The following is a 56,605-nucleotide window of genomic DNA, read 5'->3' as shown; positions in this document are numbered from 1 at the left end:
AAGCACACCGGGGCCGACGCTTTGATGATCGGCCGCGCCGCACAAGGCCGGCCGTGGATCTTCCGCGAGATCAGCCATTTCCTGGCGACCGGCCAGCACCTGCCGCCACCGCCCACGCGCGACGTGCAGCGCTGGCTCACCGAGCACCTGCTGGATCACTACCAGCTCTACGGCGAGGAAGCCGGCGTGCGCAGTGCGCGCAAGCACATTGGCTGGGCGGTGCGTTCATTGCCAGGTGGCGAGGCCTTCCGCGCGGTGATGAACACGCTGGACGATGGCCAGGCCCAATTGGGCGCCGTGCGCACCTTCTTCGACGACCTGGCCGACACCCACCCGCTGCTGCCTTCGCTGCCCGCCTGGGCAGCCAACCAGGACCTGATCGAACAACAAGCCTGAACCCGGCCCTCGGACATCCCGCCGGGATGCCCGGCGGGCCTGCTTTTTCTTTTCCCCTGAGGACCGGCAGCTGTTTGCCGGCCAAGCTGCCAGAGCCATGAGCAAAAAGAACATCGAGGAGTGCGTCCGCGAGACGCTGGACCAGTATTTCCAGGACCTGCACGGCGCCGAGCCACATTCGCTGCACGACATGGTGATCCGCGCGGTCGAGAAGCCGATGCTGGACGTCGTGATGCGCCAGGCCGAGGGCAACCAGAGCAAGGCCGCCGAATGGCTGGGCATCAACCGCAACACGCTGCGCCGCAAGCTCGTTGAACACAAATTGCTGAAGCCCTGAGCTCGGCCCGATTCATTTTTCCTTCCGCCATCGCCACCATGTCCACCCTCACCGCCCTGCTCTCGGTCTCCGACAAGACCGGCATCGTCGAATTCGCTCAAGCACTGCACGCACAGGGCATCAAGCTGCTGTCCACCGGCGGTACCGCCAAGCTGCTGGCCAGTGCCGGCCTGCCGGTCACCGAAGTCTCGGAGATCACCGGCTTCCCCGAGATGCTGGACGGCCGCGTGAAGACGCTGCACCCGCGCGTGCACGGCGGCCTGCTGGCCCGCCGCGACGTGCCCGAGCACATGGCCGCGCTGAAGGAACACGGCATCGGCACGATCGACCTGTTGATCATCAACCTCTACCCGTTTGCACAGGCCACCGCCAAGGCCGACTGCACGCTGGACGACGCGATCGAGAACATCGACATCGGCGGCCCGGCGATGCTGCGTGCGGCCGCGAAGAACTGGCAGGACGTCGCGGTCGTGATCGACCCGAGCGACTACCCGCAGGTGCTGGCCGAACTGAAGGGCCAAGGCCTGCAGCGCGCCACCAAGTTCAAGCTGGCCAAGAAGGTGTTCGCCCACACCGCCGCCTACGACGGCATGATCACCAACTACCTCACCGCGCTGGAAGCCGGCGCCGAGGAGAAGACCGCCGAAGTGCCGGTTCGCGCCGAGTACCCGGACGTCTTCAATCTGCAGCTGAGCAAGGTGCAGGGCATGCGCTACGGCGAGAACCCGCACCAGAGCGCGGCGTTCTACAAGGAAGCCAAGCCGGTGGAAGGCACGCTGTCGCAATGGACGCAGATCCAGGGCAAGGAGCTGAGCTTCAACAACATTGCCGATGCCGACGCGGCCTGGGAATGCGTGAAAGCCTTCGACCTGCCGGCCTGCGTGATCGTCAAGCATGCCAACCCCTGCGGCGTGGCCGTGGGCGCCACGCTGCTGGAAGCCTACGAGAAGGCGCTGAAGACCGACCCGACCTCGGCCTTCGGCGGCATCATGGCCTTCAACCGCCCGGTGGATGCCGACGTGATCGAGGCCATCAACGCGCACAAGCAGTTCGTCGAAGTGGCGATGGCGCCGGCCTTCACGCCGGCCGCCCGCGCGGCCTATGCCGCCAAGCAGAACGTGCGCCTGCTGGAAGTGCCGCTCAGCAAGCTGAGCAACCCGCTGGACTTCAAGCGCGAGTCCTCGGCAAACACGCTTGATTTCAAGCGCGTTGGGGGCGGCATGCTGCTGCAGTCGGCCGACACCATCGACATCGTCGGCGAGCTGAAGGTCGTCACCAAGCTGCAGCCCACCGCGCAGCAGCTGGAAGACCTGCGCTTTGCCTGGACCGTGGCCCGCTTCGTCAAGAGCAACGCCATCGTCTTCTGCAAGGACGGCATGACCTTCGGCGTTGGTGCCGGCCAGATGAGCCGCCTCGACTCGGCCCGCATCGCCAGCATCAAGGCCCAGGCCGCCGGCCTGAGCCTGGCCGGCACGGCCGTGGCCAGCGACGCGTTTTTCCCGTTCCGTGACGGCCTGGACGTGGTGGTGGACGCAGGCGCGACCTGCGTCATCCACCCGGGCGGCTCGATGCGCGACGAAGAGGTCATTGCCGCGGCCGACGAACGCGGCATCGCGATGGTGCTGACCGGCACCCGCCACTTCCGCCACTGAGCGGCCGCCCTGCAAAACCGGCTTCGGCCGGTTTTTCTTGCGCCAGATACTTCGCATACGAAATAATGATGCCATGTCGCCTGCCCGCGCACCCCGCCCGCCTCGATTGATCTTCCTGCTCAACAGCGCCCAGCGCCGCTTGCAGCAATGGATGGCCGTGCTGCAGTCTGAAGCCGCCGCCAGCGGCGAACCTGCGCCCACGCCGGCGCAGGCCGGGCTGCTGTTCGTGCTGGCCAAGGAAGACGGCGCCACGATGGGCCGTGTCGCCCAGGCGCTGGACCTGGCGCCTTCGGCCGTCTCGGGCCTGGTGCAGCGCAGCGAGGCGCTGGACTGGGTGCAGCGCCGGGTGTCGCCGGAAGACGCCCGCACCCAACAGGTCTGGCTGCGCCCAGCGGGCCGCGACCAGCTCGCACCGTTGCACGCGGCCACCGCCCGCATCAACACCCAGCTCACCGCCGGCTTCAGCGAAGCCGAGCTGCAGACCGTCGCCCGCTGGCTGCGCCATGTGCAGCAGCTGGGCGGCCCCACCGTGCCAGGAGAGACCGATGAGCCGCGCTGACACCCCCGCCGACCTGGCCGAACCCGTCGCCCTCACCTGCGCCGACGGCGTGACGCTGCGCGGCCATTTCCTCGCCCGCAGCGGCGGCAACACCGGAGAAGGCGGCGGGCTGCCTGTGCTGATCGCCCCGGCCACCGGCGTGCGCCAGCACTTCTACCTGCGCTTTGCCGCCTGGTTGGCAACGCGGGGCCACGACGTGCTGGTGTTCGACTACCGCGGCGTGGGCCAGTCGCTGCATGGCCCGCTGAAGGACTGCCAGGCGACGCTGGCCGAATGGGGCCAGCAGGACCAGGTGGCGGCGCTGGACTGGCTGCTGGCGCGCACCGGCCAGCCGCAGGTGCTGATGCTGGGCCACAGCGCCGGCGCGCAGATGCTGGGTCTGCTGCCCAACCACCACCGTGTGGCCCGGCTGGTCGGCATTTCGGCCTCCACAGGCTGGTTCGGTGGCATGCGGCCGGCCTTCCGCGTTGCCGCGCGCATGGTGCTGTGCGGCCTGGTGCCGCTGGGCATCCGCCTGAAGGGCTACGGCACCTGCAGCGCCGTGGGACTGGGCGAGAACCTGCCGGCCCAGGTCGCGCTGCAATGGGGCCAGTGGTGCAGCGCGGGGGGCTACGCGACCAATGCGGTGCAACAAGGCGCGGCCAACGACTTCCACGCCGCGGTGCGCACGCCCATCACGGTGCTGCACGCCAGCGACGACAACATTGCCACCGACAAGACCGTGGCCGACCTGCTGCGCACCTTGCCCGCCGCACCGCACAGCGTGCGCCGCGTGCACCCAGCCGAACTCGGCTACAAGGCCATCGGTCACATCGACTGGTTCCGCGGCTCGCACAAGGCCTTGTGGCCGCTGATGGCGCAGGCCTTGCGCGCGCCGGGTTGAAGTGGGCGGCATGGCCGGCGGCTAACATGCGGCCCCATGACCAGAGCCGACCTCGTGGGCCAGTTGCTGGCTTTCATCGCCAGATTGATCACCGGCGCCCAAGGGCACTGGAAAGGCTGCCCGCCGCAGGCGCTGCAGCGCATCTACTTTGCCAACCACCAGAGCCACCTGGACTGGGTGCTGATCTGGGCCTCGCTGCCCGGTGAGTTGCGCGCGCAGACCCGGCCGATCGCGGCGAAGGACTACTGGACCGCCTCGCCGTTCAAGCACTGGTTGACACGCGAGGTCTTCAACGCCGTCTACGTGAGCCGCACCCGCGCCAAGGAAGGCCCGGATGCACAGGACCCGCTGGAGCCACTGGTGCAGGCGCTGCAGGGCGGTGATTCGCTGGTCATCTTTCCCGAAGGCACGCGCAGCAACAAGGGTGAACCGCAAAGCTTCAAGAGTGGCCTCTATCACCTGGCCGCGCAGTTCCCGAATGTGCAGCTCATTCCCGCCTGGATCGCCAACGTGCAGCGTGTGATGCCCAAGGGCGAAGTGGTGCCTGTGCCCATCCTGTGCACCGTGACCTTCGGCGCGCCGATGGCCCTGAACCCCGGCGAAGACAAGCGCGCCTTCCTCGACCGCGCCCGCGCGGCCGTCGTCGCGCTGCGGCCGGCGGGAGGCTGAGCCCATGCAGGACCTGCTTCAACTCAGCACCGAGCAGCAGATCGGCCTGCTGTTCGTGATCGTGTTCGGCGTGCTGGCCGGCCTGACAACGTGGGCCACGCTGCGCAGCCTGGGCGACGCGCCGCCCGAGATCCAGCTGCGCCATGACCGCTTCGTGCGCGAGCTGCGCGCGATGTGGATCGGCCTGACCACCTTCTGGCTGGCCTGGCTGTCCGGGCCGATTGGCGCGACCTTGCTGTTCGGCGTGTTCTCCTTCCTCGCGCTGCGCGAGTTCATCACGCTGATGCACACCCGCCGCAGCGACCACCGCAGCCTGATCTTCGCGTTTTTCATCGTGCTGCCGATCCAGTACGTGCTGGTGGGCGGCCAGCATTTCGACCTGTTCTCGGTCTTCATTCCCGTCTACGTGTTTTTCGTGATCCCGGTCATCAGCGCGCTGGCCGGCGACCCTGGCCGCTTCCTGGAGCGCAACGCCAAGATCCAGTGGGGCATCATGGTCTGCGTGTTCGGCCTGTCGCACGCGCCCGCGCTGCTGCTGCTGGACTTCCCCGGCCACGCCGGCCGCGGCGCCTTCCTGCTGTTCTTCTACGTGCTGGTCGCCATCGTCGCCTACTTCGCGCAGGAGACGCTGAGCCAGCGCTTGCGCCGCCGCCCGGTGGCGCGTGCCATCAGCCGCACGTTCTCGCTGCAGGCCTGGGCGCTGGGCGCCGCGGTGGGCGGGCTGACGGGAGGGCTGCTGTTCTGGATCACGCCGTTCAAGCTGCCGCAGGCCATCCTGATCGCCACCATCGCCGCGGCCGCCGGCAACATCGGCGAGTTCGTGATGCGGGCGCTGAAGAAGGACGCAGGCGTCGCCTGGTGGGGCAACCGGGCCTCGGTCACCGGCGCGGTCGGCCTGCTGGACCGCATCGCACCGCTGGCCTTCGGCGCGCCGGTGTTCTTCCATTCGGTGCGCTGGTACTTCAAGCTCACGCCATGAGTGTTCCTGTTCGGGTGCTGGGCATCGACCCCGGCTTGCAGTGCACCGGTTTCGGCGTGGTCGAGATCGAGGGCAGCACGCTGCACTACGTGGCCAGCGGCACGATCCGCACGACCTCCGGCGTCGCGCTGGGTGACCTGCCGAACCGGCTGAAGATCATCTTCGACGGCGTGCGCGAGGTGGCCGAGCGCTACCAGCCCACGCAGGCCTCGTGCGAGATCGTGTTCGTCAACGTCAACCCGCAGAGCACCCTGCTGCTGGGCCAGGCCCGCGGCGCGGCGCTGACGGCGCTGGTCACCGCCGGGCTGCCGGTGGCCGAGTACACGGCACTGCAGATGAAGAAGTCGGTTGTCGGACACGGCCATGCGCGCAAGGAGCAGATCCAGGAAATGGTGATGCGGCTGCTGCGCCTGCCCGGCCTGCCCGGCAAGGACGCGGCCGACGCGCTGGGCCTGGCCATCACCCACGCCCACGCCGGCGGCTCGTTCGCCGCGATGGCCCAGGCCACCGACCTGAAGCGCCGCACCCACGCGCAATTCAAGGGCGGCCGCACCTACTGATCCGGTCACGCCGCGCAATGCGGCATGACGCCGGCCGCATGAACCGCTGCACGGCTTTCAGGTCCCAACCCCACAGCATGACGCCGCATGCTTCAGCACAGCATGCGGCATCACCGTCTGTGCGCCGTAGCTCATAAACTTGCCCGCGAAACCCGAATTCGCTGCCGCTTTGTTGCCAGCATATGCCGCCCCATGCTGAATTGGCGATATTCAATGCCTCTCGCGTGAATCTATATTGCCAGTCACGCCATATTCTTACTTCGTGAATATCAGTGAACGGCAATCGAATTGGCGGGTGAATCTCGAATTGCTCGCCAAAACCCGGCCGGCGCGGCTGCCTAGCATTCACTTCACCAGCACAGGCATCCCTTGGTGCGACAACCGCCTCCCGGCGGACCTGCGCTGCATTCGCCCGCAATTCCCTCGACATCTCCTCCGGAGCCTCGCCATGAGCAGCATCAGCGCCTTGTCCTCGAATATGGCCAATCCTGGCATCGCCAGCACCCAGAAGAAACCCCTGGGTGCTTTCGAAGTCAATTCAAAACAATATGGCCCGGTGGTGGCCACCGCGATGGGCGTGGCCCAGGCCACAGGTGAAGCCGCCCATGCGGGCGTGTCGTTCAGCGCCGAAGCGCTGAAGCGCCTGCACGACGCTGGCGACGCACTCGCCGACGCGGCCGGTGCCGCCTGGGACGGCACCGTGGCCAGCGTGCACGACCTGGCACAGGGCATCGAGCAGGGCCTGTCAGACGGCTATCACAGCGTGATGGACGAGGCCAGCGAGATCGGCAGCGACATCCAGGACGCCGTGCAACAGGCCTATGCCTGGGGCCAGTCGGTCGAACACAGCGTGGCCGACGCCGCCAGTTCGGTCACGCACTCGGTGGAGGATGCCGCCTCGGCCGTGACCGACACGCTGGGCGACATGGTCGACGGCGCGGCCAGCTACGTGGCCATGGGCCTGTCGGTGCTCAGGGCGTGAGCGCCCGCAGCCCGCATTGACCGGACCGATGCCATGCGACTGATTGCCTCTTCGTTGTCTGCGGCCACCCTGGTGTTGTCGCAGACCGGCTGTTCGCTGTTCAGCCCGGTGCCGCTGTGGGAACTGGCCAAGGCCGGTGGCACCGTGGCCAGCATGGCCCTGCCCTATGGCGAGCCCAAGGCCAGCGACACGGTCTACCACCTGCACCCGCGATTCCACACGCTGTGCATCGCCTTCAACCCCGACACGCCAGCCCAGGGCCTGGTGCCGGCGCTGCAGGCCGAGCTGCGGCTGCACCAGATCGAGACCCGCGTTTACGAAGGCGTGCTGCCCGAGCGCTGCAGCGTCTCGCTGGCCTATGAGGCCGCCATCGGCTGGGAAGTGCCGCCGCTGGGTGGCGGCTACCAGGCCTACCTCAGCACGCTGGCGCTCACCTTGCGCGACGCCGACGGTGCCGTGCTCTCCAGCAGCCGCTATGAGGTGGACAACGGCCTCGGCTGGGGCAAGTGGCGCAGCACGCGCAGCAAGGTGGCCCCGGTCGTCAGCGCCCTGGTCACCGGCTTCGAAAACTGAACGCCATCTTGCTGATGGATCCCCCGCCCCAGGAGCCTCTTCGATGAACACCCCCATCGTCCTCAGTGAATCCACCACGTTGAGACTGCTGTGCCTGCTGTGCTGGTCCTGCGGCGCGCTGCTGGTGCTGCTGTTCAGCGGCTGCGCCAGCGCGCCCGACAGCACCGTGCCGGGCCCGCTGGCCGCCGCGCCGCTGCCCCGCCCGGCCAACGTGGAGCGCGCCCGCACCGGCGCCATCTACCAGGCCGGCATGTCGGCCGACACGCTCTACACCCGCGACAAGAAGCCGCACCAGATCGGCGACACGCTGAAGGTCGAGATTGCCGAGAGCCTGAGCGCCAGCCACAAGGCCAGCACGACCACCAGCGGCGACCGGGCCATGGCCTCCAAGGGCCCGGGCAGCAACTCGGGCAACAAGCTGCTGTCGTCCATCATGAACCAGGACGCCAGCGCCGCCGGCAGCAACAGCTTCAAGGGCGACGGCAGCACCGACAACAGCAGCAAGTTCAGCGCGCAGGTGGCCGCCACCGTGATCAACGTGCTGCCCAACGGCAACCTGGTGGTGGCCGGCGACCGCAGCATCGCGCTGAACGGCGGGGTCAGCGTGCTGCGCTTCTCCGGCATCGTGAACCCGCGCGACATCAAGGCCGGCAACGTCGTGGCCTCGTCGGATGCGGTGAATGCCAAGGTCGAGGTGGTGGGCCGCGGCGAGGTGTCGGACGCGGCGCAGCGCAGCTGGATCCAGCGCGTGCTGAGCGACAGCCTGTCGTTCTGGTAGTCCATCACGGTGGAGGCCTCGATGTCGTTTTGTGTCACCAAGGTTCATGGGCCAGCAACACTGCATCAAGCCAGCGAAGCAATCATGGCGCCGTGTGCCCTTCCCCTTGCATCGCCCTCCATGTACAGCAGCTCCCGCCCCGCCCATTTGTTCGTGGTTGAAGACGACCCGGAGCTGCGTGACATGCTGCAGCTCTATTTCCAGCGCCAGGGCCAGCAGGTCACCGCGCTGGGCAGCGCCGAGGAGCTGCTGGCGCGGCTTCGCCACGAGCCTTCGCCGCGGCCCGACCTGGTGGTGCTGGATGTGGGACTGCCGGGCATGAGCGGCCTGCAGGCCTGCCAGCGCCTGCGTGCCGAGGGCGATCGCCTGCCCATCATCCTGCTGACCGCCAGCACCGAGGAGGTGGACCGCATCCTCGGCCTGGAGATGGGCGCAGACGACTACCTCGGCAAGCCGTTTTCGGCGCGCGAGCTGCTGGCCCGCATCCGCGCGGTGCTGCGCCGCACCGATGCCGGGCCACCGCCGGCCTCAGCACCCGACCGGCAGATGTCCATCGGCGCCTACCGCTTCTCGCCGGCCCAGCGCAGCCTGCAGCGCGGCGACGAGGTGCGGGTGCTCAACACCGTCGAATACGCGCTGCTGCACACGCTCACGCGCCACGCCGGCAGCACCGTCTCGCGCGAGCAGCTGCTGGCCGCCTCGCACAGCAGCCAGGACGCGGTGCTGCTGCGCGCCATCGACGCGGCCATCATGCGGCTGCGCAAGCTGATCGAGCCGGACCCGGCCGCGCCGCGCTTCATCCAGACGGTGCGTGGGCATGGCTACATGTTCGTGCCGCACACGGGGGAGACCCTCACCGCCCCTGAAGCCCCCATCCCGTTGCAGCCGGCGTGAGTGCCACGCCGGCCGCCCCACCGTCCCCGCGCGCGGGACCGGCTTCAGGGCCTGCTGGCGCCAGGTCACTGGGCGCCAGCTTCTCCATCGTGCACCGGCTGATCGGCTTGGCCGTGGCCGTGGGGCTGCTGTCGCTGGCCCTCAATGGCGCGTTGATCTTTCGCGCCATCGACCCGTTGGGCGAGGACCTGACCGAGGCCCTGCATCGCCAGATCGCGACGGCTCGGCTGACGCTCCAGCGCGCCCCGGCCGATCAGCGCCAGGCGCTGGCCGAAGAACTCCAAGCGCTGGGCCTGCATTTGCGCCGGGCGCCTCCTCCCGTCCCGCAAAGCCCCGGCGAGCCGCTGATGGCCCGCCTGCAGGCCCTCCTGGGGCCAGAGGTGCGGCTGACGCGGCAAGCGGCGCCTGATGCAAGTGCTGATGCCACAACCCATCTGCAGGCCTCTTTCCAGGTGAACGGAGAAGACTGGCAATTGCTGCTGCCCACCCACACGCCACCGCCAGGCGGCCCGCTGCTGCCCTTGCTGGCCGCCTTGGCGGCGGTAGGCCTCGCGGCAGCCCTGACCCTGGTGCTGGGCATCCGCCTGATCACCCGGCCCATTGCCCGCATTGCCGACGCGATGGCCGAGCGGGCTGGGGCGCTGCGTCCGCTGGAAGCGCCGCCTGCAGCCGGCCGCGAGCTGCAACCGCTGATCAGCGGCTTCAACCGGCTGGTGGCGGCGCTGATGCAGGCCCAGGCCAGCCGACGCCAGTTGCTGGCCGGTCTCTCCCACGACCTGCGCACACCGCTGGCGCGGCTGCGCCTGCGGGTGGATGTCGAATGCCCCGCCGCCGTGGCCGAGCGCATGGCACCGGACTTTGACGCGGTCGAGCGCTTTGTCGGCCAGTTCCTGGGTTTCGCCCGCGGCGGCGCCGAGATCAGCCTGGGCCAGCCCCGGCCCCTGGCCGCGCAGCTGCATGCGCTGGCCACGCAGTACGCAGCACAAGGTGTTCAGCTGCAGATCGAGGACAGCGCAGCTGCCGAGCGCACCGGCTACCCCGACCTCGCCATCCAGCGCCTGCTGGGCAATCTGGTGGACAACGCGCTGGCCCATGGCCGGCCGCCGGTGCGCATCGTCGCGGAGGGCGATGCGGACGAATGCAGGCTGTGGGTGCGGGATGCCGGCCCCGGCCTGCCGCCTGCAGGCTTGAGCGAAGCGCTGCAGCCCTTTGTGCGCCTGGGCCCTGGCAACGGGCTTGGTGGCCATGCAGGACTGGGCCTGGCCATCGTCGCGCAGCTCAGCGCGCAGCTGGGCGGGCGAGTGACGCAACAGCCCTTCGACGGCCAAGGCCACGCCCTGGGCGTGGCCCTGCCTCGCCAGCGCAGCTGAGCCGCACCCGGCGAACGGGGGAAGGGTCTACTGCCCTTCGTCCACCAGCGAGAGGTAGACCAGGGTCTGGTTGAGCAGTTGGTAGGCAATCTCGCCGAAGGTGGCCGGGCCCTGTACGCTGACGGTCTTCCCCTCCAGGCCGCCGTAGGCATAGTTCAGCACGCAATTGCAGCTGAACACCTGTTCGCCCGGGATCTGGTGGCTGGCCAGTGCCGAGGCAAACGCGCTCACATAGTTGCCCACCGGCCGCGCCGGCCGGTAGACCGTGCCGGGAAAGACCGGCGCATAAAACTCCACGCGCCGGGACTGGGCATCGAGCTTCTTGATGCACACGTTCACCAGCGCGCCGCAGTAGTCGGCCACCAAGGGCAGCTGGGTGTTGAAGCCACGCTCCACCATCCAATCGTGCAGGTTGTGGCTGCGACCATCGATGCGGCAATCGCCTGCTGAAAACCCGCCCTGCGTGAACTCGATGGCCGGCCCGGTTTCGGGCGAGACGGGGTTGACGATGTCCACATGCACCATCTTGTCAGCGGGCACTGGCACATGCATGGCCACCGCGCCATCCTCCAGCGCCAGGCCGGTGCTGCCGTCGAAGACCAGGGGCTTGACCCGGCCCAGGTCATCCAGATGCACGCCCGAGACCCAGCCCACCAGCGGGCGCAGGTACATCTCGGCGTAGCCCGGCGCCTCCTGTGCAAAGGCCTCGTGGGCGCTGCTGAAAGCCGGCATCACGATGAGCGTGAAGCCATGCTCGGGCCCGTCCGTGCAGACCCGCTCCAGGCTTTTGCGGTCGTAGCGCATGATGCGCGGGCCGCTGCCGGCGATGGGCAGCTCGGTGACGAAAAGTGCGTCTCGCGTGGTGGTGCCGCGCTCGGCCATGAAGTAGGGAATCGTGCCGCCTATCCAGGGGCCGCGCGGCAGGCGCCGCAGCAGCGCTTCGTCTGCTGCCATGCAGCAGGGGCGCCCCGCCCGGATCAGCTCTGTGGCCTGCGCCAGGCTCATCAGGCGGTGTTGCAAACTCGTCTTGGTGCTCATGCCGGGCCGATTCTTCAGTGAGCGCGCCAGTTGCGCAGTTGGGAAATCTCGTAGCCCAGCGCGCCTTGGTGGCGTGAGAAGTAACGATGGATCTCGACGAGCTTGAGCATGCGCACATCGCTGTCCTCGATGACGCGGATCTGCGAGCGCAGTTGGGTCAGCAGCAGGCGCAGGCCCAGGGCCCGTACATCGAGCGAGCACTCCCCCTCCAGCAGCGCCAGCCACAAAGGATCGGTGGCGTCCGGCAGCTCGAAGCCCTGCGCGGCGGAAGAACGCATGCCGGCGGCCGACACGGCCGCCGCCCGGGCCACTGGCGCGGCCACCGCGCGCTCCATCGCCGCCGGGACCTGCGCCGTCAGACCGGGCAGCTGCGCGATCTCATGGCGCAACACGGCCTGGCTGCGCAGGAAATAGCGATGCAGTTCCTGCGCAGCCTGGCGGTGCAGGTCCGCGTCGCCATGCAGCGCCGCCTCGCGCTGCAGCTTGGCCAGCAGCAGCCTCAGGCCCAGGGCCTTCACATCCAGGGACACGCGGCCCATCAGCAGCGCAGGCCACAGCGGCGAACCTTCCGCCGGCAGGCCGGAAGGCGCGGGCAGCGCAGTCGTGTTGCGGCCCTGGTCCAGCCGAAACTTGTGGCGCCACAGGTCCGCAAAGGGCAGCTTCAACAACACCGAAAGCTGCTCGGTGGTGGCGCCGGCCAGCAGCAAGTCCATGATGAGGCGCTGCAGGCCGCGCGTGTAGCCGGGCGCTTCTTCACCCGTCCAGGCGGTGGCAGGCAGGGCGTCGCCATCACGCAAGCCCACCTGCACGCGGCAGCGCCATCCGGCCAGGGTCACATGCTCCCAGCGCAACTGCCGCCGCACGGGGACCACGGCGCGCCGGCTAAACAGCCCCGGGTGAGGCGGTGGCCGCTCGATGTGAACGGTGACGGTTTGCGTGCCGCTGCTGCGCTGCACGTCCATCACTTTCCAGGGCGCGTCCACGCCCAGGAGTTCGGCCATCAGCGGTCGATCATCGTCCTTCATCGGTGAGTCCCCCCTCGCACCTGGCTTCAGGCTTGGTCAAAACATTGTGGGATGGGCGCGGGTCAGCAACAACGGGGCCGACCCTGAATAGGCGACACGGCCGGGCGGTTTTGCACACAATCGGCGGGGCGCGACATGCCACCCCGGCCTTGGCGCCGTGGCTGGCCCAACCCCTGCGCAAGGCATCAAATGGCATTGAGTTACGCTTAACGTCAGGTCAATTGCTCCTCCGAACGGGACACTCCATATGGGACACCTCATCGAATTCAAGCGCGCCGATGGCCGCAGCGCCAAGGCCTATTGCGCCGAAGCGCCAGAGCCCGTGGCCTCGGTGGTGGTGATCCAGGAGTGGTGGGGCATCAACGACCAGATCCGCGGCGTGGCCGACAGGCTGGCCGCTGCCGGCTTCACTGCGCTGGTGCCCGATCTCTACAAGGGAAAAAGCACCGTGGAGCAGGAAGAGGCCCACCACTTGATGACCGGGCTGGACTTCGGCGACGCGGCAGCGAACGACGTGCGCGGTGCGGTGCAACACCTCAAGGCCCAGGGCCTGGGCAGCGGCAAGGTCGGGGTCACCGGCTACTGCATGGGCGGTGCGCTGAGCCTGCTGTCCATGGTGATGGCACCCGAGGCGGATGCGGCCGTGGTCTGGTACGGCTATCCGCCGCTGGAATTCATCGACGCCAGCAAGATCGGCGCTCGCCCCTTGATGGCCCACTGGGCCACCCAGGACCAGGCCTTCGCGCTGAGCGGCGTCGACGCCCTGGAGGCCAAGCTGAAAGAGGCCCAGGTGCCATACGAAGGCTACCGCTACCTGGCGCAGCACGCCTTCGCCAACGAGACCGCCGTAGGCCCCGGCCGAATCGCCATGACCCAATACGACGCCGCCTGGGCCCAACTGGCATGGGACCGCACCCTGCGCTTCTTTGGACAGCAGCTTGGCTGATGTGCAGGCGGGATCACATACCCAATACCCTATAGGATTTTCGATGCCTCATCCCATCACCACCGAATGGCTGGACGTCGACAGCCCGGACGGCCGCTTCGGCGCCTACCTGGCACTGCCACCCGGCGGCAGTGGCCCGGGCCTCTTGTTGCTGCAGGAGATCTTCGGCGTGAACCCGCACATCCGCAGCGTGGCCGAGCAGTACGCGCAGGACGGCTTCGTGGTGCTGGCGCCGGACCTGTTCTGGCGCCACGCGCCACGGGTCGAGCTGGGCTATGACGGCGACGACGCCAAGCGGGCCTACGAGCTGATGGGCACTGTCAAGTCCGACCAGGTGCTGGGCGACATGAAGGCCACGTTGGGCGTGCTGAAGGGTCGCGCCGAGTGCAGCGGCAAGGTCGGCGCGATCGGCTATTGCATGGGCGGCCGGCTGGCCTTCAGCGCCGCGGCGATGATGCCGGTCGACGCGGCGGTCGCCTACTACGGCGGCGGCATCCAGAACCAGCTCGCGCTGGCGCCGCAGGTGCGCTGCCCCATGCAGTTCCACTACGGTGAGCAGGACGACCACATTCCGCTCAGTGCGGTGGAGCAGGTGCGCGGCGCCATGGCCGACCACAAGGGCACCGAGTTCCACGTCTACCCCGGCGCCGGCCACGGCTTCAACTGCTGGGCCCGCGGCAGCTACCACCCGCGCAGCGCCACGCTGGCCCACGGGCGCAGCCTGGCCTTCCTGGCCCAGCACCTGTACTGAGGTTTCCGAACCGCAAAAAGAAAACCCGGCCAGGTGCGCTGCACCTGCCGGGTTTTTTCATGCGGCGCCCACCGGGCGCCTGGCTTTACTTCGCCGCCGAAGCCGTCTGCTCGCTGGCCCGCTCTTCGCCGCCCAGCGCCTTGTACAGCGCCACGCGGTTCAACAGTTCGGACAGCCGGTACTGCACCAGCGCCTGCTCGGCCGCGGCGCGTGTGCGCTCGGCGTCCTGCAGTTCCAGCAGGCTGGCAGCGCCGGCGTCCAGCTTCATCCTGGTCAGCCGGGTGCGTTCGCGCTCGGCGTCCAGGAAGAGTTGCTGGGCTTCAACCTGTCGGTGCCATTCGCTCTGGCCGTTCAGCGCGTCGGCAGCTTCCTTGAACGCGGTCTGAACCGCCTTCTCGTACTGCGCCACCGCAATGTCGCGGTTCACCTCGGCAACCTTGACATTGGCCTGGTTGCGGCCGGCATCGAACAGCGTCAGCGCCGCCTGCGCGGTGAAAGTCCAGGCCTTGGTGGCGCTGTCGAACAGGTTGGACAGCGAGTCGCTCACGCCCCCGAAACTGCCGCTGAGCAGGATCTTCGGGAAGTAGGCGGCACGCGCCGCGCCGATGTTGGCGTTGGCCGAGCGCAGCGCCTGCTCGGCCTGGATCAGGTCCGGCCGGGCCAGCAGCAGCTCGGACGACGCGGCGCCCGGCACGTCCGCCAGCCACTCGCCGGTGGCCAGGGTCGCGGTGTTGGCCACGGTCGCGGCGGTGGACAGCGGTGCCGGGCCGGGCAGCAGGTTGGCCGGCAGCGCGGCGCCCACGGCCAGGTTCAGCGCGGTCTCGTCCTGGTTGCGCAGGCGCTGGTACTGGGCCAGCGTGGCCTTGGCCTGGGCGGCCAGCGACTGGGCGGCGCGCAGGTCCAGGTCCGAAGCGGCGCCAACCTGGGCCCGCAGGCTGGTCAGCTTCAGCGTGTCCTCGCGCGATGCCAGGGTCTGGCGTGCCAGCGTGAGCTGCTCTTCGTCGGCAGCCAGCGTGAGCCAGGCACTGATGACCTGCGTGACCAGCGACAGCCGGGCCGCGCGGCCACCGGCTTCGGTAGCCAGCAGCGTCGCGTTGGCGGCGTCGGAGTTGCTGCGGATGCGGCCGAACAGGTCAAGCTCGTAGCTGCTGACGGCCAGGCCGCCGGTCACCGTGGTGGCCTGCACGCCGCTGCTGTTGGGCGCACGCTCGTACTGCAGCGCGCCGCTGACGGTGGGCAGGAAGTCGGCGTCGGTGATGCGCAGCTGGGCGCGGCTGCGCTCGACCTGCAGCATCGCCACGCGCAGGTCTCGGTTGGCGGCCAGCGCGCGCTCGACGACCTGGCGCAGCCGGTCGTCGCGCACCAGGTCATGCCAGGCCGGCAGCGCCAGCGGGGCAGACGGATCCGCCCCGCCGGGCAGCGTGGCCGGCACCGGCAGCGCCGGACGCTGCAGCTCGGGGGTCAGGTTGATGCAGCCGGCCAGCAAGAGGCTCGCGACCAGCGGCAGCGCGGAAAAGGCGAAACGATGGCGGCGCATCAACGGCCCTCCTGCTTGTCGGTGATCGCGGCAACGGCCGCGGGGTCGGCGTGCGAACTCGAGATGACGGCGCCATGGTGGCGCAGTTCATGGCCGCCCTTGAAGATGCGGCGCACGACGACGAAGAACACCGGCACCAGCAGCACAGCGAGCACCGTGGCGGTGATCATGCCGCCGATCACGCCGGTGCCGATGGCACGCTGGCTGGCCGAGCCGGCACCGCTGGCAATCGCCAGTGGCAGCACGCCGAGGATGAAGGCGAACGAGGTCATGATGATCGGACGGAAGCGCAAATGGCAGGCCTCCAGCGTGGCCGCCAGCAGGCTCTTGCCCTCGGCCTGCAGGTCCTTGGCGAACTCGATGATCAGGATCGCGTTTTTCGCCGACAGCCCGATGATGGTGATCAGGCCGACCTTGAAGTACACGTCATTGGGCATGTCGCGCAACCACACACCCGACAGCGAGCCCAGCACGCCCAGCGGCACGACCAGCAGCACGGCCACTGGAATGCTCCAGCTTTCGTACAGCGCCGACAGGCACAGGAAAACCGCCAGCATCGAGAACGCCAGCAGGATGGTGGCCTGCGAACCCGAGAGCTTTTCTTCGCGCGACTGGCCGGTCCACTCGAAGCCGAAGCCGGCCGGCAACTGGCCCGCGAGCTTTTCCATCTCGTCCATCGCCGCACCGGTGGAATAACCCGGTGCCGCGTCACCACTGATCTTCATCGCCGGGTAGCCGTTGTAGCGCACGGTCTGGATCGGGCCGTTGACCCAGCGGGTCGACGTGAACGCGGACAGCGGGACTTGCTGGCCCTTGCTGTTGGGCACGTAGAGCTTGAGCACGTCTTCCGGCGTCATGCGCGCGCTGGCCTCGGCCTGCACCACCACGCGTTGCAGCCGGCCGGCGTTCGGGAAGTCGTTCACATAGCTGGAGCCCAGCGCGGTCGACAGCACGGTGCTGATGCTGTCGAAGGTCACGCCCAGCGCCGCGGCGCGTTCGCGGTCCACGTCAAGCTGCAGCTGCGGCGCGTCTTCCAGGCCGTCTGGCCGCACGCCCGCCAGGATCTTGTTCTGCGAGGCCATGCCCAGCAACTGGTTGCGAGCGTTCAGCAGCGCCGTGTGGCCCTGGCCGGTGCGGTCCTGCAGCCGGAAGCTGAAGCCGGTCGCGGTGCCAAGTTCAGGGATGGCCGGCGGCGACAGCGGGAAGATGAACGCATCACGGATGCCCATCAGCGCACCGAAGGCACGGCCAGCCAGCGCCTGCGCGCTGTGCTCCTTGCCCTTGCGTTCGTCCCAGGGCTTGAGCGGCACGAAAGCCAGCGCAGCGTTCTGGCCGGAACCCGAGAAGCTGAAGCCCAGCACGCCCACGACCTTGTCCACTTCGGGCTGCGACAGGAAGAATCCTTCGACCTGCTTCATCACCGCCTCGGTGCGCGACAGCGCCGCGCCGGGCGGCAGCTGCACGTTGACGATCAGGTAGCCCTGGTCTTCATTGGGCAGGAAGGACGTGGGCAGGCGGGTGTACATCAGGCCCACGGCACCAAGGATCACCGCATAGATGACCAGGAAGCGGCCTGCGCGCGGCAGGATGCGCGCAACCAGCGACTCGTAGTTTTTGGTGGTGCGCTTGAAGCCACGGTTGAACCAGCCGAAGAAGCCCTTCTTCTCGTGGTGGTCGTGCGGCACCGGCTTGAGCAGCGTGGCACACAGCGCTGGCGTCAGGGTCAGCGCCATCGTCGCCGAGAACAGGATGGACGCCACCATCGCCAGCGAGAACTGGCGGTAGATGTTGCCCACCGAGCCACTGAAGAAGGCCATCGGCACGAAGACCGAGACCAGCACCACGGTGATGCCGATGATGGCGCCGGTGATCTGGCCCATGGCTTTGACCGTCGCGTCACGCGGCGACAGGCCTTCCTCGGCCATCAGCCGCTCGACGTTCTCGACGACCACGATCGCATCGTCGACCAGGATGCCGATGGCCAGCACCATGCCGAACAGCGTCAGCACGTTGATCGAGAAGCCCAGCGCCAGCATCACCGCGAAGGTGCCGGTCAGGGCCACCGGCACGACGATGGTCGGAATGATGGTGTAGCGGATGTTCTGCAGGAACACCAGCATCACGATGAACACCAGCACGATGGCTTCGGCCAGCGTCTTGACCACTTCCTCGATCGAGATCTTGACGAACTTCGAGCTGTCGTACGGCACGTCGTAGCTCACGCCTTCGGGCATGAACTTCTGCAGCTCGACCATGCGGGCCTTGATCGCGGTGGCCGTGGCCAGCGCGTTGCCGCCCGGCGACTGCTGGATGCCGACGCCGGTCGCCGTCACGCCATTCAGGCGCGAGGAGCTGGCATAGCTCTGGCCGCCCAGTTCCATGCGCGCCACGTCCTTCAGGCGCACGGTCGAACCGTCGGCGTTGGCGCGCAGCATGATCTGGCCGAACTGCTCGATGGAAGCCAGCTGGCCGTTGACGTTGATGGACGCGAACAGTGTCTGGTCCGCCACGGTCGGCAAGGCGCCGATGCTGCCGGCCGAAACCTGCAGGTTCTGCGCGCGGATCGCGTTGTTGACATCCGCCGCCGACAGGCCGAAGCCGACCAGCTTGGCCGGGTCGATCCACACGCGCATTGCACGCTCGGTGCCGAACAGCTGGGCCTGGCCGACGCCCTGCACCCGCAGCAGCTCGGGCACGATGTTGCGGGCCGCGTAATCGCCCAGCGCCACCGGGTCATAGGCCGGGTTCTTGGACGTCAGCATCACGAACAGCAGGAAGTTCGAGCGCGCCTTGTCGACGCGCACGCCCTGCTGCGTGACCGCGCTGGGCAGACGCGGCGTGGCGCGGCTCAGGCGGTTCTGCACTTCGATCTGGGCAATGGACACGTCCGTGCCCGGCTCGAAGGTGACGGTGATGGTGCCGGCGCCGGTGGCTTCAGCGCTGGACTCCATGTAGATCATGCCCGGCGCGCCATTGAGCTCCTGCTCGATGACGGTCAGCACGCTGTCTTCCAGCACCTGGGCCGAAGCGCCGGGATAGGCGGCCGAAATGACGATGGACGGAGGGGCCACCGTGGGGTACTGGGCGACCGGCAGCCGGGTGATGGCTGCCGCGCCGATGACCACGATGAACAAGGCGAGGACCCACGCGAAGATGGGTCGGTCGATGAAGAAGCGGGAATTCATGCGCTGGGCACTCCGCTCAATGGCTTGCAGCCGAGGCGGCCGGCGCGGCACCGGATGCCGCTGGTGCCGCCGGGGCGCCGGAGGCTGCGCCCGCTGGCGTCCACGGCACGGGGCTCACGGGTGTCTTGGGGCGGATCTTCTGGAAGCCGTCAACGACGACTTGCTCACCAGCCTTCAGGCCGCTCAGCACCACCCATTGGTTGCCATGCGTGCCGCTCAGCTGCACCGGGCGCGGCTCGGTCTGCTTCTCGGCATTGACCACCAGCACGGTGTCGCCGGCAGTGCCGCGGGTCACCGCCTGCTGCGGCACCAGGATGGCGGCATCGCTGCGCGCCTGCTCGATGCGGACTTTCACATACAAGCCTGGCAGCAGCTCACCCTTGGGATTGGGCAGCTCGGCGCGCAGCGTAACCTGGCCGGAGGTCGGGTCCACCGTCAGGTCGCTGAACAGCAGCTTGCCGGGCAGCGGGTACTCGCTGCCGTCGTCCAGCAGCACCTTGATCTTGGTGCTGCTGCTGGACTGCAGCTTGCCGGCCTCCATCGCGCGCTTCAGGCGCAGCGCCTCGGTGGCCGACTGGGTGAAGTTGACGTAGAGCGAGTCGATCTGCTGCACCGTGGCCAGCAGCGTGGCTTCGGTGGCGCTGACCAGCGCGCCTTCGGTGACCTCGGCGCGGCCGATGCGGCCGGTGATGGGCGAGATCACCGCAGCGTAGTCCACATTCAGCCTGGCCTGCGTCACGCCGGCCTTGGCGGCGGCCAGATCGGCAACGGCCTGCTTCTGCGCTGCCTGCGCAGCAACCCAGTCCTGCTGGCTGATGGCGCGGGCGTCGGCCAGCGGCTTGTAGCGGTCGTAGGTGGCCTGGGCGTTGGCCAGCGCGGCATCGGCACGGGCCTGCGTTGCGGCAGCGCTGTCCAGCTGGGCGCGATAAGGCGCGGCATCGATCGCAAACAGACTCTGGCCGGCCTTGACCACGCTGCCTTCGGTGAACAGCCGCTTCTGCACCACCCCTGTGACTCGCGCACGGACCTGGGCGGTGCGCACCGCCTCCAGCCGACCTGGCAACTCGGTCGCGAGTTCGATCGAGGCCGGCTGCACGGTGATCACACCCACTTGCGGCGGCGGCATCTGGCCGCCGGCATGGGCCGCATCACCGCTTTGACCGCAGGCTGCCAGCGACAGCAGCACCAGCGCAGTGGAGCCCAACGACACCAACGGCCACGCGGCCTGGGGTGCCAAGCGCCAGGCCTTGCTCAGCGTGCACGGAGACGAAACCTCATCGAGAGAAGCGGAGGGCGTGTGGGCCATGAAAGTCCTTCTGGATGAACGCAAGCAAATCCCCTCCACCAGCTGGCAACGCCAATGGAAGGGATTTGTCTGAAATAGAGTGAAACGAGTTTACATACAAACTAGAATGTATGTCCAATCACCGGGTTTATACGGGGTCTTTCAAACATGGTACGGCGCACCAAGGCAGACGCGCAGATCACCCGCAATCAGATCCTGGATGCTGCCGAGCAAGTGTTTCAGGACCGCGGCGTGGCCCGCACCTCCTTGCAGGACGTGGCGGCGGCCGCTGGCGTGACCCGCGGCGCGATCTACTGGCACTTCAAGGACAAGGCCGAGCTCTTCAGCGCAATGATGGAGCGTGTGACCCTGCCCTGGGAAACGCCGCTGGAGATGCCCTGGGCGGTGGCCATGGGCTTGCGCGCGGGCGACACCATCAGCGAGCTGCGCGGCATGATCTTGATGCCGCTGCACGCCGTCGTGCATGACGAGCACGGCCGCCGGGTCTTCACGATCGCGATGCACGCCACCGAGTACAACGCCGAGGACATGGCACCGGTGCGCGAGCGCAAGGAAGCCAGCCTCAATGCCTTCCTGGACCGGCTCGAAGCCACCTTGCAACGCGGCATGGCCAAGGGCCAGATCAAGACGCCGCTGGACACCCGCACCATCGCGCTGGGCTTGCTGGCCCTGATGGACGGCCTGCTGCGCCAGTGGACGCGCAACCCGGCGGCGTTTGCGCTGATCGAGGTCGGCGACGCGTCGGTGCAGCAGTTCCTGTCCGGCCTTGCGCTGCCGGCTACAGCAGCACCGTCATCCGCTCCAGCACCAGCACTGCCGCAAAACCCAGCAGCGCCACCAGCGTCCACTTGATGATGAGGATGGACCGCCGACGCCAGATCGGGCGGCCGGTGGCAACGAAGACGGCGAAGCACAACAGGCCAGCGACCAGCAGCAGGCCGACGATCAGACGGAAAAGCAGCATCTTTTCTTGACTACCAGGCTGGAGCAAGCTGGGCAAAGCCTGCCGGCGCCCGGGTTTCGTCCTCGAAGCTGACGTACTCAAACGCCGTCTCGTCGGCCAGCAGTTTGCGCAGCAGCTTGTTGTTCAGCGCATGGCCGCCGCGGAACGAGGTGTAGGCCGCCAGCAGCGGTGCGCCGGCCACGTACAGGTCGCCAATCGCATCGAGGATCTTGTGCTTGGCGAATTCGTCGTCGTAACGCAGACCGTCGCTGTTGAGCACACGGTAGTCGTCGATGACGATGGCGTTGTCCATGCTGCCGCCCAGCGTCAGGCCGCGCGCGCGCATCGCCTCCACGTCCTTGGTGAAGCCGAAGGTGCGGGCGCGGGCGATCTCCTGCTTGTAGCGGCCCGAGCCCATGTCGAAGCTGACCTGCTGGCCGGTGGCATCCACCGCAGGGTGGCCAAAATCGATCTCGAAGGTCAGCTTGAAGCCGTGGTACGGCTCCAGCCGGGCCCACATCAGCCGCGCGCCCTCGCCTTCGCGGATCTCCACCGCCTTCCTGACCTTCAGGAAGCGCTTGGGCGCGTTCTGCAGTTCGATGCCGGCGCTCTGCAACAGGAACACAAACGCGGCCGAAGAGCCGTCGAGGATGGGCACCTCGTCGGCCGTGATGTCGACATAAAGATTGTCCAGCCCCAGGCCGGCGCAGGCCGACATCAGGTGCTCGATGGTCTGGACCTTGGGCGCGCCCGGATCACCGCCGGGCGAGATGGTCGAGGCCATGCGGGTGTCGCTGACCGAGCCGGGCCGCACGGGGATGTCGACCGGCTGCGGCAGGTCGACCCGGCGAAAGACGATGCCGGTGTTGGGCGCCGCCGGCCTAAGCGTCAGCTCGACCTTCTGGCCGCTGTGCAGCCCGACGCCAACGGCGCGGGTGAGGGACTTCAGGGTGCGTTGCTTGAGCATGGCGACGGGCTTGGCAAGGTGCATCGCGGACTGCGGCGCAGCCCTGGATTGTCCGTCAAGCGGCCAAATCCCGCTGTAAAGGAAGGTGCAGCCTGACACGGGTGCCGCGGCCCGGTGCGCTGTCGATGTGCACCTCGCCGCCCAGCCTGGCGGCGCGCTGGGCCAGGTGGCGCAGGCCACGGCCGCGCGGCGCTTCTTCGGTGTCGAAACCGCAGCCGTCGTCCTCGATCAGCACCTCCACCCTGTCGCCCAGCTGCAGCGTGGCAATGCGGATGTGCTGGGCCCCGGCGTGCTTGAGCACATTGGTCAGCACTTCCTGCACCGCGCGCAGGATCTGCAGCGCATCCGGCGGGTACAGCCAGTTCAGCGGCGGCAGGTCGTCGACCTCCCAGGCCAGCTGCAGCCCGGCCGCTTCCAGCCGGCGGCCCAGGCGGTGGCGCAGCAACGCCAGCAAGGTGATCAGGTCGTGGCCAATCGGCTCCAGCGAGTCGATCACCAGCCGCAGATCGTCCACGCACTCGCGCAGCAGCAGGGCCACCGCCGGCGCCTCCAGCCGGCCCTGCTCGACCAGCACCAACGAGGACATCAATGTCGAGCCCAGGCCGTCGTGCATGTCGCGCATCAGGCGCTGGCGCTCCAGCAGCAGCGCCTGCTCGCGCTCGACCGCCCGCAGCTTCTCGTGGTTGGTGCGCAGCTCGGCCTCGCGCGTGGCCAGCTGCTGCTCCAGCATGGTGTTGGCCTGGGCCACCTGGTCCATCGCCATCGAGTAGCGGTGCTGCGCCGCATGCAGGAAGGCCAGGAACATCAGCAGCATCGCAAACGGCAGCAGGTAGACCGATTCCGGCGTGATCGCGCCCGAGACCAGCAGCAGGTCGTGCAGGCCGAACACATTCGTCACCCACAGCGCCAGCGTGATCAGCCGGAAGTCCCGCCCGCCGTCGTGCCAGGCCAGCCAGCCCATGGTCAGGCCCACGCCCAGCGCCACCATCGCATTGACCAGGTGGACCTGCGACACCGCCCGCAGCGGCGAGCCGGGCATGGCCAGCAAGGTGGCAATGACCACGAAGGCCACCAGCGCGCGCTCCAGGCCACGGTGGCGCCGCCGGTCGAAGCGGATCGCGAACATGTACATCAGCACCATGACCCACGACAGCGATGCGTTGCTCATCCACCAGAACCACTCCAGGCTGGTGTCACTCGTGGGGAACTGCACGTAGTAGTGCAGGTTGCGCAGTGTCCAGGCCACCGAGGTCAGCGCGAACAACAGGTAAGGCCGGTTGCCGCGCCGGCCCAGCCAGTAGATCAACGCCACCAAGCCGAGCGCGAGGAAGGTCAGGCTGGCCACCTGCGGCGCGGCCTGCTGCAACAGCAGCCGCAACTCCAGGCGCCGGGTCAGCAGCTCGCGCGGGCCGACATAGAGCCGGCTGAGCCGGTGCGAGCGCTCCGGCGCCCGCACGATACCCAGCGCCAGCGTCAATCGCGTACCCGGCGCCTGGGCGCCCAGGTCGACCCAGATCGGCCGGTTCCACTGCTCGCGCCAGCCGGCACTGCCGTCCCAACGCAACTGCCAGCGCGGCGCGGCGCTGACGGTCTCGCCGCCCAGCTCGCCGCCATGTTGCGCCAGCAGCACCGCGCCACCCGAGACGCGCGGCACATAGAGCACCATCGGCGTGCGCGCGCCGGTGCCGTCCGCAGGCAGGGCCGGCACGACCACCTGCACCCTGTACCACCAGACCGACAGGCTGCTGCCCGCAACCGAATCGCCCAGCGGCGCCTGCTTGAGCGCGGGCAGGCTGGCGGGCTGCCAGCCGGCGGCGTCTGGCGGCGGCAGGCTTTGCAGCAGCAGCCGCTCGCGCCCTTCGAACTGGGCCTCGGGCAAATCGGCAGGCAGGTCGGCCGGCAAGGCTTCACGGTGAAGCAGCGCCTTGTCCTGCATCGCATCGCGCAGCGGGCCTGGCGACGGCGCGGCGCCCACCGCCATCACCAGCAGCGCCACCGCACCGCCGAGCAAGAGCAGCACCGCGATCATCCCGACCACGGCCCACCAGGCCCGGCGTCGCCCCAAGGCGGGCGGCGCCGGCAGTGCGCTGTCAGTCACGCACCAGGCCCAGCTTGCGGGCCTCGTAGATCGCCTCGGTCTTGGAATGCACCTGCAGCTTGCGATAGCTGCGCTTGACGTAAGTCATCACCGTGTGCCGCGAAACATTCAGCATGCGGGCGATCTCTTCGAAATTGAAGCCCTTGGCGCTGAGTGTCAGCACCTGCCGCTCCTGCGGCGACAGCAAGGCGTCGTCGGCCGCGGTGGGCTGCGGCTCGGGTGCCAGGCGCAGCAGCAGCTGGCGCGCGATCACCGGGCTGATGGGGCTGCCGCCAGCACGCAGCGCACGGATCTGCTCGACCAGGTCCTCGGCCCGGCTGTCCTTCAGCAGATAGCCGGTCGCCCCGGCTTCCAGCGAGGCCATCACATGCGGTTCGTCGCCGAACACCGTGACGACCATCACATCGGTCTGCGGCAGGTGGTCGTGCGCGAAGCGGATCAACTCGATGCCGCTGCCGCTGGGCAGGCCCAGGTCGACCAGCAACACGTCCGGGCGCACGCCTTGCAGCAGCTGCAGGCCCTGCGGCAGGTCGGCAGCGGTGCCGGCCAGCAGCATGTCAGGCGCCTGGGCCACCATTGCGCTGAACGCGGCGCGGAAGCGTTCATCGTCCTCAACGATCACGACAGTCAATGCAGTCATGGTGCGCAGTGTAGGGACTCGCCGACGGCGTGCCGGTGCCCTGCGCCTTCGTCACTGCTTCAAGGGACAGTTTCCGACCCAGGCCTGTGCAGACCGCACGAAAAACGGGGCGTCCAAGCGCCCCGAAACATCACCGCAACTTCTACAACGACAACACCACCGCGCAGCCGCGGTGTCCCCCTCCCGGAGGGTGGCTCGGCGTACCCGCCGAGCCGGGTGCTCCATTCAATCGGCTTGCTTGCGCAGGAAGGCGGGGATTTCGATTTCGTCCATGCCGTTCGAGCTCAGCGCCTCGACCTTGGCTGCTGCCTGCGTGCGGCCAGTGCGCCAGACGCTGGGCGTGGCCAGGTGGCCGTAGTCGTGCGCCGCGGGCGCGGGCGCTGCACCGTGGCTCATGCCATGCGCCGCACCGGCCATGCCGGCCTGCATCGGCGTGTTCAGCAGCGGCAGGTTGTCGGTCCCGGTGCGCAGCACCGGCTGGGTCTGCACCACCGTCAGCGGCGCCTGCGCGCGGCGGGCCGAGGACAGGCCGGTGGCGATCACCGTGACGCGCAGCTGGTCGCCCAGGCTTTCGTCGTAGGCGGTGCCATAGATGATGTGGGCTTCATCGGCGGCGTAGCGCTTGATCGCGTTCATCGCGTTCTTGCTCTCGGAGAGCTTGAAGTTGTTGCGCGACGCAGCGATCAGCACCAGCACGCCGCGCGCGCCGGACAGGTCGATGCCTTCCAGCAGCGGGCAGGCGACCGCGGCTTCCGCCGCCTTGGTCGCGCGGTCCGGGCCGCTGGCAATGGCGGTGCCCATCATCGCCTTGCCCGGCTCGCTCATCACGGTCTTCACGTCTTCGAAGTCGACGTTGACCAGGCCGGGGATGTGGATGATGTCGCTGATGCCACCGACCGCGTTCTTCAGCACGTCGTTGGCATGCGCGAAGGCCTGGTCCTGCGTGACGTCGTCGCCCAGCACTTCCAGCAGCTTCTCGTTGAGCACCACGATCAGCGAGTCGACGTTGGCTTCCAGCTCGGCCACGCCGGCATCGGCCTGCTTGCAGCGCCGGCCGCCTTCGAAGTCGAAGGGCTTGGTGACCACGCCCACCGTCAGGATGCCCATTTCCTTGGCCACCCGCGCGATCACCGGCGCCGCGCCGGTGCCGGTGCCGCCGCCCATGCCGGCGGTGATGAACAGCATGTGCGCGCCGGTGATGGCCACGCGGATGCGGTCCTCGGCTTCTTCGGCCGCAGTCTTGCCCACGTCGGGCTTGGAGCCCGCGCCCAGGCCGGTCGAGCCCAGTTGCACCAGCTGCGCCGCGGCGCTGCGGTTGAGCGCCTGGGCATCGGTGTTGGCGCAGATGAATTCCACGCCTTGCACGCCCTGGGCAATCATGTGCTCGACGGCATTGCCGCCGCCGCCGCCCACGCCGATCACCTTGATCTGCGTGCCCTGGTCAAATTCTTCGATCATCTCGATGGCCATTGGAACCTCCTTCGTCGTCGCGTTGCAGTTGCCGTTATCTGAAAAAACCTGAATTCACTCAATCACTTCTGGTGAGGCTTCAAGCGAGCCTCTTGATCCGGGACCCACATCCCTAGAAGTTGCCCAGGAACCAGTCCCGGGCTTTCCCAAACATCGTCTTGACGGACCCCGCCTGCTGCGCGGCCTTGTGGCCGCGGGTGTGGGCGAGGCGTGCTTCTTCGAGCAAACCCATCACGGTGGCCGAGCGTGGGTTGGCCACCATGTCGAACAGCGCACCGGAGTAGGTCGGCAGGCCCTTGCGGACCGGCTTGAGGAAGATGTCCTCCCCCAGCTCGACCATGCCCGGCATCACCGCCGTGCCGCCGGTGATCACGATGCCCGACGAGAGCAACTCCTCGTAGCCGGACTCGCGGATCACCTGGTGCACCAGCGAAAAAATCTCTTCGACCCGCGGCTCGATCACGCCGGCCAGCGCCTGGCGCGACAGCATGCGCGGCACGCGGTCGCCCAGGCCCGGCACTTCGAGCTGCTCGCTCGGGTCGGCCAGCAGCTGCTTGGCCACGCCGTATTCGACCTTGATCTCTTCCGCATCCTTGGTGGGCGTGCGCAGCGCCATCGCGATGTCGCTGGTGATCAGGTCACCGGCAATCGGGATCACCGCGGTGTGGCGGATCGAGCCCCCGGTGTAGATCGCCACGTCGGTCGTGCCGGCGCCGATATCGACCACCGCCACGCCCAGGTCCATCTCGTCTTCGGTCAGCACCGCAGCCGCAGAGGCCGTCGGGCTCAAGGCCAGCTGCTCGACTTCCAGGCCGCAGCGGCGCACGCACTTCAGGATGTTCTCGGCCGCGCTCTGGGCGCCGGTCGCGATGTGCACCTTGACTTCGAGCCGGCTGCCGCTCATGCCGATGGGCTCCTTGACCTCGTGCCCGTCGATCACGAACTCCTGCGACTCGACCAGCAGCAGGCGCTGGTCGTTCGGGATGTTGATCGCCTTGGCGGTCTCGATCACGCGCGCCACGTCGGTCGGCGTGACCTCGCGGTTGTCGCGCACGATGACCATGCCGGTCGAGTTCTGGCCGCGGATGTGGCTGCCGGTGATGCCGGTGTAGACGCGCTCGATCTTGCAGGCGGCCATCATCTCGGCTTCCTTCAGTGCCTGCTGGATGCTTTGCACCGTGGCGTCGATGTTGACCACCACGCCGCGCTTCAAGCCGTGTGACGCCGCCACCCCCAGGCCGGCCACACGCAGCTCGCCACCGGGCAGGACCTCGGCCACCACCGCCATCACCTTGGCGGTGCCGATGTCCAGCCCGACGACGAGATCCTTGTATTCCTTGGCCATGCCTTCCTCAGTTGGTGCGCGTGCCGGTGTCGGCCGCTGTGTTCAGTCGCAACGCATAGCCGTCGGCGTGGCGCAGGTCGGCGTGGTTCCAGGCCCGGTGCTGGCGCGCGGCCACTTGCGAGACGGTGCGCACGAAGCGCTCGCAGCGCGCGATCACCTCATCCTCCGAGCCGCGGCCCACCTCGACCACGCCGCCGTTGTCCAGCTCAACCTCCCAGGAGCCGCGGTCCGACAGCGCCAGCCGCACAGGGCTCAGGTCCATCGGCCGGAACACCGCGGTGAGCCGCCGATACATCGCCAGCATCGTCGGCGCCTGGCCTTCATTGCCGTCGAATTCCGGCAGCCGCTCGTCATCCACGTCGCCCACGTTGGCGTCGAAGATCTCGCCATGCGAATTGACCAGCCGGTCGTTGCCCTCGTCGCCCAGCCACACTGCCACCGGCTTGTGCTCTTCCAGGCGCACCAGCAGCCGGTTCGGCCAGACCTTGTGCACCACCGCATGGCGCACCCAGGGCACGGCTTCGAAGGCCTGGCGCGCAGCCTGCAGGTCCATCGTGAAAAAGCTGCCAGCCAGCCGCGGCGCGGCATTGGCGCGGATGGTCGCGACGCTGTTGCGCGTCACGTCGCCTTCGAGGCGGATGCCGCGTATCGTGAAATACGGCTGGCGCGCGATCCAGCCGGCCGCCGCACCCGCGGCCACCACCACCGCCAGCAGCACCACGGCGGCAGTGGTCGAGTTCATGACCCGCACGTCCAGCGGCAGCTCGGCGCGCAGCGGGCTGCGAGCAAAGCGGGCGGTGAAGTTGGCGGCGGCGTTCATGGCAGCGTTCAGGCCTTGGCAGGCGGGTTGTCCAAGCTGGCACCGGCCAGCAGGTGCACACACAGTTGCTCGTAGCTCATGCCGGCAGCCTGGGCCGAGCGCGGCACCAGCGAGTGGCCGGTCATGCCCGGGGAGGTGTTCATCTCCAACAGGAAGGGCTGACGGTCGCTGGCGCGGATCATCAGGTCAGCGCGGCCCCAGCCGCGGCAACCCAGCAGGCGATAGGCCTCGACGACGATGCGCTGGATCTCGCGTTCCTCGGCCTCGGGCAGGCCGCTCGGGCAGTGGTACTGCGTCTCGTCGGAGTGGTACTTGTGCTCGAAGTCGTACTTGCCGTCGGGGGCCTGGATGCGGATCACCGGCAATGCGACGGCGGCGTCACCTTCTCCCAGCACCGGGCAGGTGACCTCGTCGCCTTCGATGAATTCTTCGCACAGCACGTCAGGGTCGAATTGTGCGGCGAAGGCCACCGCTTCATGCATCCCTGAATACCCCGGCACCTTGGTCACGCCAAAAGAGGAACCTTCTCTTGCCGGCTTGACGATCAGCGGCAGGCCCAGCGTGTCCGGCACCTCGCGCGTGACCTCGCGGCCATGCTCGCCGCGGCGCAGGCGGCGGAACTTCGGCGTGGGCAAGCCCTCGGCGATCCACACGCGCTTGGTCATGACCTTGTCCATCGCCACCGCCGAGGCCATCACGCCCGAGCCGGTGTACGGAATGCCCAGCAATTCGAGCGCGCCCTGCACCGAACCGTCTTCGCCATGGCGGCCATGCAGCGCGATGAAGCAGCGCGCGAAGCCTTCGGTCTTCAGTTCATGCAGGCCACGCTCGGAAGGGTCAAAGGCATGCGCGTCCACGCCCTGCGACAGCAGCGCCTTCAGCACGCCTTCGCCCGACATCAGCGACACCGGCCGCTCGGCGGAATCCCCGCCCATCAGCACCGCAACCTTGCCGAAGCTCTTCACGTCAATGGCGGTCATGCCGCGCCTCCGCTCAACTCGACAACCTTCGCCGGCACTGCGCCAATCGAGCCTGCGCCCATCGCGATCACGACATCACCATCGCGCGCAAAGGCCCGGATCTCCTCGGGCAGCAGCGCCACCTCGTCGACAAACACCGGGTCGACCTTGCCGGCCACACGCAGGGCGCGTGCCAGCGAACGGCCATCCGCCGCGACGATGGGCGATTCACCGGCGGCATAGACCTCGGTCAGCAGCACCGCGTCGGCCTGGCCCATGACCTTGACGAAGTCCTCGAAGCAGTCCCGCGTGCGGGTGTAGCGGTGCGGCTGGAAGGCCAGCACCAGGCGCTGGCCCGGGAAGGCGCCGCGGGCCGCGGCAAGCACCGCGGCCATCTCGACCGGGTGGTGGCCGTAGTCGTCGATCAGCGTGAAGGCGCCACCTCCGTTCGCCGGCAGCTCGCCATAACGCTGGAAGCGCCGGCCCACGCCGGTGAAGCTGGCCAGCGCGGCGACGATGGGCTCGTCGCGCAGCTCCAGTTCGGTCGCCACCGCGATCGCAGCCAGCGCATTGCGCACGTTGTGTTCGCCCGGCAGGTTCAGCGTGATGTCCAGGTCCGGCATCACGCTGCCATTGCGGCGCTGGCAGGTGAAGCGCATCTGGCCGCCGCGCAGCGCCTGCACGTTGACCGCACGCACCTGCACGTCTTCGCCCATGCCGTAGGTGATGACCGGGCGCGAGATCATCGGGATGATGCTTTTCACGCCAGGGTCGTCGCCGCACAGGATGGCGGCACCGTAGAACGGCATGCGGTGCACGAAGTCGACAAACGCGCCCTTCAGCTTCGCGAAGTCATGGCCATAGGTGTCCATGTGGTCCGCGTCGATGTTGGTGACGACCGACAGGATGGGCATCAGGTTCAGGAACGAAGCGTCCGACTCGTCGGCTTCGACGACGATGAAGTCGCCCGAGCCCAGGCGCGAGTTGGCGCCTGCCGAATTCAGCTTGCCGCCGATCACGAAGGTCGGGTCCACGCCAGCCTCTGCCAGCACGCAGGTCACCAGCGAAGTGGTCGTCGTCTTGCCGTGCGTGCCGGCAATCGCAATGCCCTTCTTCAGCCGCATCAGTTCGGCCAGCATCACCGCGCGCGGCACCACTGGCACGCGGTGCGACCGGGCGGCGATCACCTCCGGGTTGTCGCCACGCACGGCGGTGGACGTGACGACTGCACCGGCACCGGCGATGTGCGCCGCGTCATGCCCGATGAAGATCTGGATGCCCAGCTCGCCCAGCCGCCGCGTGGTCGCGCTGTCGGCCTGGTCCGAGCCGGAGACCTTGTAGCCCAGGTTGTGCAGGATCTCGGCAATGCCGCTCATGCCGGCGCCGCCGACGCCGACAAAGTGAATGTGCTTGACCGCGTGTTTCATGGCTTGATCAGCCTTTCGATTTCATCGGCCACTTTCGCGGCCGAACCTTGTCGCGCCAGCATGCGGGCCTTTTGAGCCATCGCGAGCAGTTGCGTCCGGTCCAGTTGCTGCAGCAGCCCGGCCAGCTGCTGGGGGTTCATGTCGGCTTGCGCCAGGTGCAGCGCGGCGCCGCGCTCTGCCATCCAGGCCGCGTTGTCGCGCTGGTGCGAGGTGGTCGAGACCACCAGCGGCACCAGCACGCTGGCCACACCGGCCGCGCAGAGTTCGCTGACGGTGATCGCGCCGGCGCGGCAGACGATCAGGTCGCAGTCGGCCAGGCGCTGGTCCATGTTGTCGATGAAAGGCAGCACCTCGGCCTGCAGGCCCAGCGTGGCGTACCGGCTGCGCACGTCATCGAGGTTGCTCGTGCCGGTCTGGTGGGTGACCTGCGGTCGCAACTCGGTGGGCATCTGCGACAGCGCCGCCGGCACGGTTTCGTTCAGCACGCGCGCGCCCAGGCTGCCGCCGACCACCAGCACGCGCAGCGGGCCTTCGCGGCCGGCAAACCGCTGCTCGGGCGGCGGCATCGCCTCGATCTCGGCGCGCACCGGATTGCCGGTCACCAGCGAGCGCTTGACCTTGTCGGCCGCCGGGCCGTCGAAGCCGAAGGCCACCTTGTCGGCCACCGGCAGCAGGGCCTTGTTGCTCATCAGCAGCGCGGCATCGGCATTCACCAGCACCAGCGGCTTGCCCAGCGCCGCCGCCATCAGCCCGCCGGGGAAACAGACATAGCCGCCCATGCCCAGCACCGCGTCGGCATGCCGGCGGCGCAGGATGCGCGCGCTGTCCCAGAAGGCCTTCAGCAGGCGCAGGCCGCCGGTCATCGTGTGCAGCAGGCCTTTGCCGCGCAGGCCGGAAAACGACAGCCGGTCCATCGGAATGCCGGTGGCCGGCACCAACCTGTTTTCCATGCCGCCCTCGGTGCCCAGCCAACTGACCGACCAGCCGCGGGTCATCATCTCGCGCGCCACGGCCAAGCCGGGAATCACATGCCCGCCGGTCCCCGCGGCCATGATGACCAGGTGACGCGTAGAAGCCATCGAGGTGGTCCCGGTCATGTGCGGCCTCCTCGCATGAGCTGCCTGTTTTCCAGGTCGGCTCGCAGCACGATGGCCAGCGCCACCAGGTTCAGCAGCACGCCCGAGCCGCCATAGCTCAGCAGCGGCAGCGTCAGCCCCTTGGTCGGCAGCACGCCCAGGTTCACACCCATGTTGATGAAGGCCTGGCCACCGAACCAGATGCCGATGCCCTGGGTCATCAGCCCGGCGAAGACGCGGTCCAGCGCAATGGCCTGGCGGCCGATCACGAAGATGCGGCGGGTCAGCCAGAAGAAGGCCAGGATCACCGCCAGCACGGCGATGAAGCCCAGCTCCTCGCCGATCACCGCGAGCAGGAAGTCGGTATGCGCCTCGGGCAGGTAGTGCAGCTTCTCGATCGACGCGCCCAGGCCCTGGCCGAATACGCCGCCGCGGCCAAAGGCGATCAAGGAGTGCGTCAGCTGGTAGGCCTTGCCCTGGGCATAGTCCGGGTTCCAAGGGTCCAGATAGGCAAAGATGCGCTGGCGGCGGAACTCGCTGAAGACGATCATCAGCACAAACGCACCGACCAGCACCGCCACACTGAGGAAGAACATGCGGCCATTCACGCCGCCCAGGAACAGGATGCCCAGCGCGACCGCGGCGATGACCATGAAGGCGCCCATGTCCGGCTCGGCCAGCAGCAGCACGCCCACGACGCCCAGCGAGACCGCCATCGGCCAGACCGCCTTGACGAAGTTCTCCTTCACGTCCATCTTGCGCACCATGTAGCTCGCGGCGTACATGGCCATTGCCAGCTTGGCCAGTTCGCTGGGCTGGAAGTTCATCACGCCCAGCGGAATCCAGCGCCGCGCGCCGTTCACGCCCTTGCCGATGAAAGGCACCAGCACGACGATCAGCATTGCCAGCGTGGCGGCGAACAGCCACGGCGCCCACTTTTCCCAGACGGCGATCGGGATCTGCAGCGTGACCAGCGCGGCCACGAACGACACGCCGATGAACATTGCCTGCCGGCTCAGGAAGAAGGTCGGCACGTAGCGCGAGAAGCGCGGGTTGTCCGGCATTGCGACCGAGGCCGAATAAACCATCACCAGGCCCAGCGCCAAGAGCAGCGCGGTGACCCAGATCAGCCCGGTGTCGTAGCCCGAGAGTTGCACCGGCTTGGCCGACACGCCGCCGATCCAGTCGCGGATGGGCAAACGCTCGCCACCGGCGCGGCCCAGCAGTGCTCCGGCGCGTTCACGCAGGCCGGCGAAGGGTTGACGGAGTGCGTCAGCGAAGCTCACGTCAGGATCTCCCCGCGCTCGGCCGCCAGGTCCTGCACTGCCGAGATGAAGACCTCGGCGCGGTGGGCGTAGTTGCGGAACATGTCCAGGCTGGCGCAGGCCGGGCTGAGCAGCACGGCATCACCGGCCTGGGCCTGCTCGAAGCACCAGCGCGTGGCGGCTTCCAGCGTGGCGTGGCGTTGCAGCGGCACGCCGCTGCCGGCCAGCACGGCTTCGATGGCGCCGGCATCGCGGCCGATGGTGGCGACCGCCCGGGCGTGGCGCGCCACCGGTGCGGCCAGCGGCGAAAAGTCCTGGCCCTTGCCGTCGCCACCGAGGATGACGACCAGCTTGCCGCCGCAGTCCTGCCCCAGGCCATCCAGCGCAGCCACGGTGGCGCCGACATTGGTGCCCTTGCTGTCGTCGAAGGCCTCGACGCCGCCGATCTGCCCGATCATCTCGACGCGGTGCGGCTCGCCGCGGTATTCGCGCAGTGCATGCAGCATCGGCGCCAGCGGCAGGCCAATGGCGGTGCACAGCGCCAGCGCGGCCAGCGCGTTGGCGGCGTTGTGGCGGCCACGGATGCGCAACGCGTCGGCCGGCATCAGGCGCTGCAGCAGCAACTCGTCTTCGTCGTCGCCCTTGCGCTTCTTGATGGTTTCGTCGGCCGGCATCGCACGGACGAGCCAGTCCATGCCGCCGCCCGTGACCAAGCCGAAGTCGCCAGGCTTTTGCGGCGCGTCCAACCCGAAGCGGCAGACCGGCCGGCCCACCAGCTTCTTCGGCTTGCCGCGGCCACCGGTCACGACCACGGCCGCCGGCACCATGGCCTCGACCAGCGTGTCGTCGCGGTTGACGACCATCAGCGCATGTTGGCCGAAGATGCGCGCCTTGGCTGCGGCATAGGCGGCCATCGTGCCGTGCCAGTCCAGGTGGTCCTGCGTGACGTTCAGCACCGTGGCGGCGCTGGGCTCGAAGCCCTGCACACCGTCGAGCTGGAAGCTGGACAACTCCAGCACCCACACGTCCGGCAGGTGCGCGAACACCGGCAGCTTGGGCGGCGGCGGGGCCAGCACGACGGGCGGTGCAAGCGCGTCTTCGTCATCCAACGGCAGCGCTTCGGGTTCGGCCTCGGCTTCCACCTCCGCCGGTTCCGCGGACTCGTCCAGCGGCTCGGCTTCGGCAGCTGCGTTCGGCTCCTCGGCCGGCTCGGCCAGCACCGCTTCATCGGCCTCAGCAGACGGCGGCGGCTCCAGGTCCAGCGCGGCAGACAGCGTGTCCAGCATCGTCGGGCCGATGTTGCCGGCCAGGCCCACGCGCTTGCCGCAGCGCTCCACCAGCATCGAGGTCAGCGCGGTGGTCGTCGTCTTGCCGTTGGTGCCGGTGATGGCGAGCACCTTGGGCGCGTAGCCGCGGTCGGCCTTCAGGTCGGCCAGCGCACGGGCGAACAAGTCCAGTTCGTTCTGCTGCGCCAGGCCCTTGGCACGCGCGGCGGCCAGCAGCGGCGCAATGCGCGTGTCGGCAGGCGCAAGGCCGGGGCTCTTCAGCACCAGTTGCACGTCGGACAGCGAGCCAGTCGCCAGGTCGGCGTCCAGCGCGCCGGAAAAACGCTCGGCGGCAGGCACATCCGTCAACAAAGCAGTGGCCTGCGGCGGCGCTTCGCGCGAGTCCCAGACGCGGATGCGCGCGGCACCGTGCCGCGCGCACCAGCGCGCCATCGCCAGGCCGGAGTCACCGAGCCCGAGGATGAGGATGGACAGGTCGCGCAGCTGATTCATGGACTACCTGAGCTTCAGGCTGGCCAAGCCGATCAGGCACAGCAGCATCGTGATGATCCAGAAGCGGATCACCACCTGGGTCTCGTTCCAGCCGGACTTCTCGAAGTGGTGGTGCAGCGGTGCCATCTTCAGGATGCGCCGGCCTTCGCCGTACTTCTTCTTGGTGTACTTGAACCAGCCGACCTGCAGCATCACCGACAGCGCCTCGGCGACAAACACGCCACCCATCACGCCCAGCAGGATTTCCTGCCGCGTGATGACCGCGACCGTGCCCAGCGCGCCGCCAAGCGAGAGCGCGCCCACGTCGCCCATGAAGACCTGCGCCGGGTGCGCGTTGAACCACAGGAAGGCCAGGCCGGCACCGGCAATCGCGGCGCAGAAGATCATCAGCTCGCCGGCGCCGGGGATGTACGGGAACAGCAGGTACTTGCTGTAGACCGCGCTGCCGACCACGTAGCTGAAGATCGCCAGCGCGCCGGCCACCAGCACCACCGGCATGATGGCCAGCCCGTCCAGCCCGTCGGTCAGGTTGACGGCATTGCTGGCGCCGACGATGACGAAGTAGGTCAGGCCGATGAAGCCGAAGACGCCCAGCGGGTAGCTGATGGTCTTGAAGAACGGCAGCATCAGGTCGGCCTTGGGCGGCAGGTCGTTCGAGAAGCCACTCTGCACCCAGCGCAGGAAAAGCTCCAGCACGCGCAGGTTGTTGGTCTCGGAGACGCTGAACGCCAGGTACAGCGCCGCGACCAGGCCGATCAGCGACTGCCAGATGAACTTCTCGCGCGAGCGCATGCCTTCGGGGTTCTTGTCGACCACCTTGCGCCAGTCGTCGGTCCAGCCGATGGCGCCGAAGCCGAAGGTCACCAGCATCACGATCCAGACGAAGCGGTTGCTCCAGTCGCTCCACAGCACCGTGGCCAGGCCGATGCCGATCAGGATCAGCGCGCCGCCCATGGTCGGCGTGCCGCGCTTGGCCAAGTGGCTCTGCATGCCGTATTCGCGGATCGGCTGGCCGATCTTCAGCTCGGTCAGGCGGCGGATGACCCACGGGCCGAACACCAGGCCGATGACCAGCGCCGTCAACGCGGCCATCACTGCGCGGAAGGTCAGGTACTGGAACACGCGCAGGAAACCGAATTGCTCCGGGTACAGGCCCTGCAGCCACTGCGACAGGCTCAGCAGCATGCGGCCTCCCCTTTGTCTTGCGCGCCGGCCGCTTGCAGCGCGGCGACGACCTGTTCCATCTTCATGAAGCGCGAGCCTTTGACGACCACCGCGCGTGCCGCCGGCCGATCCACCGCAGCCAGCAGCTCGGCCACGCTGGCAAAGTGCCGCGCCGACTGGCCATAGGCCCGCGCGGCGTGCAGGCACAACTCGCCAGTGCTCCAGAAGTGCTCGATGCCACGCTCTGCCGCCAGCGCGCCAACCTCGGCATGGAAGGACTGGCCCTCGTTGCCGACCTCGCCCATGTCACCCAGCACCAGCCAGCGCGGCGCCGGCAGCTCGGCCAGCACCTCGATGGCGGCGCGCACGGAATCGGGGTTGGCGTTGTAGCTGTCGTCGATCAGCGTCTGGCCATTGGCCAACAACTTGACCTGCGAGCGGCCCTTGACCGGCTCGAAGGCCTGCAGCCCGGCGACCACCGCGCCCAGCGGCACGCCGGCTGCCAGCGCGCAGGCCGTCGCGGCCAGCGCGTTCTTCACGTTGTGCCGGCCTGCCACGCGCAGCGCCAGGCCGGCCTCGCCGACGGGCGTGTGCATCTGCAGCACCCAGTGGTCACCCGCCCAGCGCGCGTTGCCGCTAACGTCGGCGCCGGTCTCGCAAGAAAACGCCGGGCCGTCCCAAGTTTTTTTTTCCCCCTCGGGGGGCGGGCTGGGCGCAGTCCGGCCCTGGGGGCACTCATTGCTGCCCAGTGCGAAGCGCAGCACGCGGCGCGTGCCGGCCAGCGCCTGCCAGGTGGCGCTGTGCGCGTCGTCTGCAGGGAAGACGGCCACGCCGTTGTCCGGCAGCGCGCTGATCACGCTGCCGTTTTCCTGCGCCACGGCGGCCACCGTCTGCATGAACTCCAGGTGCTCGCGCTGCGCGTTGTTGACCAGCGCCACCGTGGGCTGCGCGATGGCGGCCAGCTCGGCGATTTCGCCCGGGTGGTTCATGCCCAGCTCGATGACCGCGAGGCGGTGCGCCGCGGTCAGCCGCAGCACCGTCAGCGGCACGCCAATGTGGTTGTTCAGGTTGCCAGCGGTGGCCAGCGCGGCTTCGCCCTGCGCCGCGCGCAGGATGCAGGCGATCATCTGCGTGACCGTGGTCTTGCCGTTGCTGCCGGTGACCGCGATCACCGGCAGCGCCAGCTGCTCGCGCCAGCCGGTGGCCAGTTGCTGCAGCGCGCGCAACGGATCGACCACCTGCAGGCCGGGCAGGCCGGCTTCGGCCAGACCGTGCGACGCGATGGCCGCCACGGCGCCGGCAGCGGCGGCCTGCGGCAGGAAGTCGTGCGCATCGAAGCGCTCACCCTTCAGCGCGACGAACAGGTCACCCGGGGCCAGCGTGCGGGTGTCGGTGTGCACGCGGCGCAGCGCCAGCCGCTCATCGCCGCCAGCCACGGCCGGGCCGACGCGCAAGGCGTCCGGCAACAAGCCGTGGGCCGTGGCGAGCGTGAGCGGCATCATCAGTTCGCGCTCCGCGATTGCAGTGCGGCGGTGGCCACCGCGGCGTCGGAGAACGGATGCTTGAAGCCGTTGATCTCCTGGTAGTCCTCGTGGCCCTTGCCGGCGATCAGCACCACGTCCTGCGGTGCGGCAGCCGCCAGGGTCTGGAAGATCGCGGCGCGGCGGTCCGGTTCGGTCTGCACCGGCGCCAGGCTGCGCGCCTCGACCGTGCCCTCGATGATCTGGCCGATGATGGCTTCGGGCGATTCGCCGCGCGGGTTGTCGCTGGTAACGACCACGCGGTCGGCCAGGCGCTGGGCGATCTCGCCCATCAGCGGGCGCTTGGTCGCATCCCGGTCACCCCCGCAACCGAACACGCACCACAGCTGGCCGCCACGCGCCTGCGCCAGTGGGCGAAGCGCCGAGATGGCCTTGTCCAGTGCGTCCGGCGTGTGGGCGTAGTCCACCACCACCTCGGGTGATGCCACGGCGCCCGCTGGCAGCGGCACGCGCTGCATGCGGCCCGGCACCGGCGTGACCTGGGCCGCGGCGGCGGCGGCATCGGCCAGCGGCACGCCCAGGGCGCGCAGGCCACCGATCACGCCAAGCAGGTTCAACACGTTGTAGTCGCCGATCAGCCGGGTCTGCACCGGCACGCGCGCGGAAGATTCGACCAGCGTGAAGCTCAGGCCCTGGCCGGTGTAGCCCACGTCCTGGGCCTGCAGCCGGGCCTCGTCGCGGGCCGAGATGGTCCACAGCGCCGGGCCTTTGCCGGCCAGGTCGGCCACCAGCAGCCCACCTTGCGGATCGTCCACGTTGATCACCGCGGCCTTCAGGTGCGGCCAGGCGAAGACCAGGCGCTTGGCGGCCCAGTAGGCCTCCATGCTGCCGTGGTAGTCCAGGTGGTCACGCGTGAAGTTGGTGAACAGCGCGACTTCCAGCCGCGTGCCGGCCAGTCGCTGCTCGACCACGCCGATGGACGAAGCCTCGATTGCGCAGGCGGCAAAGCCCTCGTCGGCCATGCGGCGAAAACCCGCCTGCAGCACCACCGGGTCCGGCGTGGTCAGGCCGGTGAATTCGATGCTGCCGGCATCCGCTGCGTTGTCCGCACCGGCCACATGCGCGCGTGGCCGCGGCGGTTCGCCCACGCCCAGCGTGCCGACCACGCCGCAGCGCTGGCCCAGCAGACTGAGCGCCTGCGCGGTCCACCAGGCGCTGGAGGTCTTGCCGTTGGTGCCGGTGACGGCCACCACCTTCAGCGCCTGGCTGGGGTGGCGGTAGAACGCATCGGCGATCAGGCCCGTCGCCGCCTTCAAGCCCGGCAGCGTGGCCACGCGGGCGTCCTGAAAGCCAAAGGCCCCAATGCCTTCGTGCTCGACCAGGCAGGTGGAAGCGCCTGCCGCCAGCGCGGCCTCGACGAACTGCCGCCCATCGCTGCGCTGGCCGGGCCAGGCAATGAAGGCATCGCCGGGCTGCACCAGGCGGCTGTCGGTGCGCAGCGCACCGGTGACCCAGGAGGTCAGCCAGCGGGCGGCGGCATCGGCACTTCTCAGATGGGTCAACGGCATGTCAGTGGGACGTCGTCTTGTTGGGTTCGGTGCCGCCGATCTGGGCGACCACCTGCGGCTTGACTTCCAGGTCCGGCGGCACGCCCAGCGTGCGCAAGGTCTGCTCGACCACGCCCTTGAACACCGGCGCGGCGACCAGGCCACCGAAATAGATCGGCTTGGGCTCGTCCAGCATCACGGCCACGACCACGCGCGGTTTGTCGATCGGCGAAATGCCGGTGAACCAGGCGCGGTAGTTGCCACTCTTGTAGCGGCCGTTTTCCATTTTTTCCGCGGTGCCGGTCTTGCCGCCAGCCGAATAGCCCAGCGGCTGCGCCAGCGGCGCGGTGCCACCGGGCTGCACGGTGCCGCGCAACATCTGGCGCATGGTGCGCACCGTCTCGGGCTGGAAGATCTGCACCGAAGCGGTGGCCTCTTCGCCCTTGACCAGCGTCAGCGGCGCGAGCTCGCCGTCGCGGGCAATCGCGGTGTAGGCGCGGGCAATCTGCAGCAGCGAGGCCGACAGGCCATAGCCGTAGCTCATCGTCGCCTTCTCGACCGGCTTCCAGCTGCGCCAGGGCCGCAGCTTGCCGGTAGCGGCGCCGGGGAAGCCGATCTGCGGCTTGCTGCCAAAGCCGAGCGCCTGGTACATCTCGCCCATGTCGCGCGCCTCGATCTTCTGCGAGATGCGCACGGTACCCACGTTGCTGGACTTCTGGATCACCTGCGAGACGGTCAGCGCCGGGTGCGGGTGCGGGTCGTCGTTGACACGCAGCGGGCCGACCATGAACGGGCTGGTGTCGATCATCATGTCGGGCTTGACCAGGCCCAGCTCCAGCGCCTTCGAGACGACAAACGGCTTCATCGTCGAGCCGGGCTCGAACACATCGGTCACCGCGCGGTTGCGCAGCTGGGCGCCAGTGCGGTTGTGGCGCTCCTCGGGCAGGTAGCTGGGGTAGTTGGCCAGCGCCAGGATCTCGCCGGTCTGCGCGTCCAGCACCACCACGCTGCCGGCCTTGGCATGGTGCTGCTGCACGGCATCGCGGATGCGCTGGTAGGCCAGGGCCTGGACCTTGGAGTCGATGGTCAGCTGCACGTCGCTGCCGTCGCGCGGGTCCACCGGCTCGCCCAGGTCCTCGACGATGCGCCCCAGCCTGTCCTTGACCACGCTGCGCGAACCGCCATGGCCCTGCAGCTGCTTCTGGAAGGTCAGCTCGATGCCTTCCTGGCCTTCGTCCTGGATGTCGGTGAAGCCGACCACGTGCGCGGCCGATTCGTTTTCCGGATACCGGCGCAGGTAGCCCGGCTCCAGCGTGATGCCCTTGATGCCGAGCTTGCGGATCTCTTGCGCCACGCCACCGTCGATCTGCCGGCGCAGCACCGCATAAGCGCTGTCCTCGGCCAGCTTGGTCTCCAGCTCCTGCGGCTTCATGCCCAGCAGCGACACCAGCTGGCGCTTCTGGTCGGCATTGGCCTTGAACTGCTGCGGGTTGATCGAGATCGTGGGTGCGTTGACGCTGATGGCCAGGATCTGACCATTGCGGTCCAGGATGCGGCCGCGGCTGGCCGACAGGCTCAGCGTGGAAGCAAAACGCTCCTCGCCCTTCTTCTGGAAGAACTCGGCTTCCAGCACCTGCACGTACAGCGCGCGGGCGATCAGCACCAGGAAGGCGGCACCGACCAGCAGCACCAGGAAACGGCTGCGCCACGGCGGCGTCTTCGAGGCCAGCAGCGGGCTGGTCGAGTAGTTCACCCCACGAACCGAGTTCGTCGCCTTTTTCGCCATCACCGAGCCCCCCCGGAGGCCGCACGCGTCTCGGCGACATACAGCGTCGCGTCCGGCGTGGGCAAGCGCATCTGCAGCTTCTCGCGCGCGTCGCGTTCCACGCGCAGGTGCGTGCCTTCGCTGCGGCGCTCGGCGTCCAGCCGCGTGGCCTCGGCCGCCAGCTGGTGCTCGTCGGCCTTGGCGCGTTCGATGTCGGCAAACAGCTTGCGCGCCTCGTAACTGACCTTGACCAGGTACAGCCCGCTGCCCATCAGCGCCAGCAGGAGGATGAGACTGACTCGCGTCACAGCCCGCTCTCCTCGGCCGACAGCCGGCGCGCCACGCGCAGCACGGCCGAGCGCGAGCGCGGGTTCTCGCGCACTTCGCCTTCGGACGGCTTGATGCGGCCCAGCGGCTGCAGACGCAGCGCGCGGCTGGGCGGCGCAAACGGCGCGCGCCGGTCCACCTCCACCCGGCTCTCGTGCTGGATGAAGGTCTTGACGATGCGGTCTTCCAGCGAATGGAAGCTGATCACTGCCAGCCGGCCGTCCGTCTTCAGCAGGCTCAGCGCAGCCCGCAGGCCTTGCTCAAGCTCTTCAAGCTCGGCGTTGACGAAAATCCGAAGAGCCTGAAAGGTGCGTGTGGCGGGGTTCTGGCCGGCTTCGCGGGTCTTGACCGCACCAGCCACGAGCTCGGACAGCTCGGCAGTGGTTCGCGGTGGTTTTCCGCCCTCGCGGCGAGCCACAAGCGCCTTTGCAATCGAGACAGCAAACCGTTCTTCGCCATAGTCGCGGATCACCTGTGCAATCTGGCGCTCGTCGGCACGCGCCAGGAAGTCCGCCGCGCTTTCGCCGCGCGTGGTGTCCATGCGCATGTCCAGCGGGCCGTCGAAGCGGAAGCTGAAGCCGCGGGCGGGGTTGTCGATCTGCGGCGAGCTGACACCCAGGTCCATCAGCACGCCGTCGGCACCGGCCGGTGCACGCTGGGCCAGCGCCTCGGCCATGCTGGCAAAACTGGCGTGATGAATCTCGAAACGCGGGTCGGTGATGGCGTTGTCGCCGGTGGTGGCCGCGGCCACGGCTTCCGGGTCCTTGTCGAACGCGATCAGCCGGCCGGCCGGGCCCAGGCGGGCCAGCAAGGCTCGCGAATGGCCGCCGCGGCCGAAGGTGCCGTCGACATAGGTGCCGGCGGCCGGATCGGGCGCGTCTTCATGCGGCTGCAGCAGCAGCGCATCGACTGCCTCCTGAAGCAGCACGGTGGTATGGGCAAGAGTCATGTCAGCCCCTCGACCGACGAATACGTCGGGCGATCCCCCAAGGGGATTCGGGCCGGCTTGGGAGCGGCCCGGCGCTCGGCCCGCTCAGCTTGGTTTGAAGAACATCTTTCATGGCGGCGATCAGATCTCACATCACCATGTGCCGCATGCTCTCGGGCATGGGCTGAGCAAGGGTCGCTTCTTCCAGCGCGGTGTAGCGCTCGCGGTCCCAGATCTCCATCCGGCTGCCCATGCCGACCAGCGTCAGCTCCTTGTCCAGCCCGGCCCACTTGCGCAGCTCGGGCGAGAGCTGCACGCGCGAGCCACCATCGATGTCGACATCGATCGCGCTGCCGATGTAGATGCGGCGCCAGGCCTCGACGTCCATCGGCAGGCCCAGCAGCTTGGTGCGGAAATCGATCCACGCCGGGCGCGGGAACAGCAGCAGGCAGCGCGTGGGGTGCTTGGTGACCGTCATCTGGCCCCCGCAGAGCGCATTGAGCGTGTCGCGGAAACGGGCAGGCACGGTCACCCGCCCTTTGCCGTCCAGCGTCAGCTCAGACTCGCCCTGAAGCACCAATTCGGACACATCACCCCACAAAAATGCATTTCACCCCACTTTAACCCACCACTCGGGGACGGGTCAACGAAACCCAAGGGGAAAAATCAATGAAATCAGGTACTTAGGGGTGTATGTGAAGAAGCCTGAAATAAAAGGCTCTTCAAAAACAAGTGCTTGCGAGTGGCAGTGAAAGTGAATACTCAGCTCTCTCACGCAAGTGGACCTGCGGGGAGCGGCTGGTGCGCGCCGGGAGAAACGTGAACCATGCCCGCAAGCTGTTCCGTTTTGTTGCATGCGGCCAGAGGCCGGGAGCTCCGGCAAACGCAGCCGGGAATGCGTGCAGCGCGCGGTTACTTTAGCTCACGCATGGCGCTTGGCGCCACCAGCGACAAGGCCCCGGGGCACGCGGTGCGCCGGGGCGAAAGGCCCGCCCGCGGCGGACCGTACAGCCATGAACCCGCCGGCTTACTTGTTACGCACCAGGCGCAGCCGGGAGCCTTCGGTGGTCAGCTGCGAGGTGGCCGAGCCGTCGTATTCGTAGACCGTCCAGGCATAAGCGCCAAACGGGCCGGACGCGGTGTACGGCGTGGCCGTCCAGAACAGCTCGCTGAGCGTGCGCGGGAAGGTCGCCGTGTCGACCGACGGCTGGACGCGGTCGTCGGAAGAAATGCTGGCCAGTTCCTTCACATTGGGCACGCGCCAGGCCTTGCCGCTGCTTTTTGCGGTGTCGGTGCCGGTCTGCAGTGCGGTCGACCAGTCCATCGCCGCGGCCTGGCCGGTGCAGGTCTTGCCGCTCCAGGTCTGGCCCACCGAGCAGCGCTGCCAGGTCAGGCCGGTCAGCGTGTCCAGCACCTCGGCGCCACCGTCCAGCACCTGGAAGCGCGGCGACGGGGCGGGCGCAGTGCCGCTGACCAGGCGGACCTGGCCAAAGGCATAGCCCTTGTCCAGCGTGGCGCTGTAGCCGTCCATGAAGTTCACGTACCAGCTGCGTGCCGTGTTGCCGACCTGCTCGTTCGAGGCCCAGACGCTGTAGGCGGTGCTGTTGGGGAACCAGTCGGCATCGACCGTGGGGCCGGGGTAGACGGTGCTGTAGTCGACGATGCTGATCAGCTCGTTGCGCGTGGGCAGGCGCCAGTCGTGCCGGCTGCACAGGCCTTCGGCATTGGCCTGGGCGACCAGCGCGCTGCTGTCGGTGGCGCTGCCGTCGCCGAGGTTGGTGAACTGCTGTGTGGCGTCGTGCACGCTGCCATCGGCGGTCTTCATTTCCCACATCAGGCCGGTCACGCGGTCGTGCACGCAAGCCCAGTCGGCGGCCGTGGCCGGCAGCTTGCCGCCCTGCGCGTCCAGCTTCTGGAACGAAAAACCGAGCCGGCCGTCGGTGGGGTCAGGATGTGTCACATCGCGACCGACCAGTGCATCCTGGTGGTTGCTGCAGGTGCTGCCACCAGCGGCGTCCAGGCACATCGAAGCGCCCGTATCGTTCAGGCGGCCGGTGGGCTGGGCGGCGGAGGCCGCGCCGGTGAACAACACAGCGGTGGCGAAGGCCGCAGCGGAAAGAGCGGAAGAAGCGTTCATGCAGGTTCTGGGTCTCAGTGGATGATCACGTCGGGACGTGGGACGACGGTCAGCGTGCGGCCTTCGGCGCCGGCGCTGACGGTGTAGTTGCCAATGTGGGTGTACGAGATGGCCTGGGCCGCGTCGTTGGGGTCACCAATGAACAGGCGCATCCAGCCGGTAGAGCCCGGCGCCAGGTCCGAAAGGTCCAGCTTGCTGGCCAGGTCGTAGGTCTGGCCGGCGGGTACCGTCACCAGGATCTTCTGGCCATGGGCCTTGCCGTTCTGGCCGATGTCGTAGATGGGCGTGCCCGACTGCGACTTGCTCTGCACCCCATAGGTGTAGAGCCACACCGCGGCGCTGATGTCCTGGCTGGTTGTGTTGCGCAGCGTGTAGCGCATGGGGCAGTTGTCGGCGGGTGCTGCGGTGCAGCGTTCCACCGCGTCCAGGTCGATCGCCAGGCGCGGCAGCGTGACCTTCAGCAGCTTGGTGCCCTCGGCGCCCGGCAGGTCGAACACCGGCTGCACCGATTGCCCGTAATGGGCGCCGGCAATCACATGCAGCTGGTAGCGGCCAGCCGGCGCGTTGGTCATGTGCACCGTGAACTTGCCGGTCTCGTCCAGCGTTGCCGGGTCGCTCTGCAGCCAGCGGCAATAGGTGTCGTCGGGCATCTCGCAGCGCATCAGCTCGACCTGCGGCTTGTCTTCCACCGGCAGTGCGGCACCGGTGTCAGCACCGATCACCTGGCCGTAGATCGTCAGCTTGCCGCTGGCCGCGGCCTGCACCTGGGCCTTGCCTTCCCAGCCCTTGCGCACCAGGCGAGCCTGCTTCATCGCCGCCATCGCCTGCGCTTTGGCGCGTGGATCGGTCTCGATGCGCAGGCCATTGCCGCCGCCGCCAGTGGCCGTGAACAGCACGGTCGGCAGCATCTCGGTGATCAGCGTCTCCTGGGGCTTACCTTTGGGTGAGACAAACAGCGACAACGAGCTGTAGGCACCGCTGGGCATGCCGGTGCCGACGTAGATGCGCTGGCTCAGTGCCTTGCTCTTGCCGGCGCCCAGCGTGACCACCATGGGCTTGGCGCTGTCGTTGCCCCATTCGTACTCGGACCAGCCGGCCGGAATCGCGCTGCTGGCGTCCACCATGGCCCATACCTGCAACTGCAGCTGCTCGCTTGCCTGGCTGGTCAAGCGGTAATGCACCGTGCAGTAACCGCCCGCTTCCAGCGTTTCGCAGCCCTGGATGTCGGACACCGTCACAGGCACCATCGCCAGGGCCAGGTTCACGCTGTGGTCCTCGGTGCCGGTGATGGTGAAGGGCTTGCTGCGCTTCTGCTCATGGCCATCGGACCAGCCGGTGACCTGGTAGCTGCCGGGCGCCAGCGTGCTGCCGTCGAAGCGGAAAGCGCCCGAAGCGTCAGGGTTGACCGCCGCGATCCAGCCGCTGCAAAGCTTGTCGCCGGTGTTCAGGCAGCTCAGCAGCTGCGCAAAGGGCAGGCCTTCGGGGAAGGGCTGGCCGGTGACGGCGTCGGTCAACACGCCCAGCACGTCGGCACGTGCAGCGGGCACGAGCAGCGCTGAAGCGAGGGCGGTCGCCGTCAACGCAAGGCGGGAGGCCGGGCGCCAAAAACGCGAGTTCAACAACATGGGCAGGACTCCGATGAAAAGCGGGGATGAGATCTGCCGCCGATTACACAGAGTGCCTCGCCGCCCCACAATGGAACGCCTGCCGAGCTTTTCTCGGTTTTTTCTCGATGTTTAATTGATCCTTTCAAATCAATGACTTGCGTGACGCCAACAGCCTGCGGCCGCGCCGCCTTGCCTTTGCTCCACAGGCCCTGACGTGCAACTCGACTCCCGCCCAGCCGTGCCGGGCGCCGCCGATCCGGCTGCCGCGCTGCCCCACCGCCGCTGGCGCATCGGCCGTTTCCTTTTCGATGCCACGACCCGCCGCTTGGGCGACGGCCAGCGACCGGAGGAGCAACTCTCGGTCAAGACGGCCGCGGTGCTGCAGCGACTGGCCGAGGCCGGCGGCGACGTGGTGCTGCGCGAGCGGCTGATCACCGAAGTCTGGGACGGCAACACCTACACCGGCTCGCGCGCGCTGACGCACGCCATCTGGCAACTGCGCCGGGCACTGGACGAAACGCAGGCCGTCCAGGGCGAGCCCGCAGATGAAGCCGCCAGCGCGATCCAGACGATTTCCAAGACCGGCTACCAGCTGCGGCTGCCGGCCGTGGCGGAACCTGCGCCCGCCGCTGCATCCCTGCCGACCAGCGAGGCACCCGCGATGCCCGAGGCGCAGGCCGTGCCGGTCACCTCGGCCAAGAAGGCCCCGTTCGGTCGCCTCGCGGCCATGGCTGGCGCGCTGGTGCTGGTCCTGGTACTGGCCATCACCGCAGGCGCCGCATGGTGGCTGCAGCAAGGCAACGAAAAGGCAACGGCAGGGGTGGACCGCACGCCGCCGCAACCGATGACGCTGCTGGACGGGGTGGAGAACTACCCGGCCGTCAGCCCGGATGGCCAACGCCTGGCCTTTGTCTGGTCGCGCGGCGAGGGCGACGTGCGGCTGCGCATCGTCGAGCGCAACCGGCCGGAGGCGCCGGTGATCGAGCTGCGCGAGCCGGCCGAGATGCACCTGGCCAGCCCCATGTGGCTGGGCCCGGACCGGCTGGCCTACGCCAGGGCCCGCGAAGGCGAGGACTGCGAGATCGTCGCGCTAACCTTGCCCGAAGGCCAGCCCGAGAAGCTGGCCAGTTGCTTCTACCAGTTCCGCATCGGCTTTGTGGACGCGTCGCCGGACGGCCGCTGGCTCGCGCTGGCGCGGCCGCTGAAGTCAACCGGCCAGGACGACACCGGCGGCGGTGCGATCTTCCTGCACGAGATCGCCACCGGCCAGGAGCGCCAGCTGACCCACCCCAGCGGCGGCGAGACCGACGTGCAACCCGTCTTCTCGCGCAGCGGCAAGCAGCTGGCCTTCATGCGCGGCAGCATCACCGTGGGCGACGTCTTCCTGGTCGACGTGGCGGATGCGACCCAGGGCGAAGCCACCCGCCTGACCCATGACGACGCGCCGCTGGGCGGCATGGCCTGGCTGGCAGACGACCGCGGCATCACCTTCAACTCTGCCCGCGACGGCACCCAGGCGACCTGGCGCATCTCGCCACAAGGCGGCGAGCCTACGCTGTTCTCGCGCGCCCAGACCGCCATCCACCTGGCCACGCTGCCGGGCGAGCCCAACGCGGTGGCCGCCTCGGTCTACAAGTTCGCCGACAGCATCGAGCTGCTGGACGGCCACGACGGCCACCTGCGCGAAACCCTGGCCGCCAGCAGCCGCAACCTCTATGCCCAGGCCTGCCCGAACGCTGGCCAGGTGCTGTTCCTGTCCTTCCGCAGCGGCCGCATCGGGCTGTGGACGGTGGACCGCCCCGGCCAGGCGCCTCGCGAACTGCCGCTGCCGCCCGGCACGCCCGAGCCCGCCGGCTGCGCGGCCGACGAACCGCGCTGGGCCACCACGCTGCGCCCCCCCGGCTCGGCCACCGACCTGCTGCTGCTGGGCCGGCTCAATCGCGACGAGCCACCGCAGGCCATCCCGCTGGACGGCAACTACGGCAACGTCACCTGGGCGCTGGACAAGCGCAGCCTGCTGCTGGCCGGCGACCGCGGCGGCCGCCGCGAGCTCTGGCGCTTCGACCTCGCCAGCCACCAGTTCCTGCGCCTGACCGACGACCACGGCCAGTTCGGTCAGGAAGTGCAAGCGCCCGATGGCCGCTGGCTCTACTACACCCGGCAGAACGAAGCCGGCCTGTGGCGCCGCCCGCTGGACGCGCAAGGCGGCAGCGGCACCGCACAGCGCGTGCACGCAGGCCTCAGCCCTGAGGATTGGGGCAACTGGCAATGGCACGACGGCGGGCTGTGGCTGGTGCTGCGCGGCAAGAAGCACGACCGCGTCGTGCGCCTGGACGCCGACGGCCAGCACGAGACGCTGGCCTTCACACTGCCCGCCGGCTGGCTGCGCCGCTTCCGCTCGTTTTCGCTGGCGCCGAACGGCACGCTGGTGGCCAGTGTCAGCGGGCCCTTGCAGGCGGATGTGGTGAGGCTGGCGGGGCCTTGATCGCGGTTTCCATGTTTTTGACCGCTGCACTGCCACCGACGGTGCCTCAAATAAATGGGGTCAGAGTCGATTTATCCAGGCAATAACGGCGGTCTTGCCGCGACCACTGCGAGGATAAATCGACTCTGACCCCATTTATTTGTGCGAGACCTCGGCGCGTCGCCACGCAACAGCCGAGCTTGGCCATTGCTTGCCGATCTCAGCGCCCGTGTTGTTCCACCGCCAACGCCGCGCCAGTCAGCGCGGCCAGCGTGTCGATGATCAGCGCGGTCGGGATCTGCGACAGGTAGCCCTGGAAACGGCCCTTGGCCTCGAAGCGTTCGCGGAAACGCGAGCGGAAGAAGTAGTCGCCCAGGCGGGGCGCGATGCCGCCGCCGATGTACACGCCGTTGCGGGCGCCCACCGTCAGCGCCAGGTTGGCGGCCACGCCGCCGAGCATCGCGCAGAACACGTCCAGCACGCGTTCGCAGGCCACGTCGCCCCCGGCGTCCGGCGGCAGCAGGCCTTGTTCAACGATCTGCTCGGCGGCCAGGCCACGGTCGGCCACGCCCAGCACGCCGGCCACCGCGCGGTACAGCACCGGCAGGCCGATGCCCGACAGGAAGCGTTCGGCGGAGACGTGCGGGAATTCCTTGCGCGCCCATTGCAGCAGCGCGGCCTCGAAGTCGTCTGCCGCCGGCAGCGTGACGTGGCCGCCCTCGCCCGGCAGCGCGATCCAGCCATGGCGGCTGTCGATCACCGCACCCACGCCCAAGCCGGTGCCAGGGCCGACGACGGCCAGCGTGCCGCCCTCGCCCGGGGCCGACGCCGCAAAAGGCGCCAGCGGGCCGATGGGCTGCAACTGCGCCGCCTGCAGGCGCGGCAGCGAGAGCGCCAGCGCCTCGAAGTCGTTGAGCATCAGCAGCACCTCCAGGCCCAGCGTGGCCTCGACCTCGCGGCGCGAGAAGTTCCAGTGGCTGTTGGTCAGCACGATGCGATCGTCGCGCGTGGGCGTTGCGACGGCAAACGCAGCGCGGTGCGGCTTCGGCGCCTTGCCGCCACTGTCGGCGCCCAGCGCGTCCAGGTAGGCGCGCGCCGCCTCGGCTGGACCGGCATGCTCGGCCACCGGCAGCTTGCGGACCTGCCGCGCCTGCTGGCCGGGGCCGTGCACCAGGCCGAAGCGGGCGTTGGTGCCGCCAATGTCGGCCACCAGGTGCGGATAGCCGGCCACGGCCGTCGCTGGCGCGTGCTCTTCCTCGCGCACCATGCCCTCGGCCACGCCGGCCACCAGGCCGTGCATCAGCGTCTCCAGCACGCCGCTCTTGTGTTCTTCCTGCGCCATTTGCCTTGTTCCTTCCGGCCCGCCGTTGCCGGGCACCGCTGGCGCAATTCTCGCCCGGCGCGGCTGGCGATCCGCACTGTCCGCAGGGGAAAGCCCCAAGAAGATGACCCCATGTAACCGGTGGGTCGCATGGGGTCATCGGGGCGGGGTGGCGGATTGCCACCGCCGCCCGGGCTCAGCCGGGTCTTAGTGCACCGACTTGCGGCTGCGCTTTTTCTGCAGCGTGGGGCCACTCAGCACGAGGTCGCGCGAGGGCACGATGTCGGCTGCCGACACGCCCTGCAGCAACACCATGGTCTGGTAGCCGGTGCGGCTGGTCGCGGTCTTCAGCTGGACCTTGGCACCGCGCTGGCCGTCGGCCACGCGGATCGTGCCGTCGGCGATCGGGTCGCTGCCGGTGTAGCCGATGCTGGCCAGCAGGCCGTGCAGGTCGACGCGGTCTTCGCCCGGCACGAAGTCGGTCACCAGGTCCATCGCGTCGGCCACGGCGTTGATGACGACCAGGTCCTTGCCAGCGCCGGTGGTGATCTTGTCGATCTTTCCGCCGCCGATGATCACGTCGTCACCCGCGGTGCCGATGATCTCCTCGCGGCCGTCAGTGCCCTGGATGGTGGTCAGCAGCGACAGGCCCATCACCATCGGGTCATGGTCGGACGAGCGGTACTCGGTGGCGCTGTAGTAGTCCGGGCCGCAGGTCGGGCAGGCCGGCTGCTTGAACTCGGTGTTGTAGTCGATGATGGCCGGCTCGTCGGCGTTGATGTGGAAGTCGGTCGCGTCCGTCACCTTCGCCGCCAGCGACGGGCTGACGAAGCCATGGTCCAGCCGGCCCGAGACGCCGTTGAACACGTACGAATAACCGAAGCTGTTGAAGCGCGCGATCTGGTCCTGGAAGCCGCCGTTCACCAGCGTGGCCACCGGGTCTTCCTGGGCGTAGGCATTGAAGTCGCCCAGCAGCACCGCGTCGGTCGTGCCGGCGCCCGCGCTCAGGCTGTTGACCCAGGTGATCAGGCGCTGGGCCTGCTGCACACGCTGGGCGTTCCAGCAGCCCTGGCCGTCGCCGCTGTCGAAGTTGCCTTCGTAGTTGGCGTCGCCCACCGCCGGGCAGCTGCTCTTGGACTTCAGGTGGTTGACCACCAACGTGAATCGCTGGCCGTTGGCAGCGACCAGGGTCTGCGCCAGCGTCGGGCGGTTGTTGACAGGATCGGTGTCCGACGAGGCCAGGCCGGCCGGTGCCAGACGGGCCGGCTTGTAGATCATCGCGACCTTGATCGCGTCGGTGCCGGTGCCGGCGGCCGGGTCCGGCACGATGGCGTAGGTGCCGGCGCCAACCTTGGCGTTCAGCGCGTCGACCAGGTTCTGCACTGCCGTCGAGCCGTTGTTCTGCATCTCCATCAGGCCCAGCGCGTCGGCGTCGATCGCGGCGATGGCTTCGACGATCTTGGCGCGCTGGCGCTCGAACTCGGCGACGTTGTTGGCACCGCGGCAGTTCGAGGCCGATGTGCTGTCACCCAGCGTGCAGCCCTGGCCGCTCTGGCCATCGGCGGTGGTGCCGTCGGTGAAGGTGGTGAAGAAGTTCAGCACGTTGAAGCTGGCCACGCGCAGGTTGCCGCCGGTGGTGGCGGGCACCGTGGGGCGGACGTTGGCGCGGGTGATGGCCACCGCGCCGACCGGCTGGATCTTGTAGTCGCCGTAGTCGGTGTTGCTGGAGGTGGCCAGGCCGTAGTCGATGACGCCGGTCAGCGTGGCGATGGTGTCGCCGGCGCGCACCGTGTTGTCGGCGCCGATGTAGGGCGTGGGGTTCGGGTTCTGCACGGACGTGCCGTCGTCCAGCAGGATGCGGGCGCGGTTGTTCGCGTCGTTCAGCGCCTGCGCGTCTGCGCCCGGACGGAAGCGGTTGGTCGGCTGTTCCTGGCGGCCGTTCACCGCGAGCGACAGCTGGCCGTAGCGGCCGAGGAAGTAGTTCTGCTGCACGGTCAGCGGGCCGTTGATCGTGACCAGCATGCCCTCGTAACGCTCCAGCTCGCCGTCCACGCTCTCGGGCAGCGTGACGACCGTCGGCGTGATGACATTGCCACTGGACAGCACGCTGATGCCGCTGATGCCGGTCAGCTCGGTCACGGTGTGGGCCAGCGTATCGGCGTTGGTGGCGGCGCCGGTGTTGAACTCGGCCACCGTGCCTTGCAGCTGCACCAGCTGGCCGGCCACCACGGTGGGCGCGCTGCCGGTGTAGACCAGGATGCCGTCGGACGTGGCGGCATTGCCGTCGCCGTTCAGGTCCTGCATGTAGAAGCTGTTATTGGTGACCAGCGTGACGACGCCGCTGGTCTGCACCTTCTCGCCGACAAACGGGCTGGCACCGCCGCTGCCCTGGATCTCGGGAATCGTGCGCTGCGTCGGACCGCTGACGGTGCAGGTGCCGACCGGACTGGCGGTGTTGCGCGGTGCGGGCGTGCCGGCGGCGAAGTCGGCGCTGTTCTGGTCGGTGTCGGTGCAGCCGGCGGCCGCGCGCTGCACAGCGGTGGTGTTGGTGGTGGCGGGCGCTGCGGCGCTGCCTTCGAAGTAGTTGGCGCTGCCGTAGCCGACCAGGTCGACGATGCTGGCCGAGCTCGGCTTGTCGCCGGTCAGCGCCGTCGTGCTGCTGACCAGCGCAACCTTGCCGCCTGTGCCGCTCAGCGCCAGCGTGCCGGTGGCGTCCGGCGTCGGCAGGTTCTGCGTGCCGCCGGTGCCGGCGCTTTCCTGCACCAGGTAGTACTGGCCGGGCTGCAGCGTGATGTTGCTTAGCGTCGTGACGCCCCAGCTGGCAGTGCCGGTGGTGGAGTTGTACTGCACCGACCAGCCATTCAACGAAACCGCTGCGGCGCCGGCGTTGTACAGCTCGATGAAGTCGTTCTTCAGCGTGGCACCGCTGTTGCCACCGCCGCCATAGGCCTGGCTGATGACGACGCCACTGGTGGACGCAAAGCTGGCCGAAGCCGAGGCCGCGAGCAGGGCCGCGGCGAGGATGGGATTGAGTTTCATGACGGGGACGGTCTCCACTTGGTCTGGGTAGACGGCGAGCTTGGCGAGTGTCGATGACGCTCCCGTGTCGAAGTCCTGACGATGCGGTAACAGCGCGTGTTCTAGGGGTCTCGCCTTGACCGTCCGCCGAAGAAACCTGCGCGTTGATTCGTCGAGTTCCTGCTGGTCGACGATCACGTCGAGATGCGGGTCCGCAGTTCACCGCCTGACGAGGCCAGCAGCGGATTTGGCATGCTCAAGAGCCGGCGCGCTGCCGTGCCAACGGACTTCGATCTCGCCACTTTGGCGAAGCGCGTGGTCAAACGATGACCGGCCTTAGCACCAACGTCCTGGCCCGCCACGACAACAACGATGAAGCGGGTGCCAAGACGCGACGTCGCCCCATTCGACGACCGCAAGTTTGCCCGGCGGCCAAGAAACTCGGCCTGGCGCCAGCCGTGATGGCGCTGTCCTAGAAGGGCCTGCGTTTCCTGATCATCGCCGCTTGCGCCAGTATCCTGGTCGCCGACCATGATGTGCGACAGCGCTGATGCGGACGGCTCCACCTTCGACTCGATAAAGCATCGAGAACGGATACCGTCCGATTGGAAACAGGTAGCGGCCCTTTGAAGTTGCTGTCCCGACACCTGGAAACTCAGCGATCAGGCAAGCTTTCGCTTCGAAGGTGGCGAGGAAGTTCTCCGCGGCGAAGGCTCCGAACTGTCGCCTGCAGAAGGAGGCCGCGTCTGACAACTCGGCTTCAGCTTCCGGCGTGAGTACATAGGTCACTTCAGCGAAGCACGGATACGCGCTACCGCATCAGGTCCGCTGATCCACTGCGCTTGGCCATCAGCGATGCGCGCTTCCCGTCGGTCAGCCTCCTCGGACCAAGCTTCCTCCCATTCCGGGTCGTGTCCAAGACTGGCCAGAAGTCGGTCTACAAGCCTCGACCTGTCCGCCTGTGGCAGGCTTAACGCCTCAGCCTCGAGCACTTCAATCGGGATGGTCATCGCACACCTCGTTCTGTTCACAGAACGATAAGCATGCCACAAGCTCCAGGGAGATTGGCCTGAGAAAGGACGTCCTTACCAGGCCAGCGCCGCACTCAGCCCACCCGTCACCACCAGGCTGGCGCCCCACACCGCGTCCAGGTTGAACCAGCCCTGCTTCAGGAAACGCAGCCCCAGGTGGCGGTAGACCAGCCAGGCGATGGCCAGGCCGGTGAGCATCATCGCCAGCGTGTGCACCAGCGCGACTGCGAGCGCCGTGCCTGCGCTGGCCTGCAGCGTGGCCATGCCGCCGCCGGCCGTGCCGCACAGGCCCAGGCTGATGGGCAGCAGCATCAAGCCGGCGCCGTGTGCATTGGCCACTAGGAAGGACCACCAGGCCAGCCGCGACGGCGGCACGCGCGCCAGGAAGCGCGGGTGCCGCCGCAGGATCAGCAGGCCCAGGCCGAACAGCGCCAGCAGCAGGCCAGCGGCAATGCGCAGCGGCCGGCTCCATTCGACGTACCAGCTGAGCAGCGCAAACGGCAGCAGCGCCAGCGCCATCGCCGCCAAGTGGCCGGCACCCAGCGGCAGCAGCGTGGCGAACACTGCGCGGCTGCGGCGCTCGGCCAGGCCGTTGGCGACCGCCAGCGGCCAGCCCATGGCCGGGTTCAGCCCGTGGTACGCGCCCAGGCCCAGCACGGCGGCCCACAGGCCGGCCGTGGCAAGGTCAACGCTCATGCGGACGGGTAGCAGAACGAGTCGGTCGAGCAGTCGCCGCCTTCGAGGCGGATCTGGTGCGAGGCGTACTCGGCACCGAACTCGACTTCGAACTTCGGGTCCAGCGTCAGCCCGCCGTTCGGGCCCACGTGCGCCATCAGTTGCAGGCCGGGCACGCCCTCGGGGTAGAACTGCTTGTCCCAGCTGCTGTAGAGCGAGTTGCTGAAGTAGACGCGCTTGCCATCGCGGCTGATCTCGGTCATTTGCGGGCCGCCGCCAAAGGGCTTGCCGCTGGCGCGCGGTGTGTGTTTGGCCACGCCACCGGCGCGCACGCTGCCGGTGAGTTGGGGGTGCAGCGGGTCGCTCACGTCGTACTGGCGCAGCTCGCCGGTGCCCCAGCAGGCGACGTAGAGGAAACGGTCGTCCAGCGAGAGGTCGATGTCGCTGATCAGCGGCGGCGCGGCGCCAAAGCCTTGCAGCAGCGGTGGCAACTGGTCGGCCGGTGCCGGCTCGGGCGGAATGACGGCGGTCTTGGCGATCTTGAACTGGCCGTTTTCCCGGTACCAGGTCCAGATCGAGCCTTCGAGGTTGGTGGTGTCCACCACCACGCCGAGGAAGCCGTATTCCTTGGTCGGGTCGTGCGCCGGGCGCAGTTCCAGCGCCATCTGGTGGTTGGCGCCCAGGTCCAGCGTCTGCACATGGCGGCGTTCGCGCAGATTCCAGAAATGGATGGCGTGGCCGTACTTGTTGGCCAGCAGGCCCTCGGCGTCCAGCCCGTTTTCGAACTGCGGCGGCAGGCCCCATTCGCTGGAGACCATGTAGTCGCGCGGCAGGTTCCACCAGAAGTCGTAGTGCAGCTTCTGCGGGCCGCGCTCGATCTCCCAGCGGCCGATCACGTCGAAGGTCTGGCAGTCCATCAGGAAGATGCCGGGCGGGCCGTCGGTGCCGTCTTTCCCGCCGCCGCCCAGCGTGCTGACGTAGATGCCTTCAGGCCCGCAGTGCACCGTGTGCGGCCGAGAGTAGCCGGTCTTCTTGAACACTTCCTCAGGCTCGATGACCTTGTGGATCGTTGGCCGCGCCGGGTTGGGCTGGGTGTCGATCACGTAGATGCGCGACGAGCGGATGCCGGGAATGATCAGGTAGCGGCGGCGCAGGAAGCTGTGGCCGGACATGGGCGACAGCGCCGAGCTGCAGGCGTTCCAGCCGAAGTGGTGGAACTCGTCGCCGCGGTAAGGCATGTCCAGCCGGTACACCAGCTTGCCGTAGGCCTCAGAGGCCGGGTCCACGTCGACAACGGCGAGTGCGTCAGGACGCGAGCCGTCGGGCGACAGCAGCACGGTGTAGGCCAGGCGCTCGGGTGGCGCCTCCATGGCGAGCTTGGCGGACGGATGGAAGGTCGGGTCCGGACGCAATGATTCCAGCATGAAGACTCCCCTTGATATGCGGTGAATGTGCTGAACGCCGCCTTACGTTCCAACAACACGCAATATCAGGCGCGAACAGACCGGCAGCATCGCTCGCCTGGCGACGCTGTCAATCCCGCGCTCAAGGCCATGCCGGCCTTGTGGGACAGGGAAATCCTGAAGGGATCAGCTGGATTCTTTGATCATGCGTCCCGCACTGGGCTGGATCGGCCGGGCATTCATCGGGTACATGCGCGAGAAGATGTTCAGCTGGTCAACGGAGAGTTGCACCGGCTGCTTCATCACCATCCACAACACGCCTTCGCTGCAAGGCGGCGTGGTCAGCGAGCCCATGTAGGTGTAGAAGCGCTGGTCCTTGGGCAGCAGTTGGCTGACGTCGAGACTGCCGGGCGCTGGCGTGTCCTCGTTCTTCTCCAGCGGCAAGGCGTTCCACACCGCCTGCACCACCGGCTGCGCGCTGCCGCGCTCCAGCAGCACCGCGACGACGGCGAGCTTGCCTTCCGGGTCC

At 68.3% G+C, this 56,605-nt stretch carries 51 protein-coding genes (2 of these 51 cut by a window edge); 17 read left to right on the top strand and 34 right to left on the bottom strand.

Features of this window, described 5'->3' with window-relative positions; genetic code table 11:
* From dusB to LRH25_RS33200, 13 genes are all read left to right on the top strand, one after another.
* On the top strand, positions 1-396 hold the 3' portion of the coding sequence (gene dusB / locus LRH25_RS24215; RefSeq protein ID WP_141285466.1) for a tRNA dihydrouridine synthase DusB. 648 nt of this gene lie to the left of the window's left edge; 396 of the gene's 1,044 nt are visible here — the last part of the coding sequence; its start codon lies beyond the left edge, outside the window; it ends in the stop codon at positions 394-396.
* 97 nt (positions 397-493) lie between these two features.
* On the top strand, positions 494-733 hold the full coding sequence (locus LRH25_RS24210; protein ID WP_141285468.1) for a Fis family transcriptional regulator: 240 nt from the start codon (positions 494-496) through the stop codon (positions 731-733).
* 38 nt (positions 734-771) lie between these two features.
* Entirely contained in the window at positions 772-2,385 is a 1,614-nt protein-coding gene (purH, locus tag LRH25_RS24205) for a bifunctional phosphoribosylaminoimidazolecarboxamide formyltransferase/IMP cyclohydrolase (protein WP_141285470.1), read from the top strand.
* Between the two features lie 73 nt (positions 2,386-2,458).
* Entirely contained in the window at positions 2,459-2,944 is a 486-nt protein-coding gene (locus LRH25_RS24200) for a MarR family winged helix-turn-helix transcriptional regulator (RefSeq protein WP_231012633.1), read from the top strand.
* Positions 2,931-3,827, top strand: coding sequence for an alpha/beta hydrolase family protein (locus LRH25_RS24195; RefSeq protein WP_170200998.1), 897 nt, complete (start codon positions 2,931-2,933; stop codon positions 3,825-3,827). Before LRH25_RS24200 ends, LRH25_RS24195 begins: the two co-directional genes overlap by 14 nt.
* Before the next feature lie 36 nt (positions 3,828-3,863).
* Positions 3,864-4,496, top strand: a complete 633-nt coding sequence (locus LRH25_RS24190; RefSeq protein ID WP_141289674.1) for a lysophospholipid acyltransferase family protein — start codon at positions 3,864-3,866, stop codon at positions 4,494-4,496.
* A 4-nt stretch (positions 4,497-4,500) separates the two neighbouring features.
* Positions 4,501-5,475, top strand: coding sequence for a phosphatidate cytidylyltransferase (locus LRH25_RS24185; protein ID WP_141289675.1), 975 nt, complete (start codon positions 4,501-4,503; stop codon positions 5,473-5,475).
* Positions 5,472-6,035 (top strand): crossover junction endodeoxyribonuclease RuvC, encoded by a 564-nt coding sequence (gene ruvC, locus LRH25_RS24180; protein ID WP_141289676.1) that lies wholly within the window; start codon positions 5,472-5,474, stop codon positions 6,033-6,035. Before LRH25_RS24185 ends, ruvC begins: the two co-directional genes overlap by 4 nt.
* Before the next feature lie 448 nt (positions 6,036-6,483).
* On the top strand, positions 6,484-7,017 hold the full coding sequence (locus LRH25_RS24175) for a hypothetical protein (protein ID WP_141289677.1): 534 nt from the start codon (positions 6,484-6,486) through the stop codon (positions 7,015-7,017).
* A 33-nt stretch (positions 7,018-7,050) separates the two neighbouring features.
* Positions 7,051-7,590 (top strand): cell division protein FtsI, encoded by a 540-nt coding sequence (locus LRH25_RS24170; RefSeq protein WP_141289678.1) that lies wholly within the window; start codon positions 7,051-7,053, stop codon positions 7,588-7,590.
* Positions 7,591-7,633: 43 nt separating this feature from the next.
* The gene (locus tag LRH25_RS24165; RefSeq protein WP_231012631.1) at positions 7,634-8,368 is read left to right on the top strand and encodes a flagellar basal body L-ring protein FlgH; all 735 of its coding nucleotides are present in this window, start codon (positions 7,634-7,636) and stop codon (positions 8,366-8,368) included.
* A 120-nt stretch (positions 8,369-8,488) separates the two neighbouring features.
* Positions 8,489-9,262, top strand: a complete 774-nt coding sequence (locus tag LRH25_RS24160; protein WP_231012628.1) for a response regulator — start codon at positions 8,489-8,491, stop codon at positions 9,260-9,262.
* The gene (locus LRH25_RS33200; protein ID WP_231012626.1) at positions 9,259-10,632 is read left to right on the top strand and encodes a sensor histidine kinase; all 1,374 of its coding nucleotides are present in this window, start codon (positions 9,259-9,261) and stop codon (positions 10,630-10,632) included. Before LRH25_RS24160 ends, LRH25_RS33200 begins: the two co-directional genes overlap by 4 nt.
* A 27-nt stretch (positions 10,633-10,659) precedes the next feature.
* Here LRH25_RS33200 and LRH25_RS24150 read toward each other — a convergent pair whose 3' ends face one another.
* Positions 10,660-11,670 carry a DUF6976 family protein gene (locus LRH25_RS24150; RefSeq protein WP_141291568.1) on the bottom strand — a complete coding sequence of 337 codons (1,011 nt, stop codon included), beginning with the start codon at positions 11,668-11,670 and terminating at the stop codon, positions 10,660-10,662.
* A 14-nt stretch (positions 11,671-11,684) separates the two neighbouring features.
* A complete protein-coding gene (locus tag LRH25_RS24145) occupies positions 11,685-12,695 on the bottom strand; it encodes a hypothetical protein (RefSeq protein WP_231012624.1) in 1,011 nt (336 codons plus the stop codon).
* Between the two features lie 247 nt (positions 12,696-12,942).
* Here LRH25_RS24145 and LRH25_RS24140 point away from each other — a divergent pair, with 247 nt between their 5' ends.
* Positions 12,943-13,641, top strand: a complete 699-nt coding sequence (locus LRH25_RS24140) for a dienelactone hydrolase family protein (protein WP_141290663.1) — start codon at positions 12,943-12,945, stop codon at positions 13,639-13,641.
* Between the two features lie 43 nt (positions 13,642-13,684).
* Positions 13,685-14,392: a dienelactone hydrolase family protein gene (locus LRH25_RS24135; protein ID WP_141290665.1), complete on the top strand. Its 708-nt coding sequence runs from the start codon at positions 13,685-13,687 to the stop codon at positions 14,390-14,392.
* A gap of 85 nt (positions 14,393-14,477) precedes the next feature.
* Here LRH25_RS24135 and LRH25_RS24130 read toward each other — a convergent pair whose 3' ends face one another.
* Genes LRH25_RS24130 through LRH25_RS24120 form a run of 3 tightly spaced genes read right to left on the bottom strand, consistent with a single transcriptional unit; the run spans position 14,478 to position 20,420 of the window.
* Entirely contained in the window at positions 14,478-15,929 is a 1,452-nt protein-coding gene (locus LRH25_RS24130) for an efflux transporter outer membrane subunit (RefSeq protein ID WP_231012622.1), read from the bottom strand.
* Positions 15,929-19,114 carry an efflux RND transporter permease subunit gene (locus LRH25_RS24125; RefSeq protein ID WP_141290382.1) on the bottom strand — a complete coding sequence of 1,062 codons (3,186 nt, stop codon included), beginning with the start codon at positions 19,112-19,114 and terminating at the stop codon, positions 15,929-15,931. The genes LRH25_RS24130 and LRH25_RS24125 overlap by 1 nt, the downstream gene beginning before the upstream one ends.
* A gap of 16 nt (positions 19,115-19,130) precedes the next feature.
* A complete protein-coding gene (locus LRH25_RS24120) occupies positions 19,131-20,420 on the bottom strand; it encodes an efflux RND transporter periplasmic adaptor subunit (protein ID WP_231012620.1) in 1,290 nt (429 codons plus the stop codon).
* A 147-nt stretch (positions 20,421-20,567) separates the two neighbouring features.
* Here LRH25_RS24120 and LRH25_RS24115 point away from each other — a divergent pair, with 147 nt between their 5' ends.
* On the top strand, positions 20,568-21,272 hold the full coding sequence (locus LRH25_RS24115) for a TetR family transcriptional regulator (protein ID WP_141289795.1): 705 nt from the start codon (positions 20,568-20,570) through the stop codon (positions 21,270-21,272).
* Here the strand turns inward: LRH25_RS24115 and LRH25_RS24110 are convergent.
* The 21 genes from LRH25_RS24110 to LRH25_RS24010 form a co-directional block, all read right to left on the bottom strand.
* Positions 21,199-21,384 carry a hypothetical protein gene (locus tag LRH25_RS24110; RefSeq protein ID WP_141289794.1) on the bottom strand — a complete coding sequence of 62 codons (186 nt, stop codon included), beginning with the start codon at positions 21,382-21,384 and terminating at the stop codon, positions 21,199-21,201. The two genes, LRH25_RS24115 and LRH25_RS24110, sit on opposite strands and share 74 nt — an antisense overlap.
* A 10-nt stretch (positions 21,385-21,394) precedes the next feature.
* The gene (lpxC, locus tag LRH25_RS24105; protein ID WP_141289793.1) at positions 21,395-22,330 is read right to left on the bottom strand and encodes a UDP-3-O-acyl-N-acetylglucosamine deacetylase; all 936 of its coding nucleotides are present in this window, start codon (positions 22,328-22,330) and stop codon (positions 21,395-21,397) included.
* Positions 22,331-22,385: 55 nt separating this feature from the next.
* The gene (locus tag LRH25_RS24100) at positions 22,386-24,428 is read right to left on the bottom strand and encodes a sensor histidine kinase (RefSeq protein WP_231012618.1); all 2,043 of its coding nucleotides are present in this window, start codon (positions 24,426-24,428) and stop codon (positions 22,386-22,388) included.
* Positions 24,421-25,068, bottom strand: a complete 648-nt coding sequence (locus LRH25_RS24095; RefSeq protein ID WP_141288464.1) for a response regulator — start codon at positions 25,066-25,068, stop codon at positions 24,421-24,423. Before LRH25_RS24095 ends, LRH25_RS24100 begins: the two co-directional genes overlap by 8 nt.
* Before the next feature lie 225 nt (positions 25,069-25,293).
* Positions 25,294-26,538 (bottom strand): cell division protein FtsZ, encoded by a 1,245-nt coding sequence (gene ftsZ, locus LRH25_RS24090; RefSeq protein ID WP_141288465.1) that lies wholly within the window; start codon positions 26,536-26,538, stop codon positions 25,294-25,296.
* Positions 26,539-26,650: 112 nt separating this feature from the next.
* Positions 26,651-27,883 carry a cell division protein FtsA gene (gene ftsA, locus LRH25_RS24085; protein WP_141288466.1) on the bottom strand — a complete coding sequence of 411 codons (1,233 nt, stop codon included), beginning with the start codon at positions 27,881-27,883 and terminating at the stop codon, positions 26,651-26,653.
* A 7-nt stretch (positions 27,884-27,890) separates the two neighbouring features.
* The gene (locus tag LRH25_RS24080) at positions 27,891-28,703 is read right to left on the bottom strand and encodes a cell division protein FtsQ/DivIB (protein ID WP_141288467.1); all 813 of its coding nucleotides are present in this window, start codon (positions 28,701-28,703) and stop codon (positions 27,891-27,893) included.
* 8 nt (positions 28,704-28,711) lie between these two features.
* Positions 28,712-29,683, bottom strand: coding sequence for a D-alanine--D-alanine ligase (locus LRH25_RS24075; protein WP_141288468.1), 972 nt, complete (start codon positions 29,681-29,683; stop codon positions 28,712-28,714).
* Entirely contained in the window at positions 29,680-31,089 is a 1,410-nt protein-coding gene (gene murC, locus LRH25_RS24070; protein ID WP_141288469.1) for a UDP-N-acetylmuramate--L-alanine ligase, read from the bottom strand. The genes LRH25_RS24075 and murC overlap by 4 nt, the downstream gene beginning before the upstream one ends.
* On the bottom strand, positions 31,086-32,186 hold the full coding sequence (gene murG, locus LRH25_RS24065) for an undecaprenyldiphospho-muramoylpentapeptide beta-N-acetylglucosaminyltransferase (protein ID WP_231012616.1): 1,101 nt from the start codon (positions 32,184-32,186) through the stop codon (positions 31,086-31,088). The genes murC and murG overlap by 4 nt, the downstream gene beginning before the upstream one ends.
* Entirely contained in the window at positions 32,183-33,451 is a 1,269-nt protein-coding gene (gene ftsW, locus LRH25_RS24060) for a putative lipid II flippase FtsW (protein WP_141291516.1), read from the bottom strand. The genes murG and ftsW overlap by 4 nt, the downstream gene beginning before the upstream one ends.
* A complete protein-coding gene (murD, locus tag LRH25_RS24055) occupies positions 33,448-35,208 on the bottom strand; it encodes a UDP-N-acetylmuramoyl-L-alanine--D-glutamate ligase (protein ID WP_231012613.1) in 1,761 nt (586 codons plus the stop codon). Before murD ends, ftsW begins: the two co-directional genes overlap by 4 nt.
* 3 nt (positions 35,209-35,211) lie before the next feature.
* A complete protein-coding gene (gene mraY, locus LRH25_RS24050; protein ID WP_141290650.1) occupies positions 35,212-36,393 on the bottom strand; it encodes a phospho-N-acetylmuramoyl-pentapeptide-transferase in 1,182 nt (393 codons plus the stop codon).
* Positions 36,384-37,871: a UDP-N-acetylmuramoyl-tripeptide--D-alanyl-D-alanine ligase gene (locus LRH25_RS24045; RefSeq protein WP_375142186.1), complete on the bottom strand. Its 1,488-nt coding sequence runs from the start codon at positions 37,869-37,871 to the stop codon at positions 36,384-36,386. Before LRH25_RS24045 ends, mraY begins: the two co-directional genes overlap by 10 nt.
* 2 nt (positions 37,872-37,873) lie before the next feature.
* Entirely contained in the window at positions 37,874-39,421 is a 1,548-nt protein-coding gene (locus tag LRH25_RS24040; protein ID WP_231012592.1) for a UDP-N-acetylmuramoyl-L-alanyl-D-glutamate--2,6-diaminopimelate ligase, read from the bottom strand.
* A 1-nt stretch (position 39,422) separates the two neighbouring features.
* Positions 39,423-41,186 (bottom strand): peptidoglycan D,D-transpeptidase FtsI family protein, encoded by a 1,764-nt coding sequence (locus tag LRH25_RS24035; protein ID WP_141290638.1) that lies wholly within the window; start codon positions 41,184-41,186, stop codon positions 39,423-39,425.
* Positions 41,186-41,473, bottom strand: a complete 288-nt coding sequence (gene ftsL / locus LRH25_RS24030; protein WP_231012589.1) for a cell division protein FtsL — start codon at positions 41,471-41,473, stop codon at positions 41,186-41,188. The genes LRH25_RS24035 and ftsL overlap by 1 nt, the downstream gene beginning before the upstream one ends.
* Positions 41,470-42,441: a 16S rRNA (cytosine(1402)-N(4))-methyltransferase RsmH gene (gene rsmH, locus LRH25_RS24025; RefSeq protein ID WP_231012579.1), complete on the bottom strand. Its 972-nt coding sequence runs from the start codon at positions 42,439-42,441 to the stop codon at positions 41,470-41,472. The genes ftsL and rsmH overlap by 4 nt, the downstream gene beginning before the upstream one ends.
* Positions 42,442-42,568: 127 nt before the next feature.
* Complete coding sequence (locus LRH25_RS24020) at positions 42,569-42,997, bottom strand: division/cell wall cluster transcriptional repressor MraZ (protein ID WP_141288902.1); 429 nt, start codon at positions 42,995-42,997, stop codon at positions 42,569-42,571.
* A gap of 450 nt (positions 42,998-43,447) precedes the next feature.
* Positions 43,448-44,557 carry an Lcl C-terminal domain-containing protein gene (locus LRH25_RS24015; RefSeq protein ID WP_141288896.1) on the bottom strand — a complete coding sequence of 370 codons (1,110 nt, stop codon included), beginning with the start codon at positions 44,555-44,557 and terminating at the stop codon, positions 43,448-43,450.
* A 14-nt stretch (positions 44,558-44,571) separates the two neighbouring features.
* Positions 44,572-46,104 carry a carboxypeptidase-like regulatory domain-containing protein gene (locus tag LRH25_RS24010; RefSeq protein ID WP_141288898.1) on the bottom strand — a complete coding sequence of 511 codons (1,533 nt, stop codon included), beginning with the start codon at positions 46,102-46,104 and terminating at the stop codon, positions 44,572-44,574.
* A gap of 274 nt (positions 46,105-46,378) precedes the next feature.
* Here LRH25_RS24010 and LRH25_RS24005 point away from each other — a divergent pair, with 274 nt between their 5' ends.
* The gene (locus LRH25_RS24005; protein ID WP_231012565.1) at positions 46,379-48,649 is read left to right on the top strand and encodes a winged helix-turn-helix domain-containing protein; all 2,271 of its coding nucleotides are present in this window, start codon (positions 46,379-46,381) and stop codon (positions 48,647-48,649) included.
* A 199-nt stretch (positions 48,650-48,848) separates the two neighbouring features.
* Here the strand turns inward: LRH25_RS24005 and glk are convergent, their stop codons facing one another.
* The 8 genes from glk to LRH25_RS23965 form a co-directional block, all read right to left on the bottom strand.
* Complete coding sequence (gene glk / locus LRH25_RS24000; RefSeq protein WP_231012556.1) at positions 48,849-49,970, bottom strand: glucokinase; 1,122 nt, start codon at positions 49,968-49,970, stop codon at positions 48,849-48,851.
* 186 nt (positions 49,971-50,156) lie between these two features.
* On the bottom strand, positions 50,157-52,988 hold the full coding sequence (locus LRH25_RS23995) for an ExeM/NucH family extracellular endonuclease (RefSeq protein ID WP_141289824.1): 2,832 nt from the start codon (positions 52,986-52,988) through the stop codon (positions 50,157-50,159).
* A gap of 173 nt (positions 52,989-53,161) precedes the next feature.
* Positions 53,162-53,500, bottom strand: a complete 339-nt coding sequence (locus LRH25_RS23985) for a hypothetical protein (protein WP_141289825.1) — start codon at positions 53,498-53,500, stop codon at positions 53,162-53,164.
* Positions 53,463-53,756: a type II toxin-antitoxin system RelE/ParE family toxin gene (locus LRH25_RS33315; protein ID WP_141289826.1), complete on the bottom strand. Its 294-nt coding sequence runs from the start codon at positions 53,754-53,756 to the stop codon at positions 53,463-53,465. The genes LRH25_RS23985 and LRH25_RS33315 overlap by 38 nt, the downstream gene beginning before the upstream one ends.
* Complete coding sequence (locus LRH25_RS23980) at positions 53,753-53,977, bottom strand: addiction module protein (RefSeq protein WP_141289827.1); 225 nt, start codon at positions 53,975-53,977, stop codon at positions 53,753-53,755. Before LRH25_RS23980 ends, LRH25_RS33315 begins: the two co-directional genes overlap by 4 nt.
* Positions 53,978-54,052: 75 nt before the next feature.
* Complete coding sequence (locus LRH25_RS23975) at positions 54,053-54,694, bottom strand: hypothetical protein (protein WP_231012554.1); 642 nt, start codon at positions 54,692-54,694, stop codon at positions 54,053-54,055.
* A complete protein-coding gene (locus LRH25_RS23970; RefSeq protein WP_141291262.1) occupies positions 54,691-56,097 on the bottom strand; it encodes a selenium-binding protein SBP56-related protein in 1,407 nt (468 codons plus the stop codon). The genes LRH25_RS23975 and LRH25_RS23970 overlap by 4 nt, the downstream gene beginning before the upstream one ends.
* A 165-nt stretch (positions 56,098-56,262) precedes the next feature.
* Positions 56,263-56,605, bottom strand: partial view of a carbonic anhydrase gene (locus LRH25_RS23965; RefSeq protein WP_231012552.1) — the 3' end only. The gene runs 875 nt beyond the window's last position; the window shows 343 of its 1,218 coding nt (coding positions 876-1,218); its start codon lies beyond the right edge, outside the window; it ends in the stop codon at positions 56,263-56,265.

The organism is Ideonella azotifigens (assembly GCF_021043325.1).
Taxonomy (GTDB): Bacteria; Pseudomonadota; Gammaproteobacteria; order Burkholderiales; family Burkholderiaceae_C; genus Ideonella; species Ideonella azotifigens.
The sequence above is the reverse complement of the archived record's forward strand: the minus strand, read 5'-3'. Positions and strand labels throughout refer to the sequence as shown.

What these genes read in the sequence shown, in the direction of transcription:
- LRH25_RS24145 (WP_231012624.1), bottom strand. Translation starts at nt 12,695, where the DNA reads ATGAAGGACGATGATCGACCGCTGATGGCCGAACTCCTGGGCGTGGAC.
- LRH25_RS24190 (WP_141289674.1), top strand. Translation starts at nt 3,864, where the DNA reads ATGACCAGAGCCGACCTCGTGGGCCAGTTGCTGGCTTTCATCGCCAGA.
- LRH25_RS24185 (WP_141289675.1), top strand. Translation starts at nt 4,501, where the DNA reads ATGCAGGACCTGCTTCAACTCAGCACCGAGCAGCAGATCGGCCTGCTG.
- LRH25_RS24160 (WP_231012628.1), top strand. Translation starts at nt 8,489, where the DNA reads ATGTACAGCAGCTCCCGCCCCGCCCATTTGTTCGTGGTTGAAGACGAC.
- ftsZ (WP_141288465.1), bottom strand. Translation starts at nt 26,538, where the DNA reads ATGGCCATCGAGATGATCGAAGAATTTGACCAGGGCACGCAGATCAAG.
- LRH25_RS24045 (WP_375142186.1), bottom strand. Translation starts at nt 37,871, where the DNA reads ATGCCGCTCACGCTCGCCACGGCCCACGGCTTGTTGCCGGACGCCTTG.
- murC (WP_141288469.1), bottom strand. Translation starts at nt 31,089, where the DNA reads ATGAAACACGCGGTCAAGCACATTCACTTTGTCGGCGTCGGCGGCGCC.
- LRH25_RS24150 (WP_141291568.1), bottom strand. Translation starts at nt 11,670, where the DNA reads ATGAGCACCAAGACGAGTTTGCAACACCGCCTGATGAGCCTGGCGCAG.
- LRH25_RS24165 (WP_231012631.1), top strand. Translation starts at nt 7,634, where the DNA reads ATGAACACCCCCATCGTCCTCAGTGAATCCACCACGTTGAGACTGCTG.
- LRH25_RS24075 (WP_141288468.1), bottom strand. Translation starts at nt 29,683, where the DNA reads ATGACCGCCATTGACGTGAAGAGCTTCGGCAAGGTTGCGGTGCTGATG.
- mraY (WP_141290650.1), bottom strand. Translation starts at nt 36,393, where the DNA reads ATGCTGCTGAGCCTGTCGCAGTGGCTGCAGGGCCTGTACCCGGAGCAA.
- LRH25_RS24200 (WP_231012633.1), top strand. Translation starts at nt 2,459, where the DNA reads ATGTCGCCTGCCCGCGCACCCCGCCCGCCTCGATTGATCTTCCTGCTC.
- LRH25_RS23975 (WP_231012554.1), bottom strand. Translation starts at nt 54,694, where the DNA reads ATGAGCGTTGACCTTGCCACGGCCGGCCTGTGGGCCGCCGTGCTGGGC.
- LRH25_RS24120 (WP_231012620.1), bottom strand. Translation starts at nt 20,420, where the DNA reads ATGGCCCACACGCCCTCCGCTTCTCTCGATGAGGTTTCGTCTCCGTGC.
- LRH25_RS24135 (WP_141290665.1), top strand. Translation starts at nt 13,685, where the DNA reads ATGCCTCATCCCATCACCACCGAATGGCTGGACGTCGACAGCCCGGAC.
- LRH25_RS24110 (WP_141289794.1), bottom strand. Translation starts at nt 21,384, where the DNA reads ATGCTGCTTTTCCGTCTGATCGTCGGCCTGCTGCTGGTCGCTGGCCTG.
- lpxC (WP_141289793.1), bottom strand. Translation starts at nt 22,330, where the DNA reads ATGCTCAAGCAACGCACCCTGAAGTCCCTCACCCGCGCCGTTGGCGTC.
- LRH25_RS24210 (WP_141285468.1), top strand. Translation starts at nt 494, where the DNA reads ATGAGCAAAAAGAACATCGAGGAGTGCGTCCGCGAGACGCTGGACCAG.
- LRH25_RS24175 (WP_141289677.1), top strand. Translation starts at nt 6,484, where the DNA reads ATGAGCAGCATCAGCGCCTTGTCCTCGAATATGGCCAATCCTGGCATC.
- LRH25_RS24130 (WP_231012622.1), bottom strand. Translation starts at nt 15,929, where the DNA reads ATGCGCCGCCATCGTTTCGCCTTTTCCGCGCTGCCGCTGGTCGCGAGC.
- LRH25_RS24125 (WP_141290382.1), bottom strand. Translation starts at nt 19,114, where the DNA reads ATGAATTCCCGCTTCTTCATCGACCGACCCATCTTCGCGTGGGTCCTC.
- LRH25_RS23995 (WP_141289824.1), bottom strand. Translation starts at nt 52,988, where the DNA reads ATGAAACTCAATCCCATCCTCGCCGCGGCCCTGCTCGCGGCCTCGGCT.
- rsmH (WP_231012579.1), bottom strand. Translation starts at nt 42,441, where the DNA reads ATGACTCTTGCCCATACCACCGTGCTGCTTCAGGAGGCAGTCGATGCG.
- LRH25_RS24080 (WP_141288467.1), bottom strand. Translation starts at nt 28,703, where the DNA reads ATGAACGCCGCCGCCAACTTCACCGCCCGCTTTGCTCGCAGCCCGCTG.
- LRH25_RS23970 (WP_141291262.1), bottom strand. Translation starts at nt 56,097, where the DNA reads ATGCTGGAATCATTGCGTCCGGACCCGACCTTCCATCCGTCCGCCAAG.
- murD (WP_231012613.1), bottom strand. Translation starts at nt 35,208, where the DNA reads ATGAATCAGCTGCGCGACCTGTCCATCCTCATCCTCGGGCTCGGTGAC.
- LRH25_RS23980 (WP_141289827.1), bottom strand. Translation starts at nt 53,977, where the DNA reads ATGACCATCCCGATTGAAGTGCTCGAGGCTGAGGCGTTAAGCCTGCCA.
- ruvC (WP_141289676.1), top strand. Translation starts at nt 5,472, where the DNA reads ATGAGTGTTCCTGTTCGGGTGCTGGGCATCGACCCCGGCTTGCAGTGC.
- LRH25_RS23985 (WP_141289825.1), bottom strand. Translation starts at nt 53,500, where the DNA reads ATGGTCGGCGACCAGGATACTGGCGCAAGCGGCGATGATCAGGAAACG.
- LRH25_RS24195 (WP_170200998.1), top strand. Translation starts at nt 2,931, where the DNA reads ATGAGCCGCGCTGACACCCCCGCCGACCTGGCCGAACCCGTCGCCCTC.
- glk (WP_231012556.1), bottom strand. Translation starts at nt 49,970, where the DNA reads ATGGCGCAGGAAGAACACAAGAGCGGCGTGCTGGAGACGCTGATGCAC.
- murG (WP_231012616.1), bottom strand. Translation starts at nt 32,186, where the DNA reads ATGACCGGGACCACCTCGATGGCTTCTACGCGTCACCTGGTCATCATG.
- LRH25_RS24015 (WP_141288896.1), bottom strand. Translation starts at nt 44,557, where the DNA reads ATGAACGCTTCTTCCGCTCTTTCCGCTGCGGCCTTCGCCACCGCTGTG.
- purH (WP_141285470.1), top strand. Translation starts at nt 772, where the DNA reads ATGTCCACCCTCACCGCCCTGCTCTCGGTCTCCGACAAGACCGGCATC.
- ftsA (WP_141288466.1), bottom strand. Translation starts at nt 27,883, where the DNA reads ATGGCCAAGGAATACAAGGATCTCGTCGTCGGGCTGGACATCGGCACC.
- LRH25_RS24095 (WP_141288464.1), bottom strand. Translation starts at nt 25,068, where the DNA reads ATGACTGCATTGACTGTCGTGATCGTTGAGGACGATGAACGCTTCCGC.
- LRH25_RS24040 (WP_231012592.1), bottom strand. Translation starts at nt 39,421, where the DNA reads ATGCCGTTGACCCATCTGAGAAGTGCCGATGCCGCCGCCCGCTGGCTG.
- LRH25_RS24115 (WP_141289795.1), top strand. Translation starts at nt 20,568, where the DNA reads ATGGTACGGCGCACCAAGGCAGACGCGCAGATCACCCGCAATCAGATC.
- LRH25_RS24140 (WP_141290663.1), top strand. Translation starts at nt 12,943, where the DNA reads ATGGGACACCTCATCGAATTCAAGCGCGCCGATGGCCGCAGCGCCAAG.
- LRH25_RS24170 (WP_141289678.1), top strand. Translation starts at nt 7,051, where the DNA reads ATGCGACTGATTGCCTCTTCGTTGTCTGCGGCCACCCTGGTGTTGTCG.
- LRH25_RS24035 (WP_141290638.1), bottom strand. Translation starts at nt 41,186, where the DNA reads ATGGCGAAAAAGGCGACGAACTCGGTTCGTGGGGTGAACTACTCGACC.